This is a genomic window from Streptomyces sp. N35, from assembly GCF_016464295.1.
GTDB lineage: Bacteria > Actinomycetota > Actinomycetes > Streptomycetales > Streptomycetaceae > Streptomyces.
Genome location: NZ_JAEIMH010000045.1, coordinates 1 through 57,671, shown reverse-complemented (window position 1 = coordinate 57,671; position 57,671 = coordinate 1). Strand labels below are relative to the sequence as shown.

Below are 57,671 nucleotides of genomic sequence, written 5' to 3'. Positions count from 1 at the left end.
CGTCCGGCGGGGACCGCGACCCAACGGGCGCCCTGGTAGCCGGCGTTGCCGATCACGTCGAGGGCGTCCTGTTCGGTGGCGATCGGGGCGCCCTCGGCGGGCCACACCATCACCGGGACGTCATGCATCATCCGCAGATCACTCATGACGGCACAGGCTAACTCCCCGCGGCGCGAGCCGACTCCCTAACAGCGCGGGCCGGCTCACCACAGCACGGGCTGACTCCCCACCGCACGGGCCGGCTCACCACAGCACGGGCTGACTCCCATCGCACGGACCGACTCCGCACCGCACGGGGCTGACTCCCCCACCACACAGGCCGGCTCCCCACCGCACACCCCAAGGGCTCAGCCCCCCGTCGTCACCGTCCGCTCCTCCGAGAAGGCCCCCCAATTGCCGTCCGGCAGCTTCGCCCTGAGCTTCACGCGATACGTCTGCCCCTCCTCGCGCGTGATGAAGAAGCTGTGCTTCGCCCGGCCGGCCGGCGCCGCCGCGCCCCACTGCAGGGTGGTCGCCTGGCGGCCGTTGAGATGGATCTCGTACTCGGCGACATCACCGCCGGTCCTCGGCGCGTCCCAGGACAGGTCCAGGTAGTACGCGTCGTCGTCCTCACGCGTCGTGACCTTGAAGCCGTCGGGCGCGGTGTTCCCCGAGCCACCACTGCCGGGGGCGGTCGTCAGGCGGACGGAGCCGCTGTCGGGCGAGGAGTTGTCGGCCGCGTCGCGGGCCTTGACGGTGAAGGTGTACTCCGTGCCGGGCCGCAGCCCTGTCACCAGGGCGGTGGTCGTACGGCCGTCCACGCTGTGGATCCGCGATCCGCGCTGATAGATGTCGTACGAGGTGACGGCCTCGTTGTCCTTCGCCGCGCCCCACGTGAGCGTGGCCGCACGCGCACCCGACGGCTCGCCCTCGAGCTTGGCCGGTGCGGTGGGCCGCTCGGCGTCCTGCGGGGCCGGGGCGCGCATGGTGACGGAGGCCTCGGTGCTGTGGGGTGAGCGATTGCCGGCGGCGTCCAGGGCGCGGACCGTGAAGGTGTACGTCCGCTTCGGGGTCAGGCCGGTGATATCGATCATGTACGTGGCGGCCGGCAGCGTCTTGACCAGCTTGCCGCCGCGGAAGACCTCGTAACGGGCGACGGCGGTGTCGTCGGTCGACTTGTTCCACATGACGTGGACCGAAGTGGCGCTGCCCGCATGGACGGTGAGGCCGCGCGGGGCGGTCGGCGGGCGTTCGTCACGCGCCTCGGCCTCTCCCCCGCAGCCGGCGAGGAGGAGCAGGGCGGCGGCCGTGAGCACAGCTGTGGGGGTGCGGTGCACGGGGTGCCTTCCGGTCTGGCGTACAGGGTCCTGGAGGGGATTCGTGGGCAGGCTCGTCGAAGCGATTGGTCTGGACAACGTGATGACAACGTTGTGACACAGGTGACGGGTCCACTTCAAGAGGGCCGACGCCAACAGCCCCGCGCGCGCGAGCACGCACAACTGCCGGGCGGACCGAAGGAGTTCGGCCCGCCCGGCGGCGGGTGCACAGGATCAGCGCACGCTCAGCGGGTGTAGCGCATCAGGGCGCGCACCATATGACAGGTGGTCTCGGACGGCGGGTGGATGCCGACGAGGTCCGCGGTCGAGCGGATACGGCCGTTGTTCGCCTGCTCCGGGCGCCAGACGCCCGCGTCGAGCAGGGCTATCGCGAGGCGCATGGCCTTGAGCCGGCGGTTGTGCGCGATGTACCACTCACGCGGCCGGCCTGCGGGCAGCGCCTTTTTGGCGAACGGCACGTACGGAACATCGATCGGCAGTGTCGTCTGGGCCTTGAGAGCGACAGGGACCATAAGCAACCTCCTGGGGTGGTCGGGGAGTCGTCGGACGCCGGCGGGCACCCTGCGACCCGAACTCGAACACTGCTTCAATTCTAGCCCCCGGCACTGACATCCACGGGGTCCGGAACTGCCGCCAAATCACCAGGTGGATCAGGGGTTTCGAGGCGCGTCACGCACGGTCCGGAAGGGATGCGTGAGGCGGCACATATTCGAACACCGCCGCTCGTCGAGGGTCTTGTCGACGCGGCTGACGATCAGAAGTCGGTCTTGTCGACGCGGCTGACGATGCAGTGCGCGTCGAGGGTGCGCATGTCGTCATCGGCGGTGGTGGCCGCTTCGGTGATCGTGCCGGCCTGGGTCTTGCCGGGCGCCAGGTTGTCGATGGACAGCGTCGGGAGGGTCAGCACCTGCTTGTCCGACGTCCGCAGGACCGCGAAGGTGATCTTGTAGCTCGCCGATTGGTCCGTGTTCCCGTTGGTGACGCGGTACTTGAGGCGGGCCTTGCCCAGGTAATCGGCTTCCGGCGTGAGCTCACAGGCGTCGATCGTGACGTCCTGCTCGCCGTACGTGGTGGTGCTGCTGGGCGAGGGTGCCGCCGAGGACGAGCCGCCCGCGCCGCCGTCCACGTCGCCGCTGCCGCCGCCCGACGAGCCGTGGCTCGAGCCCGAACCCGAACTGTCGTCCTCGCAGCCGCCTCCCCCGCGACGCGCTCCGGTCAGCGCGACGAAGACGATCACGAACACGGCTATCGCTCGCACATGACGCACCTTCATGGGGACCCCCGTCCGATGAACGGGCCGCCTGGCGGCCCGGGTTGGTCAGCCGCGACACCGTAGCAGCGGCAGTACGCTCCGTGGCATGGAGATCTGGATCAATCCCGCCTGTTCCAAGTGCCGCAGCGCCCTCACGCTGCTGGATGCGGAGGGGGCCGACTACACCGTGCGCCGGTACCTCGAGGACGTACCCACCGAGGCCGAGATCGGGGAGGTGCTCGAGCGGCTCGGACTGGAGCCCTGGGACATCGCGCGCACCCAGGAGCCCGCCGCCAAGGAGCTGGACCTGAAGGACCGCGAGGCCTGGCCGCGCGACGCGAGCGGGCGGGCGCGGTGGATCAAGGCCCTTGCCGAGCATCCGAAGCTGATCCAGCGGCCGATCATCACGGCGGACGACGGGAGCGCCTTGGTGGCGCGCTCGGAGGAGGCGGTACGGGAGGCGCTGGGCCGGTCCTGAACCGCGCGCCGCCCTCGTCCTTTCGGCCAGGCCCCGGGCAGGGCGAATGGTCCCTCCGCGGGAACCGGAAAGCCCTCCCGCTCCGTACCGTTGAGCGCTCCACCAGCGACGGGACCGGAGGGAGCGCCGAGATGAAGAGCTGGATGTTCGGCGGCGTCTACGGCACCGTCCTGGCAAGCGCGCTGCTCGCCGCCCTGCAGAGCGGCGGCTCGCCGTACACGCCGTACTCGGACGCGGCCTGGGTCATGGTGACCGCCACCACGGCCGCCCTCGCGCACGGTTACGCGCACCATATGTCCACGCACACGCAGGGCTCGGGCAGCCATCGCTGGCGGCAGCTCGCGCGGACGCTCGCCGACGAGTGGCCGGTCGTCGTGGCCTGTCTGCCGACGGTCGCGCTGCTCGTCGCGGCCGGTGCCGCGGACTGGCCCGAAGCGACCGTCACGGCCGTCGGCCTGGCCCTCAACGCGGGGCTGCTCTTCGCGTGGGGTACGTTCGCGGCGGTGCGCGTGGGCTACCGCCGCCGCAGCGCCCTCGCCATCGGGGGCGCGGACGCGACGATCGGGCTGCTGATAGCCGGGGCCAACGCGCTGATCAAGTAGACGGGTCGTACAGGCGCGTCGGGTCGCACAGGCACGTCGGAGGATCCCCGTGTTCGGAACACTGCAGTGCACAGTCCTCGACTGCCGCGAGCCGGAGGCACTCGCCCGCTTCTACGCCACGCTGCTCGGCGGCACGGTGAACCGCCCCGACCGTCGCTGGGCCACCGACGAGGACTGGGCCACGCTGCATCTGCCGGGCCCCGGCGGTCAGGTCCTGTGCTTCCAGCGCGTCGCCGACCACCGGCCGCCCGTCTGGGGCGACCCGGACCGGCCGCAGCAACTGCACCTGGACATCGGCGTCCCCGACCTGGACGCGGCCGAAGCCGCCCTCGTCGAGGCGGGCGGCGCCCTCCTCGACAAGGGCGCCGACGACCGTCCCTGGCGCATCTACGCGGACCCGGCGGGCCATCACCTGTGCCTGGTCCACGAACCGAAGCGCCCGGCACCCGAGCACCCCGGCACCTAGCGCACCCGAGCACCCCGGCGTCCCACGCACCCGAGCACCCGCGCACCCGCGCCCCGGCGTCTAACGCAGCGCTGCCTCCGCCTGCGCCAGGATCTCCGTCACCCGCGCCCCGAAGCGCACATCGCACGGATGCGGTTCTCCCGTGCGTACGGACTCCAGAAGCGCGTCGATCGCGGTCCCGTACGAGGCGAGCGGGCCGTCGCCCCACACCTCGGGGAGCTCGGTGATCCCGTGCGCCCCGCGCAGCTCGGCGGTGACTCCACTCGCCTTGTCGGGAGCGGTCAGGCTGAGCGTGGTGGTGCTCGTGGCACCCGACGCGTGGCGCAGCGCCAGGTGCACGGTGTCCAACTGGCCGCGCAGACCGGTCACTTCGCTCACGTCGCCGAACACCGGCAGCAGTACGGACAGGGCGTGCGGGCCGACGTCCCACAGCGCGCCCCGTTCGCGGCGCCACGGCGAATCGGCGTACGGGCTCTGCGCGTCGGGTGAGTAGATGGAGCCGATCCAGTCGATCCGGCCCGTGTACCAGTCGTCCCGGCCGGTCTGCTCGTCGATCCACGGGGCGGCCGCGGCGGAGAAACGCAGTGTGAAGAAGACCACGGAGGCCACATCGCGGGCGGCCTCGGCGAGCTCGCGGGCGCCCTCGACCGTGGTCGCCACGGGCTTGTCCAGGAGCAGATGCCGCCCGGCGCGTGCGGCGCGCACGGCGAGCGGGGCCTGGATGTCCGGCGGCAGGGCGACCGCGATGGCGTCGACGTCGGCGATCAGGGCGTCCACGTCGTCGTATGCCTGGGTGGAGAGTTCCTTCGCGAGCTCCGCGGCCGCCTCGGGCCTGCGGCCCCAGACGCCGACCAGGTCGGTGCCGGGGTGCGCGGCGAGTGCCGGGCCGTGCACGCGCTGGGCCCAGGGGCCGGTGCCGAGCAGGCCGATGCGGACGGGGGCGGCGGGTGTGTGGGACGTCATGGAAAACCATGATGGGGCATGCGAGCGACGGTGTTACGTTCGAGTGGCCGGCCGCGGGACTTCGGTGCGACTTCCGTCTCTTGTCTCTGAAAACAATGTATTCGCTGTTCGTGCCCCCTACTCCCCGGCCGGCGCTCATCACTCACGGGGGCCCGATGGAGACGTACGAGACGTACGCAGACCTGGTCGCGGCCGAGGACGTGCTGCTGTTCGTCAACGCGGCGATCACCTCGACGGGGCAGCGCGAGTTCCGCTCGGACGCGGCGGAGCAGCGGATGTCGCTCGACTTCCTGCACGAGTACGTACGCGTCAACTACCGCGAGCTGTACGCCGCCACGCTCGCCCTCGACATCAACGACCACAACGCCGTGGAGATCATCCGGCGGCTGCTCGTCAGCGCGCGCGAGACGGACGAGCGGCAGCGGCGGGTCGAAGGCCTGCTGATCGGCGCGCGTCTCGCCGTACTGCCGCCGCAGCGGGTGTACCGGCTGTTCGGGCAGCTGCGCCGGGCCCGGGTCAACAACCGGCGGACCCGGGCGATCATGCGGGACTGGCTGGCGGGGCGCCGTGACCACGGCTTCGACGCGGTGAAGTACCGCAGCGGGTTCAAGACGGCCGTACGGCACGGGCATGTGCCGGTGACGGACGAGCTGGGCGACTTCCTGTTCGCGCCGCGCAAGCGGGGGCACTACGAGCACGGGCTGCTCGACACGTACCGGCGGGCGCGGTACACGCAGGCGGCCCTGTACGAGCTGCCGTTCACGGTCGCCGAGGGCTTCGCCGCGCAGCACGGCGTCCCGCGTGCGGTGTTCCTCGACCGGATCGCGCCCCGGATGACCCGGCACGAGCGGCTGCGCAACCAGGAGTCGGCCCGCGCCCACAGGACGGAGGTCGAGGCCGACCTGGCCGCGATGCCGCTGACCCGGCTCGCCTCGTACGTGCTGTCCCTGGCCCCCCCCGTGCGTCCCGAGCGGGGGCCCGCGCCCACCGGCGCGCTGCGAGCGGCCGCGCGCCGGGTCGCCGGGCCGTACGCGGGGACGTGGGGGCGGGTCGCGGCGGTGCTCGACGACAGCTTCTCGGCCTCGGGGTCGGCGCAGAAGCGGCGCCGCCCGCTGGCGGTGGCGCTCGCCTGCCACTTCCTGCTCGCCGAGCTGGCGGACACGTACGTCCCGCTGTGGACCTCGGGACGCAGCGACGCGCTGCTCGCGTATCCGTACGGTCCGACACCGCTCGGCCTGCGGATCCTCGACGCGCTCGACCACTGCCCCGCCCGTCTGGTGATCGTCTCGGACGGCTGGGACAACGCGCCGCCGGGGCTCGCGGGCGAGGTGCTGCGGGTCTGGCGCACACGGCTCGACCCGTCGCGCCGAACCAGCGTCGTGCACCTCAACCCGGTATACGACGCGGCCGGTTACGACGTGCGCCGCCTCGCCCCGAGCGTGCCGACCTCCGGGGTGCGGGACGCCGAGGATCTGCCGGCTCTGGTGGAGCTGGCGCAGTTCGCGGAGGGGCGGACGGGGCTCGCGGAGCTGCGGGCGTATCTGGACGAACGCGTGAAGGCCTTCACCGCGCGGGACGGCACGGCACAGGACGGGACCGCGCAGGACGGGACGATGGCATGACACAGCTCGACCTCACCGGTCTGACCGCCAAGCCCGCCCAGGTGTGGGGCGGGATCCGCCTGGTGCCGCTGGTGCGCGAGCAGCCGATCACGGATCTGCGGCTGCGGCGCGACCTCTTCCGCAACGAGTGGACGGCGGTGGAAGCCGGCGACGGCACCTTCTACACCTCGTACATCCCGCACGGCTTCGTGGCGGACTGGGCGCGGGACGGCAAGTGGCAGGCGGCGTACGGCACTCAGCTCTGCGAGGAGTACGACCGGCCGGACGGCGCTCCCGTGCACGCGATCCCAATGCGGCGCCTCGTGCAGCGTGCGGGCAGCCGGCGGCTTCGCTTCCTGCCGCTGCATCTGGCGCTCGAGGGCTATCTCGCGCTGCACTTCGGCGGTCCTTCCGTGCTGTGGGAGGAGTGGGCGAAGCGTGCGGTGAGCCGGGGGCTCTCGCCGCGGGCCGAGATGGCGTACGTGGGGGCGTCGGTCGAGGGGCTCGACGAGGCGCTGCGGATCTTCGAGATCCACCCGGGGCAGTGCGGGGTCATGGTGTACGCGGCCGATGCGCTCGCCGCCGCGTTCGTCGTGCCGCACCCGGACGACTACCGGGCGCTGCACAGCTCCCTGCTGCAGGACCTGTACGGGGAGCTGGTGTACCAGCACGCGTACTACTCGCCGCCGGTACGGGAGTTCACGGCGGTGATCGAGGACGCGCGCGTGTCCGACCTGGCCGGGCTGCGGTCGGCCGCCCTGGGGCAACTCGACGCGTGGGCCGAGGCCCATGACCGGAACCTGGCCGGTGGGCTGCTCGACGAGTCGTACGAGGTCACTCAGCTGCGGCGGATGGGGGCGGCGGGGCGCTACCGCCTGAGCCGCTTCCTGCCGCCCTTCGCGCTCCACCGCGAGCAGCACATCGGGGAGACGATCACGGATCTGAAGGGCCGGGTGGCGTATCTGAAGTCGATGCGGCTCTCCGAGAACCAGGTCAGGCGCGGCCATCTGCTGTCCCAACTGGCCCGGCACGACTGGAACCTGGAGGACACGGCGGCCGCGCTCGGCTCCTCCCCGGTCGAGCTGGTGCGGCGGATCAGGAGCGCCGGGTTCGACGGGCTCCTGAAGCGACACGTCGTGGAGGCGGCACAGCGCGGGCGATGGGACGGGTGACCGTCCGCTCGGCGGGCGGCTGACGATGCGGCTGTGTACCAGCGCGAAACGCGCGTAACACGGGGTTCACAGACGGGCAACGGTCGGGAAATCGCCGGTTGACAGGCTGCCGCTACAGCGCGGGGCCAGTGCAGCCCCCACGCTCCACCCGCATGCAACGCCCGTAAAGGATGGCGCCCGTGACGTTCAAGGCTGAGTACATCTGGATCGACGGCACCATGCCGACGGCGAAGCTGCGCTCGAAGACGAAGATACTGACCGCCCCCGTCTCCGGTGTCGCCGAGCTGCCGATCTGGGGCTTCGACGGTTCCAGCACCAACCAGGCCGAGGGCCACGCCTCCGACTGTGTGCTCAAGCCGGTGTTCTCCTGCCCGGACCCGATCCGCGGCGGCGACGACATCCTGGTGATGTGCGAGGTCCTGAACACGGACATGACGCCGCACGTCTCCAACACCCGTGCGCAGCTGACCGAGGTCGCGGAGAAGTTCGCCGCGCAGGAGCCGATCTTCGGTATCGAGCAGGAGTACACCTTCTTCGACGGCAGCCGCCCGCTCGGCTTCCCGGAGAACGGCTTCCCGGCCGCGCAGGGCGGCTACTACTGCGGTGTCGGCTCGGACGAGATCTTCGGCCGCGACATCGTCGAGGCGCACCTGGAGAACTGCCTCGAGGCCGGTCTCGGGATCTCCGGCATCAACGCCGAGGTCATGCCCGGCCAGTGGGAGTTCCAGGTCGGCCCGCTCGCGCCGCTCGAGGTCTCCGACCAGCTCTGGGTGGCGCGCTGGCTGCTCTACCGCACCGCCGAGGACTTCAACGTCTCGGCCACCCTCGACCCGAAGCCGGTCAAGGGTGACTGGAACGGCGCCGGTGCGCACACCAACTTCTCCACGAAGGCGATGCGCGAGGGCTACGACGCGATCATCACCGCGTGCGAGGCGCTGGGCGAGGGCTCCAAGCCGCTCGACCACGTCAAGAACTACGGCGCCGGCATCGACGACCGTCTGACCGGTCTGCACGAGACCGCCCCGTGGAACGAGTACTCCTACGGCGTCTCCAACCGCGGCGCCTCGGTCCGTATCCCGTGGCAGGTCGAGCAGGACGGCAAGGGCTACATCGAGGACCGCCGCCCGAACGCCAACGTGGACCCGTACGTGGTCACGCGTCTGATCGTGGACACCTGCTGCACCGGTCTGGAGAAGGCCGGGCAGGTCTGAGTCCGCTGAACTCCGCGAAGGGCGTCCACCGTTGACGGTGGGCGCCCTTCGGCGCATGGGGTTGTCGGTGCCGCATGCGAGTCTTGACCGCATGCTCGAGATCAAGGTGAAGACCGAGAACCGGCAGGAGTACGTACGGATCTCGCCCGGCGACCTGGCCGCCCTGGTGGCGCGGATCGGGGCCGCGGGCGACGAGTTCCTGGTGTGCCAGCGCATACCGGATCTGCCGGACGTCTTCGTCCAGACCGCCCGTACAGCCGGCGAGGGCTATGTCCTCGAACATCACGACGGGCGCGGCCTGTTCCACACCGATCTCGGCGACGACGAGGCCGGCCGGGTCACGGCGGCCATCGAGGGCTGGGCCCGCCAGGAGGACGGCTGGGACGCCGGTCTCGACTGGGAACGGGTGGAGCTGCCCGCCCCTGCCGCCGTACCCGAGCTGCCCGCGGACGTACGGCAGAAGGCCGAGGAGTACGTACAGGGGCTGCTCGCCCAGGGCTACCTCGCCCGTGCCGCGCTCACCGAGGCCGCGGAGGAATGGCTGGTCGACGGGGACCTGCGGCCGGTGTCACGGGCCCAGGCCGCTCAGCTCGTGGACCGGTTGTGGGTCGAGCGGGTGCGGGAGCAGGCCGGCTGGCAGGGGACGACCGATCCCGAGCGGCTCGCCCAGGCGTTCACGGCGCTCGACGGCATCGGCATCACCGCGCGGGAGAACTTCACGTGCTGCCGCGGCTGCGGTCTCGCGGAGATCTGGGACGCGGGCCCGCAGGATGCCCGGGGTTTTGTCTTCTTCCACTCCCAGTGCACCGAATCGGTCACCGGGCACGGGGAGTTGACCCTGTATTACGGGGGCTTCGAGTGCACGCCCGAGTACACGGCCGCGATCGGGCGCGAGGTGGTCGCCGCGCTCGGGGCGAGCGGGCTGCGGACGCGGTGGACCGGGTCGGCGGACGACGCGATCCATGTCCAGGATCTGGACTGGCGTCGGCGTCTGGTGGGCTGAACCGGCCGGGAGGAGCTCCTGATCAGGCCATCTTCGTCAGGGCGCCGTATCAAGGTGCGAGAGGGGTCTGCAGTCGGGAGTGGGGGTCTGCTTCAATGGGTGCATGGCCGACTACCAGGACACCGCGAAGGGTCGCTTCGACCTCGAGCCGTTCTGGCCTTCCCGTCAGCATGATGACTTCGACCGCGTGTGTTGCCGCGTGAGGAACGCACCGGCCCTCTAAAGCCGTTCACCCCTCGTCGAGGCGGTGCGGCCTTCGGCCTGTGCGAGTGCGTACGTCCTGCCACGTCCACTTCGCGCGAAAGAGCTGACCTCTCATGGCGAACACCCGTGTCTTCTCCGCCGCTACGGCACCTCCCCTGCCCTCCCCCGCCTCAAAACCCCCCGCCCCTTCCGCCCGCCACCGGTTGCGCGCCGTCCAGCAGGACGAGGTGGCGCAGCTGGTACCGAGCATCGACGTGGCCGACTATCTGCCGCCGGGCGCCACCTGGCTGCCCGCGCCCCAGCACACGCTGCCGGCGCTGCCGGACCGGCCGCCGATGGTCGGGTATCTCGTGCTCGTGCCGGCCGAGTTGCAGGGCGCGGCGCCGTCGGAGCCGCAGCGGGAGCTCATCCGCATCGACGCGGTGCAGCGGGTCGCGGCGGTCGACGGGCGGCAACTCGACCTGACCTACCTGGAGTTCGAGCTGCTCGCCCATCTCGTCGCGCACCCGCAGCGGGTGCACACCCGGGACTCCCTGGTGCAGACGGTGTGGGGGTACGGGCATGTCGGCGACGGGCGGACGGTCGATGTCCATGTCGCCCGGCTTCGGCGCAAGCTGGGCGCCGAGTACCGGGAGGCGATCCAGACGGTGCGGCGCGTCGGGTACAAGTACACGCCGCCGCAGGCGGATTGAGGCGGGGTGGGCCGGCTGCCGGCCGGCAGGCGGCCCACCCCGTACCGGTCAGGCCGCCGTACGCGAGCGGGCCCGGCCCACCGCCCCGGCCACCGCGTCCACCAGCAGGAACGCGAGCAGACTCAGCCCGAACAGCGGGACGTACCAGCCGATGACCGCCGTCACGGCGAGCAGCGGCAGCAGGACGGGCAGCGGCACCTTGCGCCAGGTGCCGCGCGGCATCGGGCGGCCCATGCCCAGGGCGCCGGACCTGGTCGGGCGGCGCAGCCACCACATGCGGTAGCCCCAGAAGATCAGCAGCATCGTGCCCAGCATGAGCGCCGCGAGCAGCAACTGGTTGGCCAGGCCGAAGAGGACGCCCATGTGCAGGTTGATGCCGAGGCTGGTGAGCTTCGCGAGCAGCGGGTAGTCGGCGAAGCTGATCTTGTCGAGGACCTTGCCGTCCGCCGGGTCGATGGCCACCGAGTCCAGGTGGTACGGCCATGTGGTGTCGTTCTGCTTCACCACATAGCCCTGGCCCTCGGTCGGGACCGTCACCGTGGTCCTGCCGTCGAGGCCCTCGCCGCGGGCGATCTCCAGGATGCGGTCGAGGCCGACGTCCGCGCCCTCGTGTGCCGCGTGGTCCCCGCCCCCGCCGTGGTCGCCGTGACCGGAGTCCGCGCCCACGGCCGGTGTGGTGGCCGCGTCGACGGCGGGCGTCGCGCCGCCGAGACTGTCCTGCAGTTCACCGATACTCACGCCCGCGTACTTCGACCAGGTGAGTCCGGTGGCGGACAGGAAGAGCAGTCCGAGCGCGGCCCACAGACCGATCGAACCGTGCCAGGAGAGGGTGCGCGCGCGGCCCTTCTTCTGGTCCCGCGCGGGCCCCAGCAGTTCGCGGCGGCGGGCCCGGCGCCGGGCGAACCAGAGCAGCAGCCCGCCGAGCACCACCACCCACAGCCAGCTGGCGGCGAGTTCGCTGTAGTGGCGGCCGGGTTCGCCCAGGTGGAGATGGCGGTGCAGCTCGGAGGTCCAGGCACGTACCGGCAGTGCACCGGATCCGCCGTAGGACGGGAGTTCACCGCGGATCTCGCCGTTGTACGGGTCCACGAACACGGCGAGCGTCTTGCCTTCGTCGACCTCCGGGCTGTCGAAGAGGACCCGGGTCGTCATGCCGTCCTCGTACGAGGGCCAGACGGCGGTGACGGTGCCCTCGGGGTGCGCTTCCTTCGCGGCCTCGACCTGCTGGGTGAGCGGTAGGGCCGAGTCCCCTACCGGTACCTCGAGTTCATGGCTGTACACGATCTTCTCGGCCTGGAAGGAGAGCGCGTACAGCAGGCCGCTCGCGGCGGCGACGAACAGGAACGGGGCGATGAGGATGCCCGCATAGAAGTGCAGCCGCAGGAGCAGGGGGCGCAGGGCCGACCAGGCGCCCGGCTTGGCGGCGGGGTCGGTGGCCGGGGTGGTGCCGGCGGGTGGGGTGGGCTCTGAGGGTTCGGATTGTTCCGGCTTGGGCCGGTCGTCGATCGCCATGGTGTCCTCGTGCGTTCGCGTGGGCGCGCGGCAGCGCATACGGGTGCGATGCGGATGCGGTGCCGGTGCGCGGAAGGGCAGGGGGCAGCACGCCCACCGCCTGCGCGGATACGCGAGGAGGAGCCGTCCGGCCGGGAAGGGGCACGAACGGTCAGACAGCGGCGGGCGCTTGATGCGGGAGGAGCGCCCACGCGGGAGGCCCGCGCCGGATCACGGCATGGGCGAGTACGGCGGTACGGGGGCAGGCCCGTGTCCGCCGGGGCCGGCGGCGCCGCACGGGGCGGGGCGCGTCCGGGAGCCGTACGGGAGCGAGCAGCAGCCGCAGCGGAGTGAACGCGAAAGCGGCCAGGGCCTCGACGAGCTGGAAGAAGGCCGCTTCGCCGCGGGCGATCCACAGCGCGCAGAGCAGTCCTGCCACCAAGTGGGCGGCGAGCATGCCCAGGGAGCCGTGGGTCAGGGTGTCGAGCAGGGTGGTCTCGGCCGCCATGCCCGGCATGCCGGCGTGCCGCAGATGCTCGGCGTGCGGGGATTGCGCGGCGGCGGAATGTGCGCCGGTGAGCGCGAAGAGGCCGTGCAGCAGCGTCTGGACGGCGACCATGCCGGCGCCGATGGTTCCGATTCCGCGGCGGCGGCCGCTTGCGCACCATGCGGCGCCGACGAGTACGGCAAAGGCCGGCAGAAGGGAGCTCAGGGGAAGTTCATGGTCGGACATGGACGAATGCCCCACACCGGCCAGGGTGACGGCCACTGCCGCGAAGAGTGCGGCTCGCAGGGCGCGCATCGGCGACCGGGCATCCGTCATCGCGCACATCGTGCCAGGTTCTTTGCGGGGCGCAAGAGGCGGTCCGGGTGGGTGGGGGTGGGGGCGCGTGCGGGGGGCCCTCTCCCCCGCCCCCCCCCCCCCCCAAACGGGGGGGCCGCCCCCCCCCCCCCCGCCCCCCCCCTCCCGGAACCGGGGCCCCCCCCCCGCACCCCGCATCCGAACTCCGTTCGGATCTCCTCAAACGCCGGCGCGGCTGAATGATCTGCCCTCGGCAGAAGCCGTTCCCGAGCGCACCGGTGTCCGGCACGATCCCCGTATGCGACTTCTTCTTCTTGGTGGAACCGAGTTCGCCGGACGTGCTGTGGCCGAGCGGGCGCTCGCGCGTGGGTGGGAGCTCACCGTTTTCAATCGGGGGAACAACCCGGTGCCCGAGGGCGCGACCGCGCTGACCGGCGACCGCACCGCCCCCGGCGGGCTCGACGCGCTCGCCGAAGGTGAGTGGGACGCGGTGGTCGACACCTGGTCGAAGGCGCCGGTCGCCGTGCGGGACACCGCGCGGCTGCTCAAGGAGCGGGCCGGCCGCTATGTCTATGTATCGACCTGCTCCGTCTACACCTGGGCGCCCCCGGCCGGCTACGACGAGAGCGCCCCGCTGGTGACGGGCGACCCGGACTCGGCGGAGGCCGAGGACTACGCCGTGGCCAAGCGGGGCGCCGAGCTCGCCCTCGACCGGGAGTTCGGTGCGGACCGCTCGCTCCATGTGCGCGCCGGCCTGCTGCTCGGACCGTACGAGAACGTCGGCCGGCTGCCGTGGTGGCTGACCCGTATCGCGCGCGGCGGCCCCACGCTCGCCCCGGGACCTCGCGAACTGCCGCTGCAGTACGTCGATGTGCGGGACATGGCCGACTGGATCCTGGACGGTATCGAGGCGGGCCTCAGCGGCCCGTACAACATGATGAGCCCGCAGGGTCACGCGACCATGGGCGGGCTGCTCGAGGCGATCGTGGACGTGGTCGGCTCCGATGCCGAGCTGCGCTGGACCGACCCGCAGGTGATCCTCGACGCGGGGATCGAGCCGTGGACGCAGCTGCCCGTATGGGTGCCGCCGGCGACCGATATGCATGACGCCCTGCACGCCGCCGATGTGTCACGGGCGGTGGCCACCGGGCTGCGCTGCCGCCCCGTACGCGAGACGGTCGCCGACACCTGGGCCTGGCTGCGGTCGATCGGCGGCGAGGCACCGCAACGCCCGGACCGGCCCAGGAAGGGCGTCGACCCCGAGGTGGAGGCGAAGGTCCTGGGGCTCTGAGCGCGCCCGCCGGCCCTGGGGCTCCGCACCCCGAAGCCCCGGCCGGGGTGGTGCCAGCTACACCCCCGGCCGGGGGCGGAAACCCCGTGACCTGGGCGTCCGCGCCCGCCACACTGGATGACGCACACGCCGCACCGGCGTACGCACAGATCCAGAAGGACGGTCGCCATGGGCGTGGACAGGACTGCGACGAAGAGGGTGCGCGGCTCGCTGCTCGCCGCGGCACGGGGCCTCGCGCTCGCGCTCCTCGCGCTGACGGCCTCGATCGTCCTGTTCGTCCTGACCGTCGTATCGCTCGCACTGATCCCGATCGGCGTCGGTGTCCTCACCACGCCGTACCTCCTCGACCTGGTCCGCGCGCACGCCACGGCCCGGCGGCGGCTGGCCGGCGCGTGGGCGGGCAGGGAGATCGCCGTGCCGTACCGGCGTTTCCCCGCCGATCTGCGCACAGGGTTCGTCGGTCATGTGGAGCGGCTCAACCTCATGCTCAAGGACCCCGCGACCTGGCGGGCCCTGCGGTGGCTGCTCACCGATATGACGGCCGGCGCGGCCACCGCGGTGCTCGCGCCGGGGCTGCTGGCCGAAGGGCTCTTCGGCATCCTGCTGTTCGCGGGCCTGTGGACGGTGCTCGGGGACTGGTGGTACGCGTTCATCCCGGTGCAGGGCTGGGGTTCGGCCTTCCTGGCCTCTCTGCTCGGTCTGGTCTGGATCGCGGTCGGGCTGCTGTTCAACCCGTATCTCGTACGCGCGCACTTCGCCGTCGCCCGCGCCTCCCTCGCCCCCACCCGCAAGGCCCGCCTGGACGCCCGGATCGACCAGCTCACCGAGTCACGGCATGACGCGGTGGACGCCTCGGCGGCCGAACTGCGCCGTATCGAGCGGGACTTGCACGACGGAGCGCAGGCCCGGCTCGTCGCCATGGGCATGGACCTCGGCACGATCGAGGCGCTGGTCGAGAAGGACCCGGCCAAGGCGAAGCAGCTCCTGGCCCAGGCCCGGCAGAACTCGGCGGACGCCCTGACCGAACTGCGCGATCTGGTGCGCGGCATCCATCCGCCGGTGCTCGCCGAGCGGGGGCTCGGGGACGCGGTCAAGGCGCTCGCGCTACGGCTTCCGGTCCCGACGGACGTGGACGTCACGCTGCCGGGACGCCTCGAGGAACCGGTGGAGTCCGCCGCGTACTTCGCGGTGAGCGAGGTGCTCACCAACGCGGTCAAGCACGCGGGCGCCGAGCGGATCTGGGTGGATGTGCACCACGCCGACGGCCATCTGCGCGTCACCGTCACCGACAACGGACAGGGAGGCGCGAGGATCGGCGCGGGCAGCGGGCTCGCCGGCGTCGAGCGCCGGCTCGGTACATTCGACGGTGTCCTGGCCGTCAGCTCTCCCGCGGGCGGTCCCACCATGGTGACCATGGAGATCCCTTGCGCGTACTCCTAGCCGAAGATCTGTTCCTGCTGCGCGACGGCCTGGTGCGGATGCTGGAGGCGTACGACTTCGAGGTCGTCGCGGCCGTGGAGTCGGGGCCCGAACTGACCAGGGCCTTCGCCGAGTTGACGCCCGACGTGGCGATCTGCGACGTACGCCTGCCGCCCTCGCACACCGACGAGGGCCTGCAGTGCGCGCTGGCCGCCCGCAAGGTGCGGCCCGGGCTGCCCGTGCTGATCCTGTCGCAGCACGTGGAGCAGCTGTACGCACGGGAGCTGCTCGCGGACGGCAACGGCGGGATCGGATATCTGCTCAAGGACCGGGTCTTCGACGCGGAGCAGTTCATCGACGCGGTACGCCGGGTCGCGGCGGGCGGCACCGCGATGGACCCGCAGGTGATCCAGCAGCTGCTCTCGCGGAGGCAGTCGGACCGTCCGCTCGGCGGGCTCACCCCGCGCGAGCTCGAAGTGCTCGAGCTCATGGCGCAGGGGCGGTCCAACGCGGCGATCGCGGGCCAGCTGTTCGTCACGGAACGGGCGATCGCCAAGCACACCTCCAATATCTTCGCGAAACTCGATCTCACGGTGTCGGACGACGACAACCGCCGGGTGCTCGCGGTGCTCGCCTATCTGGACCAAGGGCGCTGAGAACGCGGCACGGAGGCCAAGGGCGTTGAGATTGGCACCTGTTGGGGGCGTTGCGCCGGAATTGAACCCGGAGAATTCTACGAACTTCTGGGGCCGCTGAAACAAGCGGAGATCGTCCGCGTACACAGCCCCATGGGACGCACATCACGCAAACGTTCAAAGCTGGCCCGCCGGGCGGTCGCCGCCTCGGCGGCATTGGTCCTGGGCGCCGGCGGAGTGACGCTCGTCAATGTCTACGCCTCCGCGGGCGAAGGCAGCGACCAGCCTCCTTCCGCGACCCAGGACGCGCAGTCCGGGCCGCGCATGTCGACCATCGACTGCCCGGATGTCGCCACGTCGCTGCAGGACGTGCCGGAAGGGGCACGCGAGGCCGTGGACCGTGAACTCGCGGCCCTGGACACCCAGATCACCGAGGCGTACCGGAAGTTCGCCGAGGATCCCGGTGCGGCCCAGGAAACCGTCCTCGGCCCGCTGGAGGAGCAGCGCCGCGGCACGCTCGCCGCGATCTCCGGCGCGATACAGCAGGCGGGGGGTCAGCCGCCCGAGGGCTTGGACTCCAACGCGCCTTGTACGTTACGGGCCGACGAGCAGCCCTCTGACCAGGGCGGAACCGCGAGCCCGAGCGAGGACCCCGGGCAGGGGGAGGACGGAGGCCAGGACGGCGGTCAAGGCGAGGAGCCGGGCGAGGAGCCGGGCAACGGCGGTCAGGCCGGCAACGGGCCCTCCCCCGACGACTTCGTCCCGATCGAGGACGTCGAGCCCAATGTCGCCAAGGTGCGCAATCAACGCGGCGCGTCCCGCGGGCAGTTCGAGACCAAGTGCGGAACGAATGAGAACGGCAAGTTCAACCCGGACAATGTCATTGTCGCCCCGGGTGTGAGCAATGGCGCCCACCATATGCACGACTACGTCGGCAACCAGGCGACGGACGCCTTCTCCAGCGACGAGGATCTCGCCAACGGGCGGACCACCTGCCGCAATCAGCGGGACAAGTCCACGTACTACTGGCCGGTCCTCCGGATTCAGAACGGCCAGGAAGAAGAAGACGCCCAGGCCGACGGCGGCGGAAACGACCAGAACGTCGGAGAGATCCAGACCCCCGACCAGGTCACGCTGAAGTTCGTGGGCAATCCCACCGCCAAGGTCGTCGCCATGCCGCGTTTTCTGCGGATCATCACCGGTGACGCCAAGGCGTTCACCAACGGCAATGCGAATGCCAATGCCTCATGGAGCTGCACCGGATTCGAGAACCGGCAGCTGAAGGACAAATACCCGCTGTGCCCCGAGGGTTCCAAGGTGGTGCGCACCTTCAAGTTCCAGAGCTGCTGGGACGGCGCGAACATCGACAGTGCCAACCACCGTACGCACGTGGCCTTCGCCGGCGCCGACGGGCGCTGCCCGCAGGGCTTCCGGGCCATTCCGCAGCTGGTGCAGCGGATCGTCTACGACGTGCCGCCGGAGCCGAACTTCGCGGTCGACTCCTTCCCCGAGCAGCTGCACAAGCCGGTCACCGACCACGGAGACTTCATCAACGTGTTCGCCGACCGGGAGATGCGGCGCCTGGTGAACTGCGTCAACCGCGGTGACCGCTGCCGCTGACCCGGCCGCGTACCGCTGATCACCGACCATGGGCCCCGTCCCCCACGCGGGGCCCATGCCCCGGCCTGCGCGGCCGGCTCAGTGCTGATGACCGGAGTCCGGCTCCCCGGAGTGCCCGTCATCGTGACCGCCCAAGTGCCCGCTCCCCCCAGCACCGCTACTCCCCGAGTGGTGCGCGGCACGCTCCACGGTCCCGCCGAGCCGGCCGCGCAGAGACATGACCACCTTCTCCTCGCCGCTGGCGACCCACTTGCGGCCCACGAGATACGTGCCGCCGTAGTCATTGGCCTCGTTGATCCACTCGCGCTGGCCGCGGTCCGTGGCGAACGTGGTGAGGATGAACCGGCCTTCGCCGTTGCGGCAGTTGGCCTGGCGCAGTTCGGCCGCGTCCGTCTGGACGTTGGGCTCGCAGTCCGCCTTCTCGGCGATCTCCTCGAGGGTTCCGGTGACCGTCTCCGGCTCCGGCGTCTGCTCGCCGCTGCAGCCGAGCACCACGGTGAACACAGCGGCTGCACACGCCAGTCGGGCTGTGTGGGGGCGTAAACGCATGGGCCCATCGTGCACCTGCGGCACATGCGCCCGTGCGCTTTCCCCGGGTTCGCAACCACAGGAGCCCCGAGGCGACTCCTGACCCTCGTGGCGTCCGCCGGACCAGGCGGCCATACTGACGCCCGGTGTCTCTTCGGGGGAGCAAGCGACAGATGACGTACGGGGTGGAACTGCCGGGCCGCATCGGCCCCTACACCGTCGAGCGCGAGCTGGGCGCGGGCGGCATGGGGATGGTGTACCAGGCGCGCTCACGCGGCGGGCGGACGGTCGCGGTCAAGGTGGCGCGTCCCGAGCTGGCCGCCGATCCGCATTTCCGCGCGCGGTTCCGTGCCGAGGTCGAGGCCGCCCGCAAGGTCGGCGGCTTCCACACGGCGCAGGTCGTCGACGCCGACCCGGACGCGGACACTCCCTGGCTGGCGACGGCCTACGTTGCGGGGCCGACACTGGCCGGCCTCATCGACCGGCAGGGCCCGATGGACGAAGCCCGGCTGCGTTCCCTGGGCGCGGCGTTGGCCGAGGCCCTGGGGGCCATCCACGGCTGCGGACTGATCCATCGCGATCTCAAGCCGGGCAACATCATCATGGCCGAGGACGGCCCGCGCGTCCTCGACTTCGGGATCGCACGGGCCGTCGAGTCCACCCGGCTGACCTCCACGGGAGCCGCCTTCGGTACGCCCGGTTTCCTGGCGCCCGAGCAGGCGCAGGGACTCGAAGTGGGCCCCGCGGCCGATGTGTTCGCGCTGGGCGCGGTGCTCGTCGCCGCTGCCGGCGGCAGCGCGTTCGGCGCGGGTACGCCGATGGGTCTCATGTACCGCTCGGTGCACGAGACGCCGGACCTCTCGGCCGTACCGGAGGGCATACGCCGCATAGTCGCCGACTGTCTCGCGAAGGACCCGGCCGCACGCCCCACGCCGGAGCGCCTGCTCGACCTGTTCGCCCCGCAGACCTCCGTGCAGCCGCAGCCGCCCACGCACCCGCCGACTGTGCCGGCCGTCCCTGAGCAGCCGGCACCGGCGCCCGCTCCGCCCCCGGCCGCCTCGCCCCGTGCCGCCTCCACCCCTGCCCGCCCGGCTCCTTCCGCGCCGACCGCGAATCGTGGCGGCGAGGATGCCGCGACCGCCGGCGCCCTCCACCAGCTCGCCACCCAGCCCGCCCCGGCGGCGGGCTCGCGCGCGCCCTCCTCCGCCCCGTCGCGCACCACACGGTCCACCCCGTCGCGCACCGCACGGAACTGGCGGATCGCGATCGCGGCCTGCGTGCTCGTGGTCGGCGGGTTCGTCGCCACCAAGCTGGCCGGGGGCACCCCCGACGCCGGCGGGAGCGGCGGCGATCAGACTTTCCCCGCAGCCGCTTACGAGATCACCCGGCCCAAGCAACTCCTCGACGGTGCTTACCAACTGCAGACCGCCGTCCTCCAGATCGGCCCGGACAAGCTGCAGGACAACGCCACACGGCAGGACGCATTCGAGCTCACGGCCGACTACAAGGGGACCAAGGAGTCCAGTTTCGACACTGTCGCGATCTCCGCCGAGTACGGAAGCTTCAAGAAGCCCCACGACCGGATGCTGAGGATGATCGCGAACCTGGACGACACCGACGAGTTGACGGAGACCGAGGAGACGCTCGAGAAGATCCGCGTCCCCGGAACGACGACGGAGTTCAGCTGCCGGGAGTTCTCGTCCCGCGCAGGGGTGATGTGTGCCTGGGCCGACCAGAACACCATCGCCGTCCTCCAGTTCGAGGGCTACGACGTCGTGAAGCTGGCGGCGGAGGAGGCCGCCGGGATCCGCGAGGACATCCGACACCCGGTCAAGAAGCCCGGCTCCTGAACCCAACGGCGCCCCCAGGCACCCGAGTTCGAGTGACCATCCCACGATTCGCTCGTTTTGCTGAACGTGAGTTCTCCGGATGTCGCCACCCGCCGCCCCGCCCAGGACCCCGCACCGGCCGCTCCCGCCGTCGCTGTCGAGCAGGCCGAAGCGGCCATCGTCGAGCATTACCCGCGCCTGGTCCGTCTCGGGTATCTCGTGCTGCCGCCGAGCCTCGGCCGCAACCGCCGCGTCCTGACCGCGCACTCCCTCGCACAGCGCGCCCTGCCCAAGGGCCGCACTCCCGGTGACGCCCCCGCCTTCCCTCAACAGCGCGGCGGCAGCGGTCAGGGGCGGCTGGGGGACCCGGGGTACGCGTATGTACGGCTGAGGGTCCTCAAGAGCGCCCTGGAAGCCGGGCTGCCGCTCACGCGCAAGGCCTGGCCCAGGCGGGCGCAGTTCCCGCCGCTGCTGCCGCAGGTGTGGGGGCTGCGGCTCTTCCCGCGTTCGGGCGGCGCCGATGAACTCGCCCTGGACCAGCGGCTCTCCTCGCTCTCCGGACCGGCCCGCGCCGCCTATGTGCTGCGCGGCCTCGAAGGGCTTCCGGACGCCGAGGTACGCAAGATCCTGGACGCGGCCGGCGTCGAGGACGCGCATGCGGCGCTCGCGGAGGCGGACGGCGTCGAAGCGCTGCACGCGCTGCTCGACTCCCCCGAGTTCGACCCGTGCTCGCTGCAGGCCCGCCCCACGGATCTGATGCGCCGCCGCCAGCACACCAAGGCCGCCCTGGTCGCCACCGCCGCCGTGGTGGTCTGCGGTGCGCTGCTCGGGCTGCCCGGGGACGGGTGGGGCCCGGACGGCGCCGCGGCACCCTCGTACGGGAAGAACCCGGCGGCCGAAGCCGCCCTGGATCCGGACCAGTTGACGGCGGCGCCGGCCGACGCCTGGAAGCGCTCGGCACGTACCGACTTCTCCGTCTGGCCCGCGCGCGGTTCGCTCACCGGCGACAAGGAGCTGCTGCGCCGGGCGCTCGCCGTGTGGGCGCGGCCCGGCGAGGCCGTGCAGGTCTCGGCGACCCCCGGCACCGCGGCGGGCGCACCGCCAGGGCCGGCCCAGCTGCTGTACGCGGGCGAGGTCGACCAGGCCCGCGTCGTGCTCCTCCACGACGGGCTGCGGATCGCGCGCTATGCCGAGCCCAAGGAGGGCACGAGCGGCGCGGCCCTGGACTTCGCCCGCGTGGACGGCGCGGGTGCGCCCACCGCGAGCGCCCTCGTCGTGGGCCGTACGGACGGCAACGTCCGCTATCTGACCGCCCCTTGGGTGCAGGCAGTGAAAGTCCGCGACCTCCTCGATCCGGCCGCGGATGCGCGCGCGCTCGGCCGTACCGACGACGGGGTGACGGACCCGGTGACCAGTCCCGCCCAGGCGCGCGACTGCAAGTCCTGGAACGCCCTGGAGATGAGCGACACCGCCACCACCCGCACCGTCACCGACCTCGGCGAGCTCACTCCGGCCCACCTCACCTCGGGCCGCCCCGAGGCGCCGCGCGAGGTCTCCGGCAGCGCCGCCCGCGAGAGCTGGGCCCGCACCGCCTGCCTGCTGCCCGCCGTACGCGCGCACGGCGTCCGGTCCGTCAACTCCTGGGCGTACGCCTCCCAGACGCTGCCCGAGAACAACGGGACCGCGCACTGGGTCTGCACCCGCGCCGAGACCTGGCGCGGCGCGGGCAGCCGTACGCTCGCCCAGTTCCAGGCACCGGGCAAACCCGTCGGCGCCATCGCCGCCAAGGCCGAGGACTCACCGGCCTGCGGCCCGCGTGACCCGAAGGTGCTCGCCGGAGTCATGTGGAAGTCCCGTGCCGGCAGCTGGTATCTGCTCGCGGGCGGCAGCCGCCAGGTCGGCTCCATCGCCACCTCGGGCGGCGTCACGGCCTCCGCACGCGGCAACACCCTCTCGGCACGTGCCAAGGAGGGCGCCCGCGCGGAGCTCGACGGGCGGCTCGAGAACGGCGACAAGGTGAGCGCCCTGCGCTGACCGGGCCAACTCCTGTCTGCACAAGGGTGTTGCGCATTCCTTACCCGCCAGTACATTGACGCCATGTCTAATACGCGGGCCCGGCTGCCCAAGCCATCGGGGTATCCCCTGTCCGAGCGCAGCCGAGAACTCGGGGAGGCGTCGGAACACATTGCGCTCAAGGCACGCAAGGTCTCCTTCGCCTGGGAGGAGACGCCGCTGCACTGGATACCCGGCGACCCGTTCACCACGCACACGATCAACGTGCTGCATCTGCTGCTCCCCGCGGGTGAGCGCTGGTTCGTGCACGTCTACAAGCAGGTCCTGCCGTACATCGAGGACGACAGGCTGCGCGAGGACGTGATCGGGTTCATCGGCCAGGAGGCCATGCACGCCCAGGCCCACGATGAGGTGCTCCCGCATCTCAAGGAGCAGGGCCTCGACCCGGCGCCGTATCTCGCCCAGGTGGACTGGCTCTTCGAGAAGCTGCTCGGGGACAAGACGCTGCCGCCGGGCAAGGCACGCAAGTGGTGGCTGTACGAGCGGGTCGCGCTGATCGCGGCGATCGAGCACTACACGGCGTTCCTCGGCGACTGGGTGCTCAACGCCGAGGGCCTGGACCGCAAGGGCGCCGATCCGACGATGCTGGATCTGCTGCGCTGGCACGGCGCCGAAGAGGTCGAGCACCGCTCGGTGGCCTTCGAGCTCTTCCTGCACGTGGACGGCGCCTACAGCCGCCGGGTGCGCACCTGGGCCACCGCGTTCTCCGCCCTTGTCTTCCTGTGGCAGCGCGGCGCGCGCTTCTTCATGGCCAACGATCCGACCCTGGAGGACGGGAAGGCGAGCTGGCGGGAGTTCCTCGCGAAGGGGCGGCAGGGGATGCTGCCGACGGCAGGGGCGATGGCGCGCTCCATTCCGCGCTATCTCGACCGCGGCTACCACCCCTCCCAGGAGGGCTCCACCGAGCAGGCGGTGGCGTATCTCGCCTCGTCACCGGCGGCGCTCGCGGCCGAGGCACGCGAGAAGGGCACCGCTGTCAATGCGGGCAACCCTGCCGGCGCACGCGAGAAGGGCATCGCCTGAGATGCCTCGTCTGCGTACCGTGGCCGCCCTGGCCGGCGCCGCCCTGCTGACCCACCGCGCCCTGCGCCGCCGGATCGAGCACTCCCCGCTGTGGCCGCTGCCCGCCCTGCCGGTGCCGACCTCGGGCCGGCCGCGCGCCCGGGCCCTGACGCTGACACTGGCCCGGCGCGCGGAGATCGCCGACGGCGTCGTACAACTGAGCCTGACCGGACGGGACTTGCCCGCCTGGGAGCCCGGAGCGCATCTCGAGCTGACGCTGCCGTCGGGCCTGGTGCGGCAGTACTCCCTGTGCGGCGACCCGGACGACAGCTCCGCCTACACCCTCGCGACCCGGCTCGTCCCGGCGGACAGAGGTGGCCGGGGCGGTTCGCGCGAGGTGCACGAGGAGCTGCGGGAGGGGATGCGGCTGCGGGTGCGCGGGCCGCGGAACCGTTTCCCGCTGCGGTCCTCGCACGCGTACGTCTTCGTCGCGGGCGGTATCGGGATCACGCCGATCCTGCCGATGCTGCGGGCCGCCGAAGCCTCCGGCGCGGACTGGCGGGTGCTGTACTGCGGGCGCAGCCGGGCCTCGATGCCCTTCCTGGACGAGGTCGAGAAGATCGCCGGGCCCGGGCGGCTCACCGTGGTGGCCGAGGACGAGGCCGGACTGCCGGATCCGGGGGCCCTGTTCGCGGACGTCCCGCAGGCGGCGGCCGTCTACTGCTGCGGGCCCGAGCCCCTGATGGACGCGGTGGCCGAGGTGCTGCCCGCCGGCTGCACGCTGCATCTGGAGCGGTTCACGGCGGCCGCACCCGCCGAGGGCGAGAAGGCCTTCGAGGTCGAACTGCGGCGCAGCGGACGGACGGTGACCGTCGCCGCCGACGAGAGTGTCCTGGCCGCCGTACGCAAGGAGCTGCCCGACACCGCGTACTCCTGCGAGCAGGGCTTCTGCGGAACTTGTCAACAGCGGGTCCTGGCCGGGGAGATCGACCACCGCGACGAGCTGCTCACCGACGGTGAGCGCGACGGCTCGATGCTGATCTGCGTCTCACGGGCCAGGGGCGGGCGGCTGGTGCTCGACCTCTGAAGGGGCAGACCCCCGTGCCCGTTAGAGTGTTCGTATGACGACCGGGGTGCGCCGCAGGATGGCTGTCGAGGAGCGGCGCCGGCAACTCATCGGCGTGGCCCTCGAGCTGTTCAGCCACCGCTCCCCCGACGAGGTCTCCATCGACGAGATAGCGGCGGCCGCGGGGATCTCACGGCCGCTCGTCTACCACTACTTCCCCGGCAAGCTCAGCCTGTACGAGGCGGCTCTGAAGCGGGCCGCCGAGGATCTGGCGACCCGGTTCGTCGAGCCGCGCGAAGGGCCGCTCGGCGCGCGGCTGCTGAGGGTGATGGGCCGCTTCTTCGACTTCGTGGACGAGCACGGGCCCGGGTTCTCGGCACTGATGCGCGGCGGTCCCGCCGTCTCCGGCACGCTCGGCGGTGAGGCCGCCTCCGCGGCCAACGCCCTGATCGATTCGGTGCGCCAGGCCGCGTACGAGCAGATCGTGCGGCACCTGGGGATCACCGAGCCGCCCGCGCGCCTCGAACTCGTCATCCGCTCCTGGGTCTCGCTCGCCGAGTCGACGGCGCTGATCTGGCTGGACGGGCGGCGGATCCCGCGCGCCGAGCTGGAGCTGCAGCTGGTGCACGACTTCGCGGCGCTCACCGCGGTGAGCGCCGCGTACGACGCGGAGATGGCGGCGATCCTGACGCGCATCCTGGCCGACGAGCCGGCGGACGGACCGTTCGGCGAGCTGGTCGCCCGCCTTGTGGCGCTGGCGCCCCGCTGAGCCTTCGATGACCGGCCGCCTCGTGGCGCCTGCGCCTGCGCCTGCGCCTGCGCCTGCGCCTGCGCCTGCGCCTGCGCCTGCGGGAGGCTAGGCCTTCGAGTAGGACGCGTCCAGGTCCCGTACCTCGACGGACACATGGCCCGCGACGGGCGTGCCCACCGCGTACTTGCCCGCGAGCTCGGCGACCGCCGTCGCCAGCTGCTTCTTGACCTCGTCGGTGCGGCCGGCGAGCAGGGCGATCTCGATGGCCAGGACGCCGGGACCGTCCGTGTCGTCACCGATCACGTTGTCCTCGGTGCTGCGGAAGCGGGTCTTGCAGGCGGCGAGCCTCGCATCCGCGATCTCCACGACGATCGGGTGCAGCGCGAGCGCGAAGCCGCGCCGGTCGAAGGACGCGGAGAAGTGGGCGGGGTGGTCGACGGTGATCTGGGGCATGGGCGCGCTCCGGGTTCGCTCGCGGGTGCTGGCCCCACGAGCCTACGGCCGCCCGCTCCGGTCCCACGGAGCCGTCTGCATACTGAGCACATGATCACGAACCGCCTGGAGTTCCGCCCGGCCACCGATGACCCCGCCGAGCTCGCCACCCTCGTCGCCCTGTACGACGGCGCCGCGCGCTGGATGCGGGAGAGCGGGATCGACCAGTGGAAGCCGGGCGAGAAGAGCGAGGACCACTTCCGGCTGCGGATCAAGGAGGGCGAGGTCTGGATCGCGTACGCGCAGGGCGAGGTGGCCGGTGCGTACGAACTGTGGTGGGAGGACGAACCGGCCTGGGGCGAGCAGCCGCCGGTCGCCGGATACGTCCACCGTCTGATGACCGGCCGTGATGCCCCGGCGGGTACCGGCCGCGCGCTGCTCTCCCACGCCGAGCGGCGGGTCGCCGCGCAGGGCCGTGCTCTGTGCCGCCTGGACTGTGTGTCCTCGAACCCGCGGCTGCGGACGTACTACGAGCGCGCCGGGTACACGGTCGTGGGCGAGCAGCCGTTCAAGGAGGGCGCGGGCGGCAGCAAGTACGGGGTGACGCTCATGGAGCGGCGGCTCCCCTAGGGCCTGTCTCCTTGATCCCCGCGGGCGCGGAGACAGGCCCTAACCGCTGACCCCCGGCTCGTCCGTGAGCCGCAGCACCAACAGCGCGATGTCGTCCGCCCTTTCGTGCCCGAAGCAGCTGAGCAGGGTGTCGCACAGCGCCCCGAGGTCGGCGGACGCTTCGGCGGTGATCTGGCGGAGGTGCTCCAGGGAAACGCCGAGGTCGATGCCGCGGGTCTCGATCAGGCCGTCCGTCACCATCAACAGCCGTTCCTCCGGGGTGATCTTGATCTCGGTGGGCTCCGGGTGGTCGAGCCCGATGCCGAGCAGCGGACCGCGCGCCCCGCAGTAGCGGGCGTCACCGTCCCCGATGATCAGGGGCGGGATATGGCCCGCGTTGGCGATCCGGGTACGGCCGGTGGCGGGTTCGATCAGGGCGAGACAGACCGTGGCCGTGGCCTGCGGGTGGTAGCGCTGGAGCATCCGGTCGAGCCGTTCGACGAGCACCTGGGGATCGCTCTCGTCGACACAGTAGGCCCGCAGCGCATGGCGGATCTCGACCATCACGGTGGCCGCGTCGAGGGAGTGCCCGACGACATCGCCCACCCCGACGAGAACCCCGTCGGGGGTCGCGATCGCCGCGTAGAAGTCACCGCCGATCTCGGTGTGCCGTGAGGCCGGTACGTAGCGCACCACCACCTCGGTGCCGGGCATCTCGGGCAGCCGTTTCGGCAGGAAGCTGTGCTGCAGGGTGAGCGCGATATGCCGCTCGACCTCGTACATGAGGAGCGGTTCGGCGGCGAGCGCGGCCGCGTGCACGAGGCGGCCGAGCAGCCGTCCGCTCTCATCGCCCGCTCCGCCGGCCCCGACCGCGTAGGTCGGCACGGCCACGGACACCGGTGGGCGGGTGTCGCTGCCGCAGGCCACCATCAGACGGGCCGACTCGGACTGGCCCGCGCGGAAGTAGCCGGGCGGCCACAACGGGCTGGGCACGACGGTGGACTGCACCCCCGAACGGCCCGCCATCAGCCGCTCGCTGAGCCGCACCACCTCCTCCGCGGCGCTCGCGTCGGGCAGCGCGGTGGCGGCCCGCCGGCGCGAGGTGCCGACCATCAGTTCGCCGTCAGGTCCCGATACGAAGGCCACCGCGGGGCCCCCGCTGATCCGGGCCGCCCCGGCCGCCGCAGCGGTGGCCAGCTCCTGCGGGCAGCGCGCGGCCTGTACGGCGAGCACGGCCTCGGCGAGCAGCGAGAGCCGGCCCGCCTTGGCCTCGGCGGTGGTACGGAACCGTGCGCCGCGCACTGCGGCCCGTACGACGGCCTGGATCTCCTCCGGTTCGGCGGGCACCGTGAAGTAGGCGTCGGCGCCCGCGTCCAGACCCCGGGTGCGATCCCCGGGACCCACGGGTTTGGCCGAGAAGTGCACCACCGGGATACCGGCGGTGAGGGGGACTTCCTTGATACGGCGGCACAGGTCGTATCCGCTCATGTCCGGCAGCCCGATGTCGACGAGGGCCACATCCGGCAGGGCGCCCGCGCGCTGCAGCGTGTCCAGCTCGATCAGCGCCTCGCCGGCGCTGGCCGCGGGCACCACTTGGTGGCCGGCCCTGCGCAGGACGGCTCCTATGGCGTACCGGCTGGCCGGTGCGTCGTCGACGACGAGGACGGTCGTGTCCTCTGCGGGTTCCGGGCTGCCTTCCGTCAGGTTCATGCATCCCCCTTCCGGGGGTGGGGGCGCGGGCCCGAGCGTCGGTGGGTGGCCCGCGCCTCCAAGTTAGCGCTCCTCTCAGTCCCCGGGGACGAAGACGGCAACCGTCCGCCCCGGAACGGCGAACGTCCCCGAACTCACGTCGTACGCAGCGGACTTGACGGTATGATCACTGCCTTTGGCTTGAATTCGATGCAGCGCGTACCGGGCGCCCGTCACCTCGTCGACCTGCTGCTTCTGAAGCCCGGGTGTCGCGTTGAAGATGACCACGAGCTCGCCGAGCCGCATCGTGACCACCCCTGGGGTCTCTCGCTCACCTGACAGCGGGAACGACAGTTCGCGCTGGACCTCGTCGAGACTGCCGAGCGCGAATGCGCCCTCTGTCGTACGGATTCTCAGCAGGTCACGGTAGGCCGCCGACGCGCCCTCGATCTGCGGGCACCCCACGGCGGGTACGGAGGTCAGCAGCGGCTTGGCGTACGGCCACTTGTCCTTGTTGTCGGCGGCCATGGGCAGCCCGCGCCCGAACCCGTTGCCGCCCCGGCAGTCCCAGTGGATGGCGTTGAACCAGTCCCCGCTCTCGTACGAATTGCGGTCGAGGGACTTCGAACGCAGCAGATCGGTGCCTGCCTGGGAGAGCGAAGGGCCCTGGGACAGGGCCGCCGTGGCCATCGAGAGCACCTGCATACGGGCCCGGTCGTCGGCGCTCACCGTCGGCGGCAGCTTGTAGGCGAGGGCGTCGAAGAGGGTCTCGTTGTCGTGGGCGTCGACATAGGCGAGCGCGTCGGCGGGGGTGGCCGCGTAGCCGGCGGGCGCGCCGTTGTAGTCGACCTCGGAGCCCTTGACCTCGCGGCCGCCGCTGTCGGTGAAGGTGTAGCCGGCGAGGTTGCCGGTGAGGCCGACCTTCAGCAGGTCCTGGTAGTGCAGGAGCCGCTCTTTCTGCTCGGCCTCGGTGCCGTTCGCGGGCGAGGAGTTGGGCTCGGTGAACAGGCCTGAGCCGAAGCCCTGGACGCGCGGGTCCTCGTCGAAGGGTCCGCCGCCGCGTACGGCGTCGCGGGCCCGGTCGGAGAAGGTGGCGATGCCCGTGCCGGCCATGTTCTTCTGCGTGGCCTGTTCGAAGCGGGCGTCGTCGGCGATCTCGCCGAAGTTCCAGCCCTCCCCGTACAGCAGGATGCTCTTGCCGTCGACGCCGTCCTTCTCGACCGTCAGGGCGTCGAGCGCCTTGCGTACGGCGAGGATGTTGGCCTTCGGGTGGTGGCCCATGAGGTCGAAGCGGAAGCCGTCGACCTTGTACTCGCGCGCCCACGTCACGATCGAGTCGACGACGAGCTTGCCCATCATGGCGTTCTCCGGCGCCGTGTTGGCGCAGCAGGTGGAGGTGGCCACCGAGCCGTCGTCGAGGAGGCGGTGGTAGTAGCCGGGCACGATCTTGTCGAGGACGGAGGTCTTCGCCTGGCCGCTGGTGGTGGTGTGGTTGTAGACCACGTCCATGACGACCCGGAGGCCGTCCTCGTTCAGCGCCTTGACCATCTCGCGGAACTCGACGGTGCGCCGGGTGCCGTCCGGGTCGGTGGCGTAGGAGCCCTCGGGGACGGTGAAGTGGTACGGGTCGTAGCCCCAGTTGTACGCGTCCTTCGCGGCGGCCTTCGCCACGCACTCCTGCTGCTTCTCGGAGTCCGGTGCGTAGGAGCCGAGGTCGCAGTCGACGGTCGCCTGGTCGCGCTCGGGGATCGTGGCGATGTCGAAGGCGGGCAGCAGGTGCACATAGTTCGTGCCGGCGTCGGCGAGCTCGCGCAGGTGGCGTGAGCCCTTGCTGTTCTTCTCGGTGAACGCCTTGTACTTGCCCTGGTGGCGGGCGGTGGTGTCCGCGACGGAGAAGTCGCGGATGTGCAGCTCCTGGATGTGCGCCTGGCCCGGCGCCACGGCCTCGGGCTTCTTGAGGCCCGACCAGCCTTGCGGGGCAAGGGATTTGGCGCGCAGGTCGACGACGAGGGAGCGCTCGGAGTCGGCGGTCAGGCCGAGCGAGTACGGGTCGGTGACCTCGTTGGTGACGACCTTCTGGACGCTGGGCGCCCACACCTTCACCACATACCGGTACGGGCGGCCCGTCCAGGACTTCGCACCCTTGACGGACCACACACCGGTCGCGTCGTCGCGGCGCATCGGTACCGAACGGCCGTCGAGGTCGAGGGCGACGGACTGCGCGGTGGGTGCCCATACGCTCAGCGTGGGCGCCCCCTTGGCGTCGAAGACCGGGCCGAGATCGGCGCCGGTCGCTCCCTCGGCGTACAAGTCGTCGAGGACTCCGGCCAGTTGCACCCCGGACCCTGCGACGATCGCACCGTTCGCTGCCCGCTGGGTGGCGACCACGCGTCCGCGCAGCGCCTCGCGCACCCGGTCGCGGTCGCGTGCGTCGACGGACCAGGCCTGCTCGGCGGCCAGATGCGGGAACTTCTTCCGCTGGGCCTCGGTGAGCTCCGCCTTGGCCAGGCGCAGCCACTTCGCACCGTCCAGGTCACCGTCCCGCGCGTACAACAGCTGTGCGGAAGCGGGCGACTTGGCGCCGTTCCACACCACCGTGTCCCGGTCGATCCACACGGCCCCGGCCTTGGTGTAGTCGACCTTCGCGGCCTTCGGCTGCGGCAGCAGGTACTTCTCCTTGCCGCCCATCAGCCACACCTCATGCCCGTTGGCGGCGAGGTCCAGGGACTGGTCGGACGGCAGGTCCTTCTCGTCGCCCTTGTGCAGGATGTAGCTGAGCGACGTGGCCCCGTCCGCGAGCGGCACCTCATAGACCGCACCATAGGAATCCGTCCGGGCGGGCAGAAGGGGCTTGGACCAGTCGGTCGGGTCCTTGGCACCGGTCCAGGTGTGCAGTCCCCAGCCGTCGTAGTTCCCGTCGGCCCGCTGGTAGTGCAGCACGGCCTTGGTGTTGTCCTGCGGCGGATACGCACCCTCGGGCGCGCTCGTCGCCTGCGCGTCCTTGCCCTGCTCGACCCAGACCTCGCCGGTGGTGGCGAGCGGGACGGTGCGCTGCGGGCCGTCGGCGGTGCCGCTCTTCTCGATCGTGTAAGGGACCTCGGTGGCCCCTTCGCCGATCTTCACCCAGGCGAACGCACCGTACGCGTCCCGGCCGGTGAACTGAGCAGTGGTCTCTCCGGACCTGAGGGTCCAGCCCTCGTAGTCGCCGTCGGCACGCTTGTAGTGGACCACCGCGTACTCGCGCTCGACGGCGCTCGGCGGCTGCTCCACGGGCGGGGCGCCGGAGACGGTCTCGGCGCGGTCGCTCGCCGTACGGCCGCGGGAGTCGAGCACGACGGCCTTGTAGCGCACGGGAGTTCCGGCCCGCTCGGCGTCGATGCGGTGGGTGACCTTGTACGGGGCGTGGTCGGCGGAGCCGAGCGTCTGCCACTTGCCGTTGCCGGTCTGGGCGGCGAAGACGACCCGGTTCAGGCCGCCCCCGCGTACGTCGGCGGTGAGCTCGACGCGGCCCGTCGCACCGGCGGGCGGGGCCTGCAGCTCCACGGACGGATTGGCGTCCGGGGTGGCGAGGGCCTTGTCGGCCTTCAGGACCACCGACGAAAGGGCGGGGATCTCGACCTTGATCTTCCGGTCGTCACCGCTGCGGACCGAGGCCTCGCTCCCGTACACCGCACGGAAGTTCATGCCCTGCGAGCCGGTCGGGATCTCGACCGTGCGCGGCTCCTGCGCGTTGTTCGCGGCCACCACGTACTCGGTGCGGCTCTTCGCGTCCGTACGGGAGAAGGCGTAGACGGAACCTTCCGCGTACCGCTCCTCCTGGATGCCGTCCGCGAGCGCCGGATGCGCCTTGCGCAGGGCGGAGAGCTCGGCGATCTGCCGGTACAGGGGGTGGCCGGTGTCGTACGCGTCCTTCGCGTGGGTGCGGTCGGTGCCGAGCTGGTCGTCGTCGAGATAGTCGGCGGTCTTCGACGCGAACAGGGTCTGGCGTGCGTCCTTGTCGCCGCCGGCGCCGGTGAAGCCCTGCTCGTCGCCGTAGTAGACCACCGGGTTGCCTCGGCCGAGGAACATCAGCTCGTTGGCCAGCTCGTAGCGGTCGAGGAGTTCGGCGTCCGAGGCGTCCGGCCGGTCCTGCTTCAGGAAGGTGCCGAAGCGGCCCATGTCGTGGTTGCCGAGGAAGGAGACCTGCTCGTAGGCGTTGGCCTTGTCGCTCGTGTACTTGTAGTCGTCGCCGAAGACCTTGCCGAGCCGCCCGGCCGAGCCGCCCTGTGCGGCATAGGCGCGGGCCGCGTCCTGGAAGGGGAAGTCCAGCGTCGAGTCGAGACGGCCCTCGGTGACATACGGCGAAGTGATGTCCGTGTCGGCGGAATAGACCTCGCCGAACATGAAGAAGTCTTCGCGGCCCCGCTTGGCCGCGTACGCGTCGAGCGCGGTCGCCCACTGGGTCCAGAACTCGGTGTTGACATGCTTGACCGTGTCGATGCGGAAGCCGTCGATGCCGAAGTCGCGGACCCACTTCTCGTAGATCTTCTCCATGCCCCGCACGACCTCGGGACGCTCGGTCCACAGGTCGTCGAGGCCGGAGAAGTCGCCGTACGTGGAGGACTCGCCGGCGAAGGTGGAGTCGCCGCGGTTGTGGTACATCAGCGGGTCGTTGAGCCAGGACGGGACCTTCACGTCCTTCTCGGCGGCCGGGACGGCCGGGGTGCGCGGGAAGGAACTCCGGTTCACCACCGGGAACTCGGAGCTCCCGTCCGCGTAGTCCGCGTCATCGAAGGGGCGTCCGTCCTTCGTCAGATACGGGAAGGCGCCCTTGGAGAGGTAGTCGTAGGACTTCTCCTCGTAATTGACGACGTCGGCCGTGTGGTTGGTGATGACGTCGAAGAAGACCTTGATGCCCTTGGCGTGGGCCTTGTCGATCAGCCGCTCCAGGTCGGCATTGGTGCCGAAGTGCGGGTCGACCTGGGTGAAGTCGGTGATCCAGTAGCCGTGGTAGCCGGCCGATGCGTCCTTGCCCGTGCCCTGGACCGGCTTGTTCTTGAAGATCGGCGCCATCCACAGGGCCGTGGTGCCCAGGCCCTTGATGTAGTCGAGCCGGTCCGTCAGGCCCTTGAGGTCGCCGCCCTGGTAGAAGCCCTTGTCGGCGGGGTCGAAGCCGGTCTCCAGGCGCGAGCCGGTCAGACCGCCCTTGTCGTTGCCCTGGTCGCCGTTGGCAAACCGGTCGGGCAGGACGAAGTAGAACTGCTCGCGGGTCAGATCGTGCCGGGCCGGCTGGGCGGCGAGCTGCGCGTCGGACGGAGGTGGCGGCGGGGGCGCGGCCGCCGCGGGGACGGCGGGGACGAGCGCCGCGAGCAGGGCGGCCGTGAGCACCGCGGCCGTTCTTCGCGTACGGGGCACGGGGAGGGTCTCCTTCGATCCGATACGGCAAGGGGGTGCCACGGACGTGGCGGATGGGTGCCGCCCTGCGCGGCCGCGGGGCAGGATGGGCTGGGCGCAGGGCGGCGGTAAGGGGAGACGGGTCAGCAGCTGCGGGCGTTCACGTGCAGCGCGAGTGCCGTCTGTGCGGGGAGCGTGGCCGTGAACTGGCCGGACGCGTTCACGCTGACCGTCCGGTCGCTCTGCACGTCGCAGTAGTCACCGGCCGGCAGCGAGGTCTGGTAGGTGCGGGTGAGCCCGGCGGATTCGTGGTTGATCGCCACGTACGCCTTGGTGCCGCGGCCGAAGGCGATCCGGTCACCGCCGTTGTCCCACCAGTTGGTGACCGACTGGCCGCGTGCGGTGTTGCGCAGGGCGACCATCGACTCGATCTGGGGCCAGGCGTGCTGGCACTTCCAGCCGTCCTGCCAACAGGCGTTCACCGTCCCGCCGTTGGGCGGCCCGGCGTCCCGGTCGGTGTACTCGTAGCCGGAGTGCACGTCCGGGGAGCCGTAGGGCCAGGCGAGCATGAAGACGTTGGCGAGGGTGTAGTCGGCGCCGTTCTTGTAGCTGAGGGTGTCGCCGCCGCGCTCGGTGTCGTGGTTGTCGACGAAGACGGCGGACTTGCCGGACTCCATGTAGCCCCAGCCCTCGCCGTAGTTCTTCAGGTACGCGAGGTTCTCGTGCTGGAAGACCCGCTTGAGGTCGCGGGCGTACCGGAACTCCTGGACGTCGCCGTTGCCGAGGTACTCGCTCGGCGAGACCGCCTCACCGGCACCGAAGATCGCTTCCTGCTTCCAGTGCACGCCGGGGTTGCTCAGCCGCGACTTGATGTTCGCGAGGTCGCCGGCCGGCATGTGCTTGGCCGCGTCGACACGGAAGCCGTCGACGCCGAGCGAGAGCAGATCGTTGAGATACGCGGCGATCCGGCCGCGCACGTAGTCCTCGCCGGTGTCCAGGTCGGCGAGGCCGACGAGCTCGCAGTTCTGGACGTTGCCGCGGTCGCCGTAGTTGCTGATGTGCGAGCGGCAGTCGTCCATGTCGGCGCCCGAATAGACGCCCGGGTAGGCGTACTTGCTGTAGTTCGTGCCGCCCGTGCCGGTGCCGTCCCCGGCCGCCATGTGGTTGATCACCGCGTCGGCGACGACCTTGACGCCCGCCGCGTGGCAGGTGTCGACCATGTTCTTGAAGGCGGCCCGGTCGCCGAGCCGTCCGGCGATCTTGTAGCTGACGGGCTGGTACGAGGTCCACCACTGGCCGCCCTGGATGTGCTCCTGCGGCGGGGAGACCTGGACGTATCCGTATCCGGCGGGTCCGAGCTTGGCCGTGCATTCACGGGCGACGGAGTCGAAGCGCCACTCGAAGAGGACAGCGGTGACGTCCTTGTCGCCGGGCGGTGCGGCCTGGGCGGTCGGCGTGAGGAGTGACGCGCCCAAGAGTGACGCGCCCACGACAAGTGTGGCGATGAGGGATCTGCTGCGGGTCATGGGTCCTCCGGCTCTGAGGGGGTGGATCCGGTGACTGTGCTGGCCTTGCAGAACTCCGTACGGGGGCGGCTCACCCGCGTACGGCGGCGGGGGGAACGGTCTTGCTCAACGCCGCACTTGGGCCGTGGACCCTCGTACGACGAGCTCGGGCTGGAACACGAACTCGGTCCGCTGGACGGGATTTCCGTGGATCTCCTCGATCAGCGCACCCACCGCCGCCGTCGCCATCGCCTGCACGGGCTGGCGCACGGTCGTCAGCGGCGGGTCGGTGAAGGCGATCAGGGGCGAGTCGTCGTAGCCGACGACCGAGACGTCCCGGGGCACGTCGAGGCCGCGCTGCCGGGCCGCGCGCACCGCGCCGAGCGCCATCAGGTCGCTGGCGCAGACGATGCCGGTGCAGCCCTGGTCGAGCAGCATCCCGGCCGCGGCCTGTCCGCCTTCGACAGTGAACAGGGTGGACTGGACGGCGAGTTCGGCCTCGGCGCGCGGCACACCGAGGATCGCGTGCATCGCGGCGAGGAAGCCCTCCGTCTTGCGTCCGGCCGGCACATAGCGGGTCGGTCCGACCGCGAGCCCGATGCGCTCATGGCCGAGGTCCGCGAGATGCCGTACGGCCATCCGCGCCGCCGCATGGTCGTCGGGTGAGACGAACGGGGCGTGGATGTGCGGGTGGTAGCCGTTGACGAGCACGAACGGCACACCGCGGCCCGTGAGTTCGGCATAGCGCGCCGGATCGGCGGTGGTGTCGGCGTGCAGTCCGGACAGGAACACGATGCCGTTGACCCCGCGCTGCTCCAGCTGCTCGACCAGCTCGTCCTCGGTCGCGCCGCCCGGGGTCTGGGTGCACAGGACCGGGGTGTAGCCGTGACCTGCCAGGGTCTGCTCGATGACCTGCGCGAAGGCCGGGAAGATCGGGTTGGACAGCTCGGGGATCACCAGGCCGATGAGCCCCGCGCTGCGCTGCTTCAGCCGTACGGGCCGCTCATAGCCGAGCACGTCCAGGGCCGCGAGCACCCGGCGCCGGGTCGAACTCGCCACGCCCGGCTTCCCGTTGAGCACCCGGCTCGCGGTGGCCTCGCTCACCGAGGCCTGGGCGGCTATGTCGGCCAGTCGCGGGGTGCCGTTCGCCGAAGCGCCGGCACCTCGCGACGCGGGGATCGTCACGTCTGCCACCAGACGGTGGTGTCCGCGGGCAGCTCGGCGAACTGATCGTCGAAGACCACCGTGCCACTGGCCAGGAGCGCCTGCCCGGGCGTGGGGATCCGTACCGGCTCACCGGTCGTGTTCGCCGTACAGACGAAGCCGCCCTCGCGCGCGAAGGCCAGCACCCCGTCGGGCGCCACAAGCCACTGCACGGACTCCCCCGCGCCGAGCCCCGGGTGCGAGCGCCGCAGCGCCAGCGCGCCCCGGTACAGCTCGAGGGTCGAGCCCTGGTCGCCGCTCTGCGCCTCGACGCTCAACTCCGCCCACTGAGAAGGCTGCGGCAGCCAGCTGCCGCCGTCCCCGAACCCGTACGAACTCCCGTCCCGCGTCCAGGGGATGGGCACCCGGCAGCCGTCGCGGAACCCGTCCTGGCCGGCCGCGCGGAAGAACGACGGGTCCTGACGGGCTTCGTCGGGCAGGTCGGTGACATCGGGGAGCCCGAGCTCCTCGCCCTGGTAGACGTACGCGGAGCCGGGCAGCGCCAGCATCAGGAGCGTGGCCGCATGCGCACGGCGCAGCCCGAGCTCGCGGTCGCCCGGCGTGCGCAGCTGGGTGCCGAGCCCGGCCGGGTTGGCGAACCGGGTGGCGTGCCGGGTGACGTCGTGGTTCGACAGGACCCAGGTCGCGGGAGCGCCGACCGGCCGCATCGCCTCCAGGGAGGTGTCGATCACCTCACGCAGCGCTGCGGCGTCCCAATAGGTCGCCAGGTACTGGAAGTTGAACGCCTGGTGGAGTTCGTCGGGGCGGACGTACAGCGCCGTGCGGTCCACGGTCGGCGTCCACGCCTCGGCGACCGCGATCCGCTCCCCCGGGTACTCGTCGAGGACCCGGCGCCACGAGCGGTAGATCTCGTGCACCCCGTCCTGGTCGAAGAACGGCATCGCGGCGTTGCCGAGCAGCTTGAGCTGGTCGCGGCCCCCGATGTCGGGCAGCCCGTCCGCCTTCACCAGGCCGTGCGCCACATCCACGCGGAAACCGTCGACCCCGAGGTCCAGCCAGAACCGCAGGATCGAGCGGAACTCGTCGGCGACCGCCGGGTGGTCCCAGTCGAAGTCGGGCTGCTCGGGCGCGAACAGGTGCAGATACCATTCGCCCGGGCTGCCGTCGGGGTTCGTCGTCCGGGTCCAGGCGGGCCCGCCGAAGATGGACTCCCAGTCGTTGGGCGGCAGTTCACCGGCCGCACCGCGCCCGGCCCTGAAGTGGTAGCGCCCCCGCAGCGGCGAACCCGGGCCCTCCTTCACCGCCCGCTTGAACCACTCGTGCTGGTCGGAGGAGTGGTTCGGTACGACGTCCACGATCACGCGCAGGTCCAGCTCGTGCGCGTCACGGATCAGCGCCTCGGCGTGCTCGACCGTGCCGAACATCGGGTCAACGGCACGGTAGTCGGCCACGTCGTAGCCGGCGTCGGCCTGCGGCGACGCGTAGAACGGGGACAGCCACACCGCGTCGACGCCCAGCTCGCGCAGATACGGCAGCCGGCTCCGTACCCCCTCCAGATCGCCCATGCCGTCGCCGTTGGCATCGGCGAAACTGCGCGGATAGACCTGGTAGATCACCGCGTCCCGCCACCAGTCGGCGTTCCTGGTGAGCGTGGCGGTGGTCGTGGCTTCAGCGAGGTGCTGAGTCATGGCATCCCTGTGAGTGTGAGGAACAGGTTCGTACAACTGCGGATGACTGCGGATGAGCACGGTCAAGAGAACTGAACGCGGACGAACAGCTCTATCAGGACTTGGTCGCCCCGGCGGTGAGACCGGCCACCAGATGGCGCTGCGCGAAACCGAAGATCACCGCTGCGGGTACGGCGACGATGACGGCGGACGCGGTGAGCGAACCCCAGTCGCTCGTGTACTGGTTGACGAAGGTCTGCAGTCCGCCCGCGAGGGTGAGGTTCTCCTCGCCGGTCATGAAGGCGGAGGCGTACGCGACTTCGGCCCAGCCCGTGATGAAGCTGTAGAAACCGGTGACCGCGAGACCGGGCTTCGCGAGCGGCAGGATGAGCCGCCAGAACGTACCGAAGGGGTTGAGCCCGTCGACGCGTCCGGCCTCGTCGATCTCCACCGGGATGGTGTCGAAATAGCCCTTCATCATCCAGGCGCAGAACGGGATCGCGATCGTCAGATACGTGATCACCAGTCCCACCGGCTGGTTGAGCAGTCCGAGCGTGGCAAGGAGGTTGTACAGCGGCACGATCAGGACGGCGACCGGGAACATCTGCGTGATGAGCAGCAGCCACATCAGGGGCCGCATCCCGGGGAACTTGAAGCGGCTCACCGCGTATCCGGTGGTGGCGGAGATGAACACCCCGATGACGGTGGTCAGGCCCACCACGATCAGCGAGTTGCCGAGCCAGGTGAGGAACTCGGTCTCGCCGAGCACATGCGCGTAGTTGGAGAACGTGAAGTCCTTGACCAGATCGGTCGTGAACGCCTCGTCCTTCGGCTTGAGCGAGGTGACGAGCAGCCACAGCGGCGGGAAGACGGCGATGAGGGACGCCACGACGAGGGTGACGTGCAGCCCGATGGAGGCGAGCGGCCCCCGTTCGCCGCGCAGCCGCGGCTTCTTGGGCGCCGTGGTGGTGTTGGAGGTCACCAGACATCTCCCTGCTTGCGGAGCGCACGGCGGTAGACCAGCGCGAAGAGCGAGAGCAGCACGAGGATGAGCACACCCCAGGCCGCGGAGCCCGCGAAGTCGCGGGGGCTGACGACGAAGGAGAGCCGGTAGGCGTACGTCACCAGGATCTCCGTCGCGTCACCGGGACCGCCCCGGGTGAGCAGGAAGATCACCGGGAACATGTTGAAGGTCCAGATGCCGCTGATCAGGACGACGGTGGAGCTGACCGGCTTGAGCCCCGGCAGGGTGATGTGCCTGAAGCGCTGCCAGGCGTTCGCGCCGTCCATCTCGGCCGCCTCGTACAGATCCGCCGGGATCGACTGCAGACCGCCGAGCATGGCGATCAGCATGAACGGCACACCGAGCCACACATTGACCGCGATCACCGAGAGCTTCGCCCAGGTCGGGTCGTTGAGCCACGGGATCGCGTCGATGCCGCCGCCCGCGAGCAACGAGTTGAACAGCCCGTTCTTCTCGTTGAAGAGCAGCCGCCAGGTGAACACCGAGACGAAGGCGGGCACCGCCCACGGCAGGATGAGGGCCATCCGGTAGAAGGTGCGGCCCTTCAGCTTCCGGTTGAGCATCACGGCGAGCGCGAGCCCGAGCGTGAACGAGAGCGTCACACAGGACACCGTCCACACCAGGGTCCAGATCAGCCGGTCCCAGAAGACACCGTCCGACAGGATCGTCGTGTAGTTCTCCAGGCCCACCGACTCGTACGTCGCCGGGATGCGGTTGACGCCGATCGTGCGCTCGACGTTGGCTTCGTTGGCGTTCGTCGTCGACAGATAGACACCGCGGATCAGCGGCCAGCCGATGATCACGCCGATCACCGCGACGACCGGGGCGACCATGGCCCACGCGTACCAGTGCGTGGACAGCGCGCGTCGTATACGGCCCTGGGGCCGGCCGGCCGCCTTGGTCACGTCTTCGGCGGCCGGCACCCCCTTCTTGGGGGGTTCTTCGGTGAGCACCGTCACGGCTACTTGTAGTCCTTCAGGAGCTTCTTGTACGCCTCGCCGACACCCTTGGCACCCGCCTCGGGCGAGGACTTGCCGCTGAGCACCTGCTGCATCTGCAGCCGGATCGGCTCGAACAGGGCGTTGGCCTCGGCGATCCAGGGCCGCTGCACGGACTTGTCGACGGCCGGCTTGAAGAACTGGACCATCTGGTTGTCCTTGACCGACTGGACCTCGTACACCGACTTGCGGGTCGGAAGGAGGCTCAGCTTCTCGGTGGTCTGCTGCTGGACCTTCGCGGAGCTCATGTACTTCACGAACTCGTAGGAGGCGTCCAGGCTCTTGGACCCGGCGTACACCGAGAGGTTCCAGCCGCCCTGCGGGGAGGCCGCACGGGCCGAGCCCGCCGGGACCGGAGCGACACCGAGGTTGTCCTTGGCGTCCTTGAACTGCTTGCCGGCCAGGGCGCCTTCGATCGACCAGGGGCCGTCGATCGCCATGGCGACCTCGCCGTCCTTGAAGGCGTTCAGCTGGTTGTTGTAGCCGTCGGAGGCGTCGGTGATCGCGGCCTTGGAGTCCACGAGGTCCTTCATCGCGGCGAAGGCCTTGGCGCCCGGCTCGTCGTCGACGGTGATCTCCTTCTTCGACGTGTCGAGGAGGTCACCGCCCTCTCCGTAGAGGTACGGGAGGTAGAAGTACGGGTCGTCGCCGCGCAGGTAGAGACCGGTCTTGCCGCTCTTGTCCTTGATCTTCTCGGCGGCGGACTTGACCTCGTCGAGCGAGGCGGGGACCTCGACGCCCGCGTCCTTGAGCATCTTCTTGTTGTAGAAGAGCGCGAGGGTGTCGATGGTCTGCGGCGCCGCGTAGGTCTTGCCGTTGAACTTCGTGGAGGCGGCGGCCTGTTCGAGGTAGTCGCCCTCGTTGTCCAGCGCCGCGGTGCCGTCGAGCGGGGCGAGGTAGCCGAGGTTGGCGAAGTCCGCGACCCAGGCGACCTCGGTGCGCATCACGTCCGGGGCACCGGAGTTGCCGCCCGCGGCGTTCTTGAACTTCGCGTTGGCCTCGCCGAACGGCACCGTGACGACCTTGACGTCGACCTTCGGGTGCAGCTTCTCGAAGCCCTCGGCGAGCTCCTTGTACGTGGCCTTCTCGGCGTCGTTGGACGTGTCCCAGAAGGTCACGGTGCCGGAGAGTTCCCCGCCGGCGCTCTTGCCGCCCTTGTCCCCGCCGTCGTCCCCGCCGCACGCCGTCGCCGCCAGTGCGATGGCCGCGACCAGCGCGGTGGCCGATATGCCACGCCGCATGAGTACTCCTTCAACTGGTGCCCGCATGAGAGGAGTTGGGCGTTGTCCCGGGCCGCCGCCCTGCCGGCCGCCCCACCCACCCCCTCGACCGCTCCCTCGCGGCGCCGGGTTCGGGCAGGAACGTAACAAGGCTGAAAGCTGTTGGAAAGACCTTGCGGCAACTTTCTGCAAGAGATGCGGATCGTTACCTTCACGTTTCCCCTCGCACCTGTACAGCGCCCGTACGCCTTGGGTGCACGGACTTGCAAGGCCTGTCCCGTATGCCTGCAAGACCTTGCAAGAACCGCGCGACCACGCTCCGCAGCCGGATCCCGCCACTCGGTGGGCAATCAGCGCCCTGACCGGTACAGTCCAATGCCGTGACCGCACGGCTTGCCGACATCGCAGCCCAGGCGGGGGTCAGCGAAGCCACAGTCAGCCGCGTGCTCAACGGCAAGCCCGGTGTGGCCGCGACCACCCGCGAGTCCGTCCTTGCCGCGCTCGACGTGCTCGGCTACGAACGGCCGGTCCGGCTCAAGCAGCGCAGCGAAGGCCTCGTCGGCCTGATCATCCCCGAGCTGGACAACCCGATCTTCCCGGCCTTCGCGCAGGTCATCGGGCAGGCCCTGACGCGTCAGGGCTACACCCCGGTGCTCGCCACGCAGACGCCGGGCGGCTCCACCGAGGACGAGCTGACCGAGATGCTCGTGGCCCGCGGAGTCAGCGGCATCATCTTCGTCTCGGGCCTGCACGCGGACACCACGGCCGATACGCAGCGTTACGACCAGCTGCGCGCCAAAGGCGTCCCGCACGTCCTGATCAACGGTTTCTCCCCGCACGTGAAGGCACCGTTCGTCTCCCCCGACGACCGGGCCGCGATGGATCTCGCCGTCACGCACCTGTGCGCACTCGGCCACCGCCGGATCGGGCTCGCGCTCGGCCCGAAGCGCTTCGTGCCCGTACAGCGGAAGATAGAGGGCTTCGTCGGCGCGATGCGCGAGCGCCTGGGCCTGAGCGAGGACGAGGCGCAGCTGTACGTACAGCACTCGCTCTACACCCTCGAAGGCGGCCAGGCGGCGGCCTCCGCCCTCCTGGACCGCGACTGCACAGCGATCGTGTGCGCGAGCGACATGATGGCGCTCGGCGCGATCCGCACCGCACGGCACCGGGGCCTGAGCGTGCCGGGACAGGTCTCCGTGGTGGGCTTCGACGACTCCCCGCTGATCGCGTTCACCGACCCGCCGCTGACGACCATCCGGCAGCCCGTGCCCGCGATGGGGCAGGCCGCGGTGCGCGCCCTGCTCGAGGAGATCGACGGGACGCCGGCGCCGCACAGCGAGTTCGTGTTCATGCCTGAGCTGGTGGTTCGCGGTTCAACGGCTTCGGCGCCGCGCTGACCATGTTCTCTGCGTCCGTCGCAGTAGACACCCCTGCTCTCAGGGGAACCGTCCCAGGTCCCCTAGGCGTCGGGTCCTCCACAGGATGGATTGGATGCGTACAAGACCCGACCAAGGGATGATCAGGTGGGTGTGGGTATCTGGCAGACTCTTCTCCCATGGGTGACACGACTGTGAGGACACGGAACGGCCCGGAGGCCGCCGCGGCGCCACCCAAGGGGGATGAAGCGGGTCGACAGACCGCCACAGAGGGGACGTTGTGGCAGCGGCTTCGTCGGCCGCGGCGCCCGCGTATCTGGATCGAGCTCGCACTGATCGGTGTGAGCTACTGGCTCTACTCGCTGGTACGCAATGCCGTGCCCGAGCAGAAGTCGGAAGCGATGCGCAATGCCGACTGGATCTGGCGCGCCGAGCACGCGATCGGTCTCGGTTTCGAAGAGGCCTTCAACCGTGCCGTGAACTCGGTGACATGGCTGATCGTCGGTATGAACTACTACTACGCGACGCTGCACTTCATCGTGACGATCGGCGTCCTGGTCTGGCTGTACCGCCGGCATCCGGGCCGTTACGCGGCCACGCGCACGGTGCTCTTCCTCACCACGGGTGTCGCCCTGGTCGGCTTCTACCTGTTCCCGCTCGCCCCGCCGCGTCTGATGGACGGGCACAACTTCATCGACACGGTCCTGGTGCACCACACCTGGGGTTCGATGGCGTCCGGCGACCTGAAGCACATGACCAACCAGTACGCGGCGATGCCCTCGATGCACATCGGCTGGTCGACCTGGTGCGGCCTGACCATCTTCGCCCTGGCCAAGGCGCCCTGGGCCAAGATCCTCGGCGTGCTCTACCCGGTGGCCACCCTCGTCGTGATCATCGCGACGGCCAACCACTTCTGGATGGACGCGGTGGGCGGCATCCTCTGCCTGGCCTTCGGGTTCGTGGTGGTGTGGGCCTGGTACGGGGCTCTGCCGTATCAGTTGCCGCGGGTGGTGGCGGCCGGGGGGCCCGCGCGGGAGCCGGCGCTCTCCAGAGCCTGACGGACTCACGCCCGGCTGGGCTCATGCTCAGCTGGGCTCATGCTCAGCTGGGCTGGGCTGGGCTCGCGCTCAGCTGGGCTCATGCTCAGCTGGGCTCACGCCCCGTAGAAGAGCTCCTCCACCACAGCCCGAGCCCTCCGCGTCGTCCGCCGATAGTCATCGAGCAGATCGCCCACGAGCCCGGGCCCATACCCCAGGTAGCGCCCCACGGCGGCCAGCTCCCGCCCGTCCGACGGAAACGTATCCCCGGCCCGCCCGCGCACGAGCATCACCCCATTGCGCACCCGCGAGGCCAGCACCCAGGCCTCGTCGAGCACGGCCGCGTCCTCCGTCGAGATCAGCTCGGCGGCGCGGGCGGCGGCCAACGCCTCGCGCGTACGGGTCGTACGGAGCCCCGGCTCGACCCACCCGTGCCGCAGCTGGAGCAACTGCACCGTCCACTCCACATCCGAGAGCCCGCCGCGCCCCAGCTTGGCGTGCAGATTCGGATCCGCACCGCGCGGCATCCGCTCCGTCTCCATCCGCGCCTTGAGCCGGCGGATCTCCCGTACGGCGTCCTCGCCGAGCCCCTCCGCGGGGTACCGCAGCGTGCTGATCATGTCGATGAACCGGCGCCCCAGCTCCTCGTCCCCCGCGACCGGCTCCGCCCGCAGCAGCGCCTGGCTCTCCCAGACGAGGGACCAGCGCCGGTAGTACGCCTCGTACGACTTGAGCGTCCGTACCAGCGGCCCGTTCTTGCCCTCGGGCCGCAGATCGGTGTCGATGAGCAGCGGCGGGTCCTGGCTGGGGATCTCCAGGAGGCGCCGCATCTCGGCGACCACGGCGTTCGCCGCCTTCGCGGCCACGTGCTCGTCGACCCCCTCGCGCGGCTCGTGCACGAAGATCACGTCGGCGTCGGAGCCGTATCCCAGCTCGTGTCCGCCGAAGCGCCCCATGCCGATGACGGCGAACCGCGTCGGCAGCTCGTCGCCCCAGCCCTGCCGGACCACCGCCCGCAGGGTGCCCGCGAGGGTCGCGGCGGTGAGGTCGGAGACCGCGCTGCCGACCCGGTCCACCAGGGCGCCGGGGTCGCCTTCGGCGGGATGCTCCTCGGTGCCGTACGAGCGGATGAGATCGCCCGCGGCCGTACGGAACAGCTCGCGCCGCCGTACGCCACGGGCCGCCGCGACCGCCATCTCGGCGCCGTCCGCGCGGCCGACGGCGGCGAGCACCTCCTGCTCCAGGTGGAGGTGGTCGCGCGGTTCCAGGCCGCGCTCGTCACCGAGCAGCGCCACCGCCTCGGGGGCGCGCATCAGCAGATCGGGGGCGAGCCGGCCCGCGGACAGGACCCGGGCGAGGTTCTCGGCGGCGGCGCCCTCGTCCCGGAGCAGCCGCAGGTACCAGGGCGTCTTGCCGAGCGCGTCCGACACCTTGCGGAAGCCGAGCAGACCGGCGTCCGGATCGGCGGAGTCGGCGAACCAGCCGAGCAGGACGGGCAGCAGGGTGCGCTGGATCGCGGCCTTGCGGCTCACCCCGGAGGCGAGCGCCTCCAGATGCCTGAGCGCGGCGGCCGGATCGTTGTATCCGAGCGCCACGAGCCGCTCGCGTGCGGCGTCCGTGGAGAGCCGGATCTCACCGGGCGCGAGCTGGGCGACGGCGTCGAGCAGCGGCCGGTAGAACAGCTTCTCGTGCAGCCTGCGCACGGCCGAACTGTGCTTGCGCCAGGCCTTGTTGAGCTCGGTGACGGGCTCGGTGCGCAACCCGAGCGACCGGCCGAGCCGCCGCAGATCGGCCTCGTCCTCCGGTACGAGATGCGTACGGCGCAGCCGGTACAGCTGGATGCGGTGCTCCATGGCCCGCAGGAAGCGGTACGCCTCGTCGAGGTGGGCGGCGTCCGCGCGTCCCACGTAGCCACCGGCCGCAAGCGCGTTCAGGGCCTCCAGGGTGGAGCCGCTCCTCAGCGAGGCGTCACCGCGCCCGTGCACCAACTGCAGCAGCTGGACGGCGAATTCGACGTCCCTGAGCCCGCCGGGCCCGAGTTTCAGCTCACGCTCCAGCTCGGCGGTCGGAATGCTGTCGACGACGCGGCGGCGCATCTTCTGCACGTCGGGCACGAAGTTCTCGCGCTCGGCCGCGTGCCACACCAGAGGCGAGAGGGTCTCGACGTACTCCCGGCCGAGCTCCGGGTCACCGGCGACGGGCCGGGCCTTGAGCAGCGCCTGGAACTCCCAGGTCTTCGCCCAGCGCTGGTAGTACGCCAGGTGGCTGGCCATCGTCCGCACCAGCGGACCGTTGCGGCCCTCGGGGCGCAGATTGGCGTCGACCGGCCAGATGGTCCCCTCGACCGTGGTCTCGGAGCAGATCCGCATCATGTGCGAGGCGAGCCGGGTCGCGGCCTGCAGCGCCTTGCCTTCCTCGGCGCCGTCGGTCGCGGCGGCCACGAAGATGACATCGACGTCGGACACGTAATTGAGCTCATGGCCCCCGCACTTGCCCATCGCGATCACCGCGAGCCGGCACAGCGCGTCGTCCTCGGGCGCGGCGGCCCGCGCGATCGCGACGGCGGCGCGCAGCGTGGCGGTCGCGAGGTCGGCCAGTTCGGCGGCGGTCTCGGCGACGTCGGTGGTCCCGCAGACGTCGCGCGCGGCGATGGAGAGCAGACAGCGGCGGTAGGCCACCCGCAGCGACACGGGATCCGTGGCATGGGAGAGGCCCTGCTCGAACTCCTCGACGCCCGGGTGCAGATCACTCGCCTCGTACGTGACGAGGGCGTGCCAGTCGCCGGGGTGGCGGGCCAGATGGTCGGCGAGCGCCTCGGACGCGCCCATCACCCCGAGCAGCCGATCGCGCAGCGGCTTGCCGGCCAGCAGGGTGTCGAACAGCGTCCGGCGCTGTTCGTCGTCGGGCTGCGCCTCCACCAGGCGTACGAGACCGGTGAGCGCGAGATCGGGGTCGGCCGTGGCGCCGAGGGCGTCGAGCAGGACGGAGCTGGACTGCAGGGGGGCGAGATACGGACCGGTGAGGTGCCGCTCGGCGGCGGATGGGTCGGTGAACCCGTGCCGAAGGAGCCTGGTGAAGGCACTGCTTCTGCGCCCCGGCACGGTCATCTGCGGCCCCTTCCGTCGATCAAGGTCCGGGGTCGAGCCTAGTCGGAGGGGGCCCTGGGCTACAGGTCGGCGGGCAGCAACTCGAAGGCCGGCACGTGTCGGGGCCCGACCACCGTGCAGTGGCGCCGGTCGACGGTGGCGACCTGCTCGGCCTGCCGGCACTCGGCAACGGCGACGACGCAGGTGTCGGTGCCGCCGAGGGGGAGGCTGCCGTACTGCCGGACGAGTGCAGCCATCCGGGCCAGGTCCTCAGGTCGGACTGCGGTCACGGTGCCGAGCTGGTCGGCCGCCCGTCGGCATCCGCCAGGGCGACCAGCGGCCCCGTGTCAACAACGATCACTTACCGAACCCCGTCTCACGGAGGATCTCGTCCGAGTGGTCGTGCATTCGGAGTAGCCACGCCCTCGGACACCCGGCATGGTGTTCACCATGGAGTACACCCTCGAAGTAGTCGTCGTCCCCGTCTCCGACGCGGACCGTGCCAAGGACTTCTACGCGGACAAGTGCGGCTTCAAGGTCGACCTCGACCAGCAGGTCACGCCGACGGCCCGGATCATCCAGATCACCCCGCCCGGCTCACGCTGTTCCATCGCCCTGACGGTGGGCATGCCGCCGTCCCCGGGCCAGACGTCGATGGAGCCGGGCGCGATCCAGGGGCTGCAGATCTGCGTCACGGACATCGAGGCGGCCCACGCGGAGCTGACCGCCCGGGGTCTGGACATCTCGGAAATCATGCACGTCGGCGCGGAGGGCTGGGCCCCGGGCAAGGGCGAGACCTGGAATTCCTTCGCCTTCTTCAAGGACCCTGACGGCAACGGCTGGGTCGTCCAGGAGGCTCCGGCGCCGTTGTCGGGGCGCCGCGGGGGGGGCCGGGCGGCGCCCCCCGCGGGGGGGGGGGGCGCGCCGGGGGGGGGGGACGCCGGGAGGGCGGGGCCGGCCGGGGCGCCCGCCGAGGACGCGCCGCCGAGCACCTCCCGCAGCCGCTGCGCGAACTCGTCCGGCTTCCCCGGATATCCGAACTCCCCGTCCAGGAAACCGCCGTGATGGCTCGGGAACACGACCACCCGCTGCCCGAGCAGTTCGGCGGTCGCGACGGAGGTGCGCCCGGTCTGCACGGTCTCGGACTCCTCGCCCACCGCGATCACCACACGGGTCGGTGCGGCGGTGAGCGCGTCGGCGTCCGGCCGGTAGTCGCTGATCGCCCATGACCGGTCGGACAGCAGCGGGTCGTCACGCGAGCCGTCGTCCTCGGTGGGCATCCCGAACGCGGCGGGGTCGGCCTCGGGCTGGGCGAAGTACGCGTCGGTGAACTCGCCCTCCCACGAGGTCATGGCCACGAACGCGGCCATCCCCGCGCCCCACCCGCGCTTCTCGTACGCGTCCCGGACCCCGGCCCGCGCCCGTACGGCCGCCGGACCGTCCGGGGTGAGAGTGATCAGCGGCGGCTCGTGCGCGACCAGGGTGGTCACGTCCTCGGGGTACTTGGCCACGACCGCGAGCGCGGTGACCGCGCCGCCGCTGCTCGCGAAGAGCTCGACAGGACCGGCCCCGAGCGCCTCGATCACGGCGTGCACATCGTCGGCCTGGGTCCCCGGTGTGTGGTCGGTCCGCCCGTCCTTGCGGGTGCTGCGGCCGAGCCCGCGCGGGTCGTACGTGGCAACGGTCCGGTCGGGCAGGCGCGCCGCGAGGGCGACGAACCCGGTGGCGTCCATGGGCTGCCCGATCATGAGCAGCGGCGGACGCCCGTCCGCGGTCGGCAGGGGCCCGCGAACGTCGTAGACGAGGTCGGCGCCGGCTGTTTCGAGTGTGTAGGTCTTCATACCTCTGCAGACCGGCCCCGCCCGCGAAACTCATCGGTTCGCGGGCGGGCATCGCCCGGTGGCCTACAGCACCGGCAGGTTCTTCCTCAGCTCGAAGGCCGTCACCTCGGAGCGGTACTCCTCCCACTCCTGCTTCTTGTTGCGCAAAAAGAAGTCGTAGACGTGCTCGCCGAGCGTCTCCGCGACCAGCTCCGAGCGCTCCATCAGGGCGATCGCCTCGCCCAGGTTCTGCGGCAGCGGCTCGATGCCCATCGCGCGGCGCTCGGCGTCGCGCAGCGCCCACACATCGTCGTCGGCGCCGGGCGGAAGCTCGTACCCCTCCTCGATGCCCTTGAGGCCCGCGGCGAGCAGCACCGCGTACGCGAGATAGGGGTTGCAGCCCGAGTCGAGCGAGCGGACCTCGACACGCGCCGAGCCGATCTTGCCCGGCTTGTACATCGGGACGCGGATCAGGGCCGAGCGGTTGTTGTGGCCCCAGCAGATGTACGAGGGTGCCTCGCCGCCGGCGCCCGCGGTGCGCTCCGAGCCGCCCCAGATGCGCTTGTACGAGTTGACCCACTGGTTCGTCACGGCCGAGATCTCCGCGGCGTGCTTGAGCAGGCCCGCGATGAAGGAGCGGCCGACCTTGGAGAGCTGGTACTCGGCGCCCGACTCGTAGAAGGCGTTGCGGTCGCCCTCGAAGAGCGACAGGTGTGTGTGCATACCGGAGCCCGGATGCTCCGAGAAGGGCTTCGGCATGAATGTGGCCTGCACGCCCTGCTCCAGGGCGACCTGCTTCATGACGAGACGGAAGGTCATGATGTTGTCCGCGGTCGACAGCGCGTCCGCATACCGCAGGTCGATCTCCTGCTGGCCCGGCGCACCCTCGTGGTGGCTGAACTCGACCGAGATACCCATGGATTCGAGCATCGTGATCGCCTGGCGGCGGAAGTCCATGCCCACGTTCTGCGGGGTGTGGTCGAAGTAGCCGGAGTTGTCCGCGGGCGTCGGACGCGTCCCGTCGAGCGGCTTGTCCTTGAGCAGGAAGAACTCGATCTCGGGGTGGGTGTAGAAGGTGAAGCCGAGGTCGGAGGACTTGGCGAGGGCGCGCTTGAGGACATAGCGCGGGTCCGCGAAGGACGGGGAGCCGTCGGGCATCAGGATGTCGCAGAACATCCGGGCCGTGCCGGGGGCCTCCGCGCGCCACGGCAGGATCTGGAACGTCACCGGGTCGGGCTTGGCGATCATGTCGGACTCGTAGACCCGGGCGAAGCCCTCGATCGCGGAGCCGTCGAAGCCGATGCCCTCGTCGAAGGCCTGCTCCAGCTCGGCCGGCGCCACGGCCACCGACTTCAGGAAGCCGAGGACATCCGTGAACCACAGGCGTACGAACCGGATGTCGCGCTCCTCGAGCGTGCGGAGCACGAATTCCTGCTGCTTGTCCATTGCGACTTTCCACCCATCCTTGCCGGCCGGCCGACCACCGGAGCGTGCCTCATGTACTCGGGGTCACTTGAGCATCCCACCACACGGTTTCGAACACGTTGCAGGCGCCGGTCCCAGCCAACCGGAACGTGCCTGCCTTCATAGTGCCCGGTCGGTACCCGCCCCGGTAAAGCCCTGCGGCGATACGCTCGGCATATGACGGCAGACCGGTCCTGCGAAGAAGCCGTCCGGGACGCGCCCTTTGCGGTGGCCGTCGCCGCGTCGGCGGGCGGTCTGCTCGCGCTGCTGCGGCTGCTCGACGGCCTCGGCACCGCGCTGCCCGTACCCGTGCTGATCATCCAGCATCTCCACCCCGAACACCGCACCCTGCTCGCCGACATCCTGGGCCGGCGGACGGGCCGGTCGGTGAAGCTCGCCGAGGACGGGGAGCGCGCGGAGCCCGGGCTCGTGTACGTGGCCCCACCGGACAGGCACCTCCTGATCCGGCCGGGCGGCATCCTCTCGCTCTCGGACAGCGCACCCGTGCACTTCCTGCGGCCGTGTGCCGATCTGCTCTTCGAGTCCCTCGCGGATGCGTACGCGGACCGGGCCATCGCCTGTGTCCTGACCGGCACGGGGCAGGACGGCGCGACGGGCGTCGCCGCGGTGAAGTCCCGTGGCGGCACCGTGATCGCACAGGATCCGGAGACAGCCGAATTCCCGGGTATGCCCGAAGCCGCCGTGGGCACGGGCGCGGTGGACTTCGTGCTACCTCTGGACGACATCGCCGCGGTGCTCCGCGGACTCGTCGACACCAAGAGGCACTGACACCATGGCGGATGCACTGGACGCCGGAACGGGCGAGGAGTTCGAGGAACTCCTGGTCTTCCTCCGGGACGCCCGCGGGTTCGACTTCACCGGCTACAAGCGCTCCACGCTGGGCCGCCGGGTGAAGCGGCGGATGGCCGACGCCAAAGTGGCCACGTACGCCGACTACCGGGATCTGCTCGAGACCAATGCCGGGGAATTCGACACGCTGTTCAACACCATCCTGATCAACGTCACCTCGGTCTTCCGCGACCCGGCTGCCTGGACGTACGTACAGAGCGAGGTCGTGCCCGAGCTGCTGGCGCGCGGCAGCGGTGACAGTGAGATCCGGGTGTGGAGCGCCGGCTGTTCCACCGGCGAGGAGCCGTACTCCCTCGCCATCATGTTCGCCGAGGCGCTCGGGATCGAGGAGACCGCGCAGCGGGTGAAGATCTACGGCACGGATGTCGACGAGGAGGCGCTGCGCGTGGCGCGCTCGGGCCTCTACTCGGCCAAGTCCCTAGAACCCCTCCCGCCCGAGCTGCGCGACAAGTACTTCGAGGAGCAGGGCGACCGTTTCGCGTTCCGGACGGATCTGCGGCGGCGGGTGATCTTCGGGCGGCACGACATCACCCGGGACGCCCCGATCTCCCGGCTCGATCTGCTGGTGTGCCGCAACACCCTGATGTACTTCAACATCGAGACGCAGCGGCAGATCGTCGACCGGTTCCACTTCGCGCTGGCCGAGGGCGGGTTCCTGTTCCTCGGCAAGGCCGAGATGCTGCTCAACGACTCCGAACGGTACGAGGCCGTGAGTGTGCGCCAGCGGCTGTTCCGGCGCCGGCCCGGCGATCCGTCCTCCCGCCACCCCGCCGTGCCCGTGAAGCTGCGGGACCGCGCGGGCACCGAGCAGCGCTCGGCGGCCGCGCGCACCCGGCAACTGCGCGACCTGGTCCTGGACGCGCTCCCGACGCCCACGATCAGCGTGGACCAGCAGGGCACGGTCCTGCTGGTGAACGAACAGGCCCGCAACGCGTTCGGGCTCACCCAGCAGGACGCCGGACGGCCGTTCCACGATCTGGAGATCTCCTACCGCCCGGTCGAGCTCCGCTCGCTGATCGAGCAGGCACGGCACGAGATGCGGTCGTTGCGGGTGAGCGGCGCGGAGCGACGCAACGGCAGCGACACGCGCTTCTACGACATCCACGTACAGCCCCTGACGGACTCGGCAGGTCAGCCGGTCGCCACGACCATCTCGTTCACGGACGTCACGACCGCCGTACACCTCAAGGTCGAGAACGGCCGGGTGCGGGAGGAGCTGGAGACCGCGTACGAGGAACTCCAGTCGACCAACGAGGAACTGGAGACGACCAACGAGGAACTCCAGTCCACGAACGAGGAGCTGGAGACCACGAACGAAGAACTCCAGTCGAGCATCGAGGAACTGGAGACCACGAACGAGGAACTCCAGTCCAGCAACAGCGAATTGGAGACCCTCAACGAGAGCATGCAGACCCACACGGAGGCCGTCAACGAGGCCACTTCCTTCCTGGAAGGGGTGCTGACGAGCATCGACGCCGGCGTGGCGATGCTCGACGCGGACTTCAAGGTGAAGAGCTGGAACCGGGGCGCCACGGAGCTGTGGGGACTGCGGGACGACGAGGCCATCGGGGCCCCGTTCTTCGGGCTCGACTTCGGGCTGCCGGTGGAGCAGTTGCGCGGCGCCGTGGAACGGTGTCTGGCCAGCGGCCGGCGCCCCGCTCCGGTGGGCATTCCCGCGGTGAACCGGCTCGGCCGCGCCGTGCTGTGCACGGTGACCTGCACCCCGTTCGGCGAACGGCGCAACGGTGTCGTCCTGTTCATGGAAGCGACCGAGACAGAGGGCTCCGGCTGAGCCTCCCGCGGCGGTACGCTGCGCTTATGGAGCCGCGGCAACGCACTGCGCAGCTCGCCGCGTTGGCGCGGCGCAGAGCCGAATCGGCCAGGCTGCGCGGGGAGAACGCAGACAAGATCGCAGACCGGTACGAGCGGCTCGTCGCCCTCACCGGCGACCAGGAGGCCGCGCACCTGGCCGCACTGCACCACAGCAGCGCACAGCGGCACTACGCCTCGGCCGCGCTGCAGGAGACCTACGCGCGGCGCGTGTTGAACTGGCAGCGGCAGGGCGGCGACCGCCCCCGGTTCATGACCGGAGTGGCCGAGGCGTGCGGTACGCCGAGCGCCGCGCTCAGTCTGCACGCCGCCGATCACGGCCAGCTCGCCGTCGCCGCCTCGGACGAAGCCTCCCGTACGGCACAGGACTTGGAGTTCCTGCTCGGCGAGGGCCCGACCTGGGAGGCGGTCGCGACGGCCGCCCCAGTGAGCGCCTGCGGCGCGGAGCTCTCATGGCGCTGGCCCGGGTACGGGCCGCAGCTCGCCCTCGTCGGGCTGCAGACCGTGAGCGTCATACCGATCAGCGCCCAAGGCGGCTCGCTGGGCGCGCTGGCCGTGTTCGGCACGCGCGCCGAACCGCTGGACAGCTCGGCGCTGGCCCCCGTCGCGGACGCACTCACCTGCTCCTTGCTGGACGCCGGCGCCGGCGTCGGCGACGACGACCTGTACGGGGGCATCGACCACCGCGCCGTCGTCCACCAGGCGACAGGCATCGTCGCGGTGCGCCTGGGCTGCTCCGTCGAGGACGCCCTGTCCTTGATCAAGGCCCGCGCCTTCGCCGAGGACGGGCCTCTCGACACGCTGGCCCGGCGCATCGTGCAAGGTGAACTCTCCCTGGAATGACGGGAGTCCGAGCCCATGTCCGGGCACCCATGCTCGACCCACTCGTTCTGCTGAACTCCGACGGCCCGGCGCACTCCTGCATCCTGACCCTCGCCCTGGCCCTGGCCCTGGCCCTCGCCCTGGCCCTGGCCCTCGCCCTGGCCGATGTCACCGCGAACTGCCTCCTGCGGGAGTGCGAGGCCCGCGCCGGCAGGACGGTCACCACGCGGCCGGAGCACGCGCTCACCAGCCGGACCGTCAGCACCACCGGGTCCTGGCCGATGTGGCCCGTGAGGCGATCGAGGGACGGCAGCTGACGCCGGGCGAGGGCCGCCGTTAACATCAGCTGATCCTTCCTCGCTCTCGGCTCCGCCCGGGCGGGGAAGGCCCCAACGCCACTGGAGAACGGACACATCAGCATGGGTTCCGCCCGCAAGAACTCCTCAGCCGATCGCCGGGCCCGGATAGAGGAGATGCGCCGCGCCGAGCAGGCCCGCGAGCGCCGCAACCGGCTGATCACCATCGGCATCAGCACCGTCATAGTGGTGGGCCTGGTCGGCTTCGGCTCGTACCTCTTCATCAACGAGCAGGACAAGCAGGAAAAAGCGGACGCGAAGGCCAAGGCCGCCGCCGATGCGCCCATCAAGGGCCTGCAGGAGTTCGACGCCAAGAAGCTGGGCCGCAACCACGTCACCAAGCAGGTGTCCTACCCGCAGACGCCCCCGGTCGGCGGCGACCACAACCAGGTGTGGATGAACTGCAACGGCGACGTCTACGACAAGGCGATCCCGGACATGAACGCGGTGCACTCCCTGGAGCACGGCGCCGTGTGGGTGACGTACAACAAGCAGGCCAAGGACGCCGACATCAAGGCGCTCCAGGAGAAGGTCAAGGCCACCCCGTACACCCTGATGAGCCCGGTCGACGGCCAGGAGGGCGCGCTCATGCTGACCGCCTGGGGCAAGCAGGTCACCGTGGACAGCGCCAAGGACCCGCGGGTGGACAGCTTCTTCGCCAAGTTCGTCCAGGGCAAGCAGACCCCCGAGCCGGGCGCCGCCTGCACCAACGGGCTGGCCCTGTAGCCACGAGGACTCTGCGACGATGAGGACTCTGTAGCCACCAGGAACGGACTGTGTCAGTGAAGCGCGCAACCTGGCTGGGGATCGCCGCGGCGGTGCTGCTCGCGGGCGGCGGGGGCATGACCCTCGCGCTCGCGGACGGCCACGACGACGCGGCGCCCCCGGCCGCCTCGGCCACGCCCTCGACGGACTCCGCCGACGCGGGGTTCGCACGGGACATGGCCGTGCACCATCAGCAGGCCGTAGAGATGTCCTTCGTCGTACGGGACCGCACCGACGACGAGGGCATCCGCCGGCTCGCGTACGACATCGCCAACACCCAGGCCAACCAGCGCGGCATGCTGCTCGGCTGGCTGAACCTGTGGGGCCTGCCGATCGCGTCCGGTGACGACCCGATGGGCTGGATGGACATGCCGGCCTCGCCGTCGCCCGGCCACGACGGCGCGCTGATGCCGGGCATGGCGACCAAGTCCGAGATCAAGCGGCTGGGCGAGCTCAGCGGCAAGGACGCCGAGATCTTCTACCTCCAGCTGATGACGGACCACCACAAGGGCGGTGTCCACATGGCCCAGGGCTGTGTGGAGCGCTGCGTGGTGGGTGTCGAGAAGCGGCTCGCGCAGGGGATGGTCGACGCGCAGGAGTCGGAGATCGATCTGATGGCGGATCTCCTGAAGGAGCGGGGCGCGAAGCCTCGGTGACCTGGCCACGGCTTCGGTGAGCCGGGCCGGGGCTTTCGGTGGGGCGGGCACGGCTTCGGTGAGCCGGGCCGGGGCTTTCGGTGAGCCGGGCCACGGCTTCGGTGAGCCGGGCCGGCAAGGGCGGCCGCTCCGCATGCGGCTCTCGCGTATCGCGTTGATCATGGCCGCATGACGACCACCGACGAGGTCAATGAGCCGGTCGCGGACGACGGCACGAAGCGGCAGTTCATCTCCTGGGTGACGCTCGCCCTGATGACGACCGCCTCCGTCGCGAGTCTGCGCCCCTCGCCCTCCATGGCGATCTACGGCCTCGCCGCGATCTTCCTCTATCTGCTGCCCGCGATCGTCTTCCTGCTCCCCACCGCCCTCGTCGGCGCCGAGCTGGCCTCCGGCTGGACCGGCGGCATCTACCGGTGGGTGAGCGAGGCGCTCGGCAAGCCGCTCGGCTTCCTCGCGGTGTGGTGCCAGTTCGCGATGACCATCGCGTACTACCCGAGCCTGCTCGCGTATGTCGCCTCGACCTTCGCGTACGTGATCCACCCGAGCCTCGCCGAGAACGGGCTCTACGTCGCGATCGTCATCGTCGTCATCTACTGGACCGGTGTCTGGATCACCTCACGCGGCACCAAGACCGTGGCCGGCCTGTCCAGCCTGGGCCTGATCATCGGCACGCTGATCCCGGGCGTCGTGCTCGTGGTGCTCGGCATCGTCTTCCTCGCGCAGGGCAACCCCTCCGAGGCCCCGATGGACTCCGGTCACTGGCTGCCGCCGTGGACAGGACTCGCCAGCCTGGTCCTGATCGTCAACAACTTCCTCTCCTACGCGGGGATGGAGATGAACGGCGTGCACGTCTCCAGCCTGCGCGAACCGCGCTCGGAGTACCCGCGCTCGATCTTCATGGCCACCGGGCTCGTGCTGCTGATCTTCATCCTTCCGGCCCTCGCCATCAGCTGGGTGCTGCCCGCCGAGAACACCAGCCTCACCGCCGGTCTGATGCAGGCCTTCCACGCCTTCTTCTCGCACTTCGGCGTCGCCTGGCTGACGAAGATCGTCGGGATCATGGTGGTGATGGCGGCGCTCGGCGGCATGCTGACCTGGCTCTCGGGTCCGGCGAAGGGCCTGGTGCAGCTGTCTCGTCAGGAGGGGTATCTGCCGCCGTTCCTGCAGAAGCTGAACCCGGCCGGAGTACCGCAGAACATCATGATCGCCCAGGGTGTGGTCACCACTTTGATCGGCGTCCTCTACGCGTTCAGCTCGAACGTGTCCTCCGCGTACTGGATGTTCTCCGTGATCACGGTGCAGATCTATCTGATCGCGTATCTGCTGATGTTCGTGGCCGTGGTCAAGCTGCGCAAGAGCCAGCCGGACCGGCCGCGCGGCTTCGTGGTGCCGGCGGTGACGCTGGTCGCGGGCGTCGGGTTCGTCGCCTCGGCGTGCGCGATGGTCATCGGGTTCGTACCGCCGGACCAGTTCGGCGACGGTCCGCTGTGGCGCTATCTGCTGATCGTCGGCGGTGGGCTGCTCATCCTCGGGCTCGTGATCCCGCTGGCGTTCCTGAAGTTCCGCAAGCCCCACTGGGTGCATCCGGAGTACCAGGGTGCGCGGGCTCCCGTGGAGTAGGCACCCGGGCGCCCACTCCCCCACCCGAGCCGTAGGCTCGCCCCACTATGTCCCTCTCTACGGTGTGTGCAGCGATGAGCCCTTCCCGTTCCCGCGGTCTGCGGCCCGCCGCCGTGCTGCTCGCCCTGGGGGCGCTGGCGTACACGGCCTGGGTGATCGAGGTCGTGGTCTCCACCGGCCTCGATCCGATACGGACCTATGTCAGCGAACTCGCCGCGCAGAGCGAACCGCTCGGCGGCGTCTTCCGCACCACGGACCTGGTGGCGGGACTGCTCGTGTCCGCCGGCGCGGCATGGGGTCTGTTGCGCCACCGTCCGCGCGCCCTGTGGTCCACGCTCGGCTGGGCCGGGCTCGCCCTGTTCGGGGCGGCCACGGCGGTCGACTCCCGGCTGCCGCTGAGCTGCACGCCGACGGCCGATCCGGAGTGTGCGGCCCGCGAGACGGCGGGTCTGGTACCGGCCACGCATGCCGCGCACGCCGTGAGCAGTTCGGTCGCGGTGTGCGGTGCGCTGGTGGGGATGGTGGCGCTCACGGTGGCGGCCCGCCGATACGGGTCCTGGCCGCTGCTCGCCCGTATCGGACCGTGGCTCGTGGCGGCGGAACTGGCCGTCACCGCCTGGACGTTGGCGTCCGTGGCGGCGTTCCAGGCGGGCAAGGGCACGTGGCTTCTCGGGCTCGGACAGCGGTCGCAGGTGCTGCTCATCGCGGTGTGGCTGGGGGTGTTCGCGTACGAGGTGGGGCGGCGCAGGGTGTGCGAGGTGGGGCAGTACGTGCCGTACAGGGTGGAGGGGCGCGGGTGAGTGGGGGGTGTGGGTGGGTGG

General features: G+C 70.7%; 47 protein-coding genes and 3 pseudogenes (1 of these 50 running past the window's edge). 29 read left to right on the top strand and 21 right to left on the bottom strand.

Annotated features, from left to right (window positions below):
* From JAO81_RS24055 to JAO81_RS24040, 4 genes are all read right to left on the bottom strand, one after another.
* Positions 1-146, bottom strand: partial view of a DUF4180 domain-containing protein gene (locus JAO81_RS24055; RefSeq protein WP_199549993.1) — the beginning only. It extends 214 nt beyond the left edge of the window; 146 of the gene's 360 nt are visible here — the first part of the coding sequence; it begins with the start codon at positions 144-146; the stop codon falls past the left edge of the window.
* 201 nt (positions 147-347) lie between these two features.
* Positions 348-1,316, bottom strand: a complete 969-nt coding sequence (locus JAO81_RS24050) for a fibronectin type III domain-containing protein (protein ID WP_307813606.1) — start codon at positions 1,314-1,316, stop codon at positions 348-350.
* 224 nt (positions 1,317-1,540) lie between these two features.
* Positions 1,541-1,828, bottom strand: a complete 288-nt coding sequence (locus JAO81_RS24045) for a hypothetical protein (RefSeq protein ID WP_199549992.1) — start codon at positions 1,826-1,828, stop codon at positions 1,541-1,543.
* A 242-nt stretch (positions 1,829-2,070) separates the two neighbouring features.
* Complete coding sequence (locus JAO81_RS24040) at positions 2,071-2,574, bottom strand: hypothetical protein (RefSeq protein ID WP_199549991.1); 504 nt, start codon at positions 2,572-2,574, stop codon at positions 2,071-2,073.
* A 100-nt stretch (positions 2,575-2,674) separates the two neighbouring features.
* Here JAO81_RS24040 and JAO81_RS24035 point away from each other — a divergent pair, with 100 nt between their 5' ends.
* From JAO81_RS24035 to JAO81_RS24025, 3 genes are all read left to right on the top strand, one after another.
* On the top strand, positions 2,675-3,046 hold the full coding sequence (locus JAO81_RS24035) for an ArsC/Spx/MgsR family protein (RefSeq protein WP_199549990.1): 372 nt from the start codon (positions 2,675-2,677) through the stop codon (positions 3,044-3,046).
* Positions 3,047-3,177: 131 nt separating this feature from the next.
* On the top strand, positions 3,178-3,648 hold the full coding sequence (locus JAO81_RS24030; protein WP_199549989.1) for a hypothetical protein: 471 nt from the start codon (positions 3,178-3,180) through the stop codon (positions 3,646-3,648).
* A 49-nt stretch (positions 3,649-3,697) separates the two neighbouring features.
* Entirely contained in the window at positions 3,698-4,114 is a 417-nt protein-coding gene (locus JAO81_RS24025; protein ID WP_199549988.1) for a VOC family protein, read from the top strand.
* A gap of 60 nt (positions 4,115-4,174) precedes the next feature.
* Here JAO81_RS24025 and JAO81_RS24020 read toward each other — a convergent pair whose 3' ends face one another.
* On the bottom strand, positions 4,175-5,077 hold the full coding sequence (locus JAO81_RS24020) for a Gfo/Idh/MocA family protein (RefSeq protein WP_199549987.1): 903 nt from the start codon (positions 5,075-5,077) through the stop codon (positions 4,175-4,177).
* Positions 5,078-5,232: 155 nt separating this feature from the next.
* Here JAO81_RS24020 and JAO81_RS24015 point away from each other — a divergent pair, with 155 nt between their 5' ends.
* From JAO81_RS24015 to JAO81_RS23995, 5 genes are all read left to right on the top strand, one after another.
* On the top strand, positions 5,233-6,699 hold the full coding sequence (locus JAO81_RS24015) for a hypothetical protein (RefSeq protein WP_199549986.1): 1,467 nt from the start codon (positions 5,233-5,235) through the stop codon (positions 6,697-6,699).
* Positions 6,696-7,850 (top strand): hypothetical protein, encoded by a 1,155-nt coding sequence (locus tag JAO81_RS24010; protein WP_199549985.1) that lies wholly within the window; start codon positions 6,696-6,698, stop codon positions 7,848-7,850. Before JAO81_RS24015 ends, JAO81_RS24010 begins: the two co-directional genes overlap by 4 nt.
* A gap of 179 nt (positions 7,851-8,029) precedes the next feature.
* Positions 8,030-9,061, top strand: a complete 1,032-nt coding sequence (glnII, locus tag JAO81_RS24005) for a glutamine synthetase (RefSeq protein WP_199549984.1) — start codon at positions 8,030-8,032, stop codon at positions 9,059-9,061.
* A gap of 91 nt (positions 9,062-9,152) precedes the next feature.
* Positions 9,153-10,064 carry a hypothetical protein gene (locus JAO81_RS24000; protein WP_199549983.1) on the top strand — a complete coding sequence of 304 codons (912 nt, stop codon included), beginning with the start codon at positions 9,153-9,155 and terminating at the stop codon, positions 10,062-10,064.
* Positions 10,065-10,381: 317 nt separating this feature from the next.
* On the top strand, positions 10,382-10,960 hold the full coding sequence (locus JAO81_RS23995; protein ID WP_199549982.1) for a winged helix-turn-helix domain-containing protein: 579 nt from the start codon (positions 10,382-10,384) through the stop codon (positions 10,958-10,960).
* A gap of 48 nt (positions 10,961-11,008) precedes the next feature.
* On the opposite strand, the gene JAO81_RS23990 is transcribed toward JAO81_RS23995, so the two are convergent.
* Together JAO81_RS23990 and JAO81_RS23985 are read right to left on the bottom strand one after the other, a co-directional pair.
* Positions 11,009-12,472: a PepSY domain-containing protein gene (locus JAO81_RS23990; RefSeq protein WP_199549981.1), complete on the bottom strand. Its 1,464-nt coding sequence runs from the start codon at positions 12,470-12,472 to the stop codon at positions 11,009-11,011.
* Positions 12,473-12,623: 151 nt separating this feature from the next.
* Positions 12,624-13,274, bottom strand: coding sequence for a hypothetical protein (locus tag JAO81_RS23985; protein ID WP_233415831.1), 651 nt, complete (start codon positions 13,272-13,274; stop codon positions 12,624-12,626).
* Between the two features lie 277 nt (positions 13,275-13,551).
* Here JAO81_RS23985 and JAO81_RS23980 point away from each other — a divergent pair, with 277 nt between their 5' ends.
* The 4 genes from JAO81_RS23980 to JAO81_RS23965 all read left to right on the top strand — a co-directional run bounded on the left by JAO81_RS23980 (position 13,552) and on the right by JAO81_RS23965 (position 18,218).
* Positions 13,552-14,544, top strand: coding sequence for an NAD-dependent epimerase/dehydratase family protein (locus JAO81_RS23980; protein ID WP_199549980.1), 993 nt, complete (start codon positions 13,552-13,554; stop codon positions 14,542-14,544).
* Positions 14,545-14,712: 168 nt separating this feature from the next.
* On the top strand, positions 14,713-15,984 hold the full coding sequence (locus JAO81_RS23975; RefSeq protein ID WP_199549979.1) for a sensor histidine kinase: 1,272 nt from the start codon (positions 14,713-14,715) through the stop codon (positions 15,982-15,984).
* Positions 15,969-16,619 (top strand): response regulator transcription factor, encoded by a 651-nt coding sequence (locus tag JAO81_RS23970; protein WP_199549978.1) that lies wholly within the window; start codon positions 15,969-15,971, stop codon positions 16,617-16,619. The genes JAO81_RS23975 and JAO81_RS23970 overlap by 16 nt, the downstream gene beginning before the upstream one ends.
* A 132-nt stretch (positions 16,620-16,751) precedes the next feature.
* Positions 16,752-18,218, top strand: a complete 1,467-nt coding sequence (locus tag JAO81_RS23965; protein WP_199549977.1) for a DUF1996 domain-containing protein — start codon at positions 16,752-16,754, stop codon at positions 18,216-18,218.
* Positions 18,219-18,296: 78 nt separating this feature from the next.
* Here the strand turns inward: JAO81_RS23965 and JAO81_RS23960 are convergent, their stop codons facing one another.
* Positions 18,297-18,767: a hypothetical protein gene (locus tag JAO81_RS23960; RefSeq protein WP_233415830.1), complete on the bottom strand. Its 471-nt coding sequence runs from the start codon at positions 18,765-18,767 to the stop codon at positions 18,297-18,299.
* Between the two features lie 152 nt (positions 18,768-18,919).
* Between JAO81_RS23960 and JAO81_RS44050 the strand changes: the two genes are divergently transcribed.
* From JAO81_RS44050 to JAO81_RS23935, 5 genes are all read left to right on the top strand, one after another.
* Positions 18,920-20,596, top strand: coding sequence for a serine/threonine-protein kinase (locus JAO81_RS44050; RefSeq protein WP_233415829.1), 1,677 nt, complete (start codon positions 18,920-18,922; stop codon positions 20,594-20,596).
* Between the two features lie 66 nt (positions 20,597-20,662).
* A complete protein-coding gene (locus tag JAO81_RS23950; protein ID WP_199549976.1) occupies positions 20,663-22,609 on the top strand; it encodes a hypothetical protein in 1,947 nt (648 codons plus the stop codon).
* Positions 22,610-22,672: 63 nt separating this feature from the next.
* Entirely contained in the window at positions 22,673-23,671 is a 999-nt protein-coding gene (locus JAO81_RS23945) for a metal-dependent hydrolase (RefSeq protein ID WP_199549975.1), read from the top strand.
* Between the two features lies 1 nt (position 23,672).
* Positions 23,673-24,737 carry a PDR/VanB family oxidoreductase gene (locus tag JAO81_RS23940; protein ID WP_199549974.1) on the top strand — a complete coding sequence of 355 codons (1,065 nt, stop codon included), beginning with the start codon at positions 23,673-23,675 and terminating at the stop codon, positions 24,735-24,737.
* A 34-nt stretch (positions 24,738-24,771) separates the two neighbouring features.
* Positions 24,772-25,485, top strand: coding sequence for a TetR/AcrR family transcriptional regulator (locus tag JAO81_RS23935; RefSeq protein ID WP_199549973.1), 714 nt, complete (start codon positions 24,772-24,774; stop codon positions 25,483-25,485).
* An 87-nt stretch (positions 25,486-25,572) separates the two neighbouring features.
* On the opposite strand, the gene JAO81_RS23930 is transcribed toward JAO81_RS23935, so the two are convergent.
* On the bottom strand, positions 25,573-25,920 hold the full coding sequence (locus tag JAO81_RS23930; RefSeq protein ID WP_199549972.1) for a 5-carboxymethyl-2-hydroxymuconate Delta-isomerase: 348 nt from the start codon (positions 25,918-25,920) through the stop codon (positions 25,573-25,575).
* A gap of 90 nt (positions 25,921-26,010) precedes the next feature.
* On the opposite strand from JAO81_RS23930, the gene JAO81_RS23925 reads away from it, so the two are divergent.
* Positions 26,011-26,529: a GNAT family N-acetyltransferase gene (locus tag JAO81_RS23925; RefSeq protein WP_199549971.1), complete on the top strand. Its 519-nt coding sequence runs from the start codon at positions 26,011-26,013 to the stop codon at positions 26,527-26,529.
* 39 nt (positions 26,530-26,568) lie between these two features.
* On the opposite strand, the gene JAO81_RS23920 is transcribed toward JAO81_RS23925, so the two are convergent.
* From JAO81_RS23920 to JAO81_RS23885, 8 genes and pseudogenes are all read right to left on the bottom strand, one after another.
* Positions 26,569-28,218: a fused response regulator/phosphatase gene (locus JAO81_RS23920; RefSeq protein WP_199549970.1), complete on the bottom strand. Its 1,650-nt coding sequence runs from the start codon at positions 28,216-28,218 to the stop codon at positions 26,569-26,571.
* Between the two features lie 75 nt (positions 28,219-28,293).
* Positions 28,294-33,591, bottom strand: coding sequence for a pullulanase-type alpha-1,6-glucosidase (pulA, locus tag JAO81_RS23915; protein ID WP_199549969.1), 5,298 nt, complete (start codon positions 33,589-33,591; stop codon positions 28,294-28,296).
* Positions 33,592-33,716: 125 nt separating this feature from the next.
* Positions 33,717-35,096: pseudogene (locus JAO81_RS23910) on the bottom strand (alpha-amylase family protein); the annotation flags it as partial.
* A 105-nt stretch (positions 35,097-35,201) separates the two neighbouring features.
* Entirely contained in the window at positions 35,202-36,269 is a 1,068-nt protein-coding gene (locus JAO81_RS23905) for a LacI family DNA-binding transcriptional regulator (protein WP_374194339.1), read from the bottom strand.
* Complete coding sequence (locus JAO81_RS23900) at positions 36,257-37,927, bottom strand: glycoside hydrolase family 13 protein (protein WP_199549968.1); 1,671 nt, start codon at positions 37,925-37,927, stop codon at positions 36,257-36,259. Before JAO81_RS23900 ends, JAO81_RS23905 begins: the two co-directional genes overlap by 13 nt.
* Positions 37,928-38,021: 94 nt before the next feature.
* Entirely contained in the window at positions 38,022-38,891 is an 870-nt protein-coding gene (locus tag JAO81_RS23895; protein ID WP_233415835.1) for a carbohydrate ABC transporter permease, read from the bottom strand.
* The gene (locus tag JAO81_RS23890; protein WP_199550009.1) at positions 38,885-39,763 is read right to left on the bottom strand and encodes a carbohydrate ABC transporter permease; all 879 of its coding nucleotides are present in this window, start codon (positions 39,761-39,763) and stop codon (positions 38,885-38,887) included. Before JAO81_RS23890 ends, JAO81_RS23895 begins: the two co-directional genes overlap by 7 nt.
* 128 nt (positions 39,764-39,891) lie before the next feature.
* Positions 39,892-41,169 carry an extracellular solute-binding protein gene (locus JAO81_RS23885; protein WP_199549967.1) on the bottom strand — a complete coding sequence of 426 codons (1,278 nt, stop codon included), beginning with the start codon at positions 41,167-41,169 and terminating at the stop codon, positions 39,892-39,894.
* Positions 41,170-41,528: 359 nt separating this feature from the next.
* Between JAO81_RS23885 and JAO81_RS23880 the strand changes: the two genes are divergently transcribed.
* Complete coding sequence (locus JAO81_RS23880) at positions 41,529-42,545, top strand: LacI family DNA-binding transcriptional regulator (protein WP_199549966.1); 1,017 nt, start codon at positions 41,529-41,531, stop codon at positions 42,543-42,545.
* Between the two features lie 158 nt (positions 42,546-42,703).
* On the top strand, positions 42,704-43,582 hold the full coding sequence (locus tag JAO81_RS23875) for a phosphatase PAP2 family protein (protein WP_199549965.1): 879 nt from the start codon (positions 42,704-42,706) through the stop codon (positions 43,580-43,582).
* A gap of 95 nt (positions 43,583-43,677) precedes the next feature.
* Here the strand turns inward: JAO81_RS23875 and JAO81_RS23870 are convergent, their stop codons facing one another.
* Both JAO81_RS23870 and JAO81_RS23865 read right to left on the bottom strand, forming a co-directional pair.
* Entirely contained in the window at positions 43,678-46,668 is a 2,991-nt protein-coding gene (locus JAO81_RS23870) for a bifunctional [glutamine synthetase] adenylyltransferase/[glutamine synthetase]-adenylyl-L-tyrosine phosphorylase (protein ID WP_199549964.1), read from the bottom strand.
* Positions 46,669-46,727: 59 nt separating this feature from the next.
* Positions 46,728-46,904 carry a hypothetical protein gene (locus JAO81_RS23865; protein WP_233415827.1) on the bottom strand — a complete coding sequence of 59 codons (177 nt, stop codon included), beginning with the start codon at positions 46,902-46,904 and terminating at the stop codon, positions 46,728-46,730.
* Positions 46,905-47,097: 193 nt separating this feature from the next.
* On the opposite strand from JAO81_RS23865, the pseudogene JAO81_RS23860 reads away from it, so the two are divergent.
* Positions 47,098-47,526 (top strand): annotated as a pseudogene (locus JAO81_RS23860) (VOC family protein); the annotation flags it as partial.
* Positions 47,527-47,621: 95 nt separating this feature from the next.
* Here JAO81_RS23860 and JAO81_RS23855 read toward each other — a convergent pair.
* Positions 47,622-48,488 (bottom strand): annotated as a pseudogene (locus JAO81_RS23855) (alpha/beta fold hydrolase); the annotation flags it as partial.
* Positions 48,489-48,551: 63 nt separating this feature from the next.
* A complete protein-coding gene (locus JAO81_RS23850; protein WP_199549962.1) occupies positions 48,552-49,913 on the bottom strand; it encodes a glutamine synthetase family protein in 1,362 nt (453 codons plus the stop codon).
* Positions 49,914-50,108: 195 nt separating this feature from the next.
* Between JAO81_RS23850 and JAO81_RS23845 the strand changes: the two genes are divergently transcribed.
* The 8 genes from JAO81_RS23845 to JAO81_RS23810 all read left to right on the top strand — a co-directional run bounded on the left by JAO81_RS23845 (position 50,109) and on the right by JAO81_RS23810 (position 57,650).
* Positions 50,109-50,720 carry a chemotaxis protein CheB gene (locus JAO81_RS23845; RefSeq protein ID WP_199549961.1) on the top strand — a complete coding sequence of 204 codons (612 nt, stop codon included), beginning with the start codon at positions 50,109-50,111 and terminating at the stop codon, positions 50,718-50,720.
* Between the two features lie 4 nt (positions 50,721-50,724).
* Complete coding sequence (locus JAO81_RS23840; RefSeq protein WP_199549960.1) at positions 50,725-52,593, top strand: CheR family methyltransferase; 1,869 nt, start codon at positions 50,725-50,727, stop codon at positions 52,591-52,593.
* Between the two features lie 26 nt (positions 52,594-52,619).
* Entirely contained in the window at positions 52,620-53,474 is an 855-nt protein-coding gene (locus tag JAO81_RS23835; protein ID WP_199549959.1) for a GAF and ANTAR domain-containing protein, read from the top strand.
* The gene (locus JAO81_RS23830) at positions 53,471-53,770 is read left to right on the top strand and encodes a hypothetical protein (protein ID WP_199549958.1); all 300 of its coding nucleotides are present in this window, start codon (positions 53,471-53,473) and stop codon (positions 53,768-53,770) included. Before JAO81_RS23835 ends, JAO81_RS23830 begins: the two co-directional genes overlap by 4 nt.
* Before the next feature lie 102 nt (positions 53,771-53,872).
* Positions 53,873-54,535 carry a DUF3105 domain-containing protein gene (locus tag JAO81_RS23825; protein WP_199549957.1) on the top strand — a complete coding sequence of 221 codons (663 nt, stop codon included), beginning with the start codon at positions 53,873-53,875 and terminating at the stop codon, positions 54,533-54,535.
* Between the two features lie 56 nt (positions 54,536-54,591).
* Complete coding sequence (locus JAO81_RS23820; protein ID WP_374194338.1) at positions 54,592-55,230, top strand: DUF305 domain-containing protein; 639 nt, start codon at positions 54,592-54,594, stop codon at positions 55,228-55,230.
* A gap of 168 nt (positions 55,231-55,398) precedes the next feature.
* Positions 55,399-56,850: an APC family permease gene (locus tag JAO81_RS23815; RefSeq protein WP_199549956.1), complete on the top strand. Its 1,452-nt coding sequence runs from the start codon at positions 55,399-55,401 to the stop codon at positions 56,848-56,850.
* A gap of 74 nt (positions 56,851-56,924) precedes the next feature.
* A complete protein-coding gene (locus JAO81_RS23810; RefSeq protein WP_199549955.1) occupies positions 56,925-57,650 on the top strand; it encodes a DUF998 domain-containing protein in 726 nt (241 codons plus the stop codon).
* Positions 57,651-57,671 lie beyond the last annotated feature (21 nt).

Coding starts and splice junctions, on each gene's coding strand:
- JAO81_RS24045 (WP_199549992.1), bottom strand. CDS start 1,828: ATGGTCCCTGTCGCTCTCAAGGCCCAGACGACACTGCCGATCGATGTT.
- JAO81_RS24035 (WP_199549990.1), top strand. CDS start 2,675: ATGGAGATCTGGATCAATCCCGCCTGTTCCAAGTGCCGCAGCGCCCTC.
- JAO81_RS24030 (WP_199549989.1), top strand. CDS start 3,178: ATGAAGAGCTGGATGTTCGGCGGCGTCTACGGCACCGTCCTGGCAAGC.
- JAO81_RS24020 (WP_199549987.1), bottom strand. CDS start 5,077: ATGACGTCCCACACACCCGCCGCCCCCGTCCGCATCGGCCTGCTCGGC.
- JAO81_RS24015 (WP_199549986.1), top strand. CDS start 5,233: ATGGAGACGTACGAGACGTACGCAGACCTGGTCGCGGCCGAGGACGTG.
- JAO81_RS24010 (WP_199549985.1), top strand. CDS start 6,696: ATGACACAGCTCGACCTCACCGGTCTGACCGCCAAGCCCGCCCAGGTG.
- JAO81_RS24000 (WP_199549983.1), top strand. CDS start 9,153: ATGCTCGAGATCAAGGTGAAGACCGAGAACCGGCAGGAGTACGTACGG.
- JAO81_RS23995 (WP_199549982.1), top strand. CDS start 10,382: ATGGCGAACACCCGTGTCTTCTCCGCCGCTACGGCACCTCCCCTGCCC.
- JAO81_RS23990 (WP_199549981.1), bottom strand. CDS start 12,472: ATGGCGATCGACGACCGGCCCAAGCCGGAACAATCCGAACCCTCAGAG.
- JAO81_RS23985 (WP_233415831.1), bottom strand. CDS start 13,274: ATGACGGATGCCCGGTCGCCGATGCGCGCCCTGCGAGCCGCACTCTTC.
- JAO81_RS23980 (WP_199549980.1), top strand. CDS start 13,552: ATGCGACTTCTTCTTCTTGGTGGAACCGAGTTCGCCGGACGTGCTGTG.
- JAO81_RS23975 (WP_199549979.1), top strand. CDS start 14,713: ATGGGCGTGGACAGGACTGCGACGAAGAGGGTGCGCGGCTCGCTGCTC.
- JAO81_RS23965 (WP_199549977.1), top strand. CDS start 16,752: ATGGGACGCACATCACGCAAACGTTCAAAGCTGGCCCGCCGGGCGGTC.
- JAO81_RS23960 (WP_233415830.1), bottom strand. CDS start 18,767: ATGCGTTTACGCCCCCACACAGCCCGACTGGCGTGTGCAGCCGCTGTG.
- JAO81_RS44050 (WP_233415829.1), top strand. CDS start 18,920: ATGACGTACGGGGTGGAACTGCCGGGCCGCATCGGCCCCTACACCGTC.
- JAO81_RS23945 (WP_199549975.1), top strand. CDS start 22,673: ATGTCTAATACGCGGGCCCGGCTGCCCAAGCCATCGGGGTATCCCCTG.
- JAO81_RS23940 (WP_199549974.1), top strand. CDS start 23,673: ATGCCTCGTCTGCGTACCGTGGCCGCCCTGGCCGGCGCCGCCCTGCTG.
- JAO81_RS23935 (WP_199549973.1), top strand. CDS start 24,772: ATGACGACCGGGGTGCGCCGCAGGATGGCTGTCGAGGAGCGGCGCCGG.
- JAO81_RS23930 (WP_199549972.1), bottom strand. CDS start 25,920: ATGCCCCAGATCACCGTCGACCACCCCGCCCACTTCTCCGCGTCCTTC.
- JAO81_RS23925 (WP_199549971.1), top strand. CDS start 26,011: ATGATCACGAACCGCCTGGAGTTCCGCCCGGCCACCGATGACCCCGCC.
- JAO81_RS23920 (WP_199549970.1), bottom strand. CDS start 28,218: ATGAACCTGACGGAAGGCAGCCCGGAACCCGCAGAGGACACGACCGTC.
- JAO81_RS23900 (WP_199549968.1), bottom strand. CDS start 37,927: ATGACTCAGCACCTCGCTGAAGCCACGACCACCGCCACGCTCACCAGG.
- JAO81_RS23890 (WP_199550009.1), bottom strand. CDS start 39,763: ATGGTCGCCCCGGTCGTCGCGGTGATCGGCGTGATCATCGGCTGGCCG.
- JAO81_RS23885 (WP_199549967.1), bottom strand. CDS start 41,169: ATGCGGCGTGGCATATCGGCCACCGCGCTGGTCGCGGCCATCGCACTG.
- JAO81_RS23875 (WP_199549965.1), top strand. CDS start 42,704: ATGGGTGACACGACTGTGAGGACACGGAACGGCCCGGAGGCCGCCGCG.
- JAO81_RS23870 (WP_199549964.1), bottom strand. CDS start 46,668: ATGACCGTGCCGGGGCGCAGAAGCAGTGCCTTCACCAGGCTCCTTCGG.
- JAO81_RS23865 (WP_233415827.1), bottom strand. CDS start 46,904: ATGGCTGCACTCGTCCGGCAGTACGGCAGCCTCCCCCTCGGCGGCACC.
- JAO81_RS23850 (WP_199549962.1), bottom strand. CDS start 49,913: ATGGACAAGCAGCAGGAATTCGTGCTCCGCACGCTCGAGGAGCGCGAC.
- JAO81_RS23845 (WP_199549961.1), top strand. CDS start 50,109: ATGACGGCAGACCGGTCCTGCGAAGAAGCCGTCCGGGACGCGCCCTTT.
- JAO81_RS23840 (WP_199549960.1), top strand. CDS start 50,725: ATGGCGGATGCACTGGACGCCGGAACGGGCGAGGAGTTCGAGGAACTC.
- JAO81_RS23835 (WP_199549959.1), top strand. CDS start 52,620: ATGGAGCCGCGGCAACGCACTGCGCAGCTCGCCGCGTTGGCGCGGCGC.
- JAO81_RS23830 (WP_199549958.1), top strand. CDS start 53,471: ATGACGGGAGTCCGAGCCCATGTCCGGGCACCCATGCTCGACCCACTC.
- JAO81_RS23825 (WP_199549957.1), top strand. CDS start 53,873: ATGGGTTCCGCCCGCAAGAACTCCTCAGCCGATCGCCGGGCCCGGATA.
- JAO81_RS23815 (WP_199549956.1), top strand. CDS start 55,399: ATGACGACCACCGACGAGGTCAATGAGCCGGTCGCGGACGACGGCACG.
- JAO81_RS23810 (WP_199549955.1), top strand. CDS start 56,925: ATGAGCCCTTCCCGTTCCCGCGGTCTGCGGCCCGCCGCCGTGCTGCTC.